This window comes from Streptomyces sp. cmx-18-6 (genome assembly GCF_046548915.1).
GTDB lineage: Bacteria > Actinomycetota > Actinomycetes > Streptomycetales > Streptomycetaceae > Streptomyces.
The window spans coordinates 229,293-286,963 of sequence record NZ_JAEBEP010000006.1; the positions used below are offsets into that span (position 1 = coordinate 229,293).

Genomic DNA, 57,671 nt, shown 5'->3' on the forward strand with positions numbered 1-57,671 from the left:
GAGCATCGCCGTCGCCTCGGGGGACAGCCCGTCCGCGTCCATCCAGTCGTGGAAGAGCTCGTCGACCCCCGGCATCGGCATGACGACGGCCCGCGCCTCCTTGGCCTTGCGCGCGTCCTCGGGGTCACCGGTCCTGGCGGCCCGCGCCTCGGCGATCAGCGCGTCCAGCTCGTCGAGCCGCGCGTACATCGGGCCGAGCTTCTGGTGGTGCAGCCGGGAGAAGTTCTCGACCTCCACCCGGAAGGTCTCCACCGCGATCTCGAACTCGATCAACGCCTGCTCGGCGGCCTGCACGGCCCTGGCCAGCCGGGCCTCGGGGCGCGGCGCGGCCTCCTGCGGGTCGTCGCCCTGCCCGGCCGGGGCCCCCTGGGCCTCATGGCCTTCCGGGACCCCCTGGGCCTCCCGGTCGTCCCCGGCCCGCTGGTCGCCCCGGGCCTCCCGGTCGTCCTCCGCGACCGGGGCCCCCTGCGCTTCCGGTGCGGGCTGCGGGTCGTCGGGCCGGTCGTTGTCCTGCCGGTCATCATCGTTCCGGGTGGTCGGCACCCCGGCGGCTTCGTGGGTCACCCGTCCAGCGTATGGCCATGGCCGCCCACCCCCTACCGCGCGGCCGGGGTCCCGCACCGAACGAATCAGCCGGCTCGTCCCCCGGCCACCCCCTCGCGGCCCCGTCAGATGCCGCGCTCGGCGGCTATCCGACCCGCCTTGATCGCCCGCTCCAGCTCCGCGTGGTCCGCCTCCGTACGGTCGGCGTACGTCACGGCGAAGTCGGCCACCGCCTCGTCGAGCTCGTCGTTCTTGCCGCAGTAGCCCGCGAGCAGACGGGGGTCGGCGCTGTGGGAGTGCGCACGGGCCAGCAGCGCGCCGGTCATCCTGCCGTAGTCGTCGACCTGGTCGGCGGTGAGCGCGGCGGGGTCCACGCTGCCCTTGCGGTTCCTGAACTGGCGTACCTGGTACGGCCTGCCGTCCACGTCCGTCCAGCCGAGCAGGATGTCGCTGACGACCTGCATCCTCTTCTGGCCGAGCACCACCCGGCGGCCCTCGTGGGCCGCCTCCGGCACCTCGAAGCCGGCCGCCGGCAGATAGGGCGCCAGCGCCGACCGACGGGCCTCCTTGACCTGGAGGACCAGCGGCTCCCCGCGGTGGTCGAGCAGCAGCACCACATACGACCGGGTCCCGACGCTGCCGGTGCCGACCACCCGGAACGCCACGTCGTGGATCGCGTACCGGGCGAGCAGCGGCGCCCGGTCCTCGGAGACCGTGGAGAGATATCCGCCGAGCCCGGCCGCCACCGCCGCGGCCTCCGCGTCCGGCACACGGCGCAGCACGGGCGGGGCGTCGACGAAGCGCCGGTAGCCGTCCGGGCAGTCCTCCGTGGACCGGGCGGCGAACCGGGCGCTGGTGTTCCGGCGGGCCTTCTCCGAGACCCGCTCCAGGGTCCCGGCCAGATCGCGCGCGTCCGTGTACGAGACGAGCTCCTCGTCCGCGATGGCGTTCCAGGCGTCGAGCGCGGGCATGCGCGCCAGCAGCCGCATCGTGCGCCGGTAGGCGCCGACCGTGTCGAAGGCGCCCTTGCGGCAGGTCTCCTCGTCGGCCCCGGCGGCCCGGCCGGCCAGCACCAGCGAGGTGGCCAGCCGCTTGAGGTCCCACTCCCAGGGGCCGAAGACGGTCTCGTCGAAGTCGTTGAGATCGATGACCAGGTTGCCCCGGGCATCGCCGTAGAGGCCGAAGTTGGCCGCGTGGGCGTCACCGCAGAGCTGTGCGCCCACCCCGGTGACCGGGGTGCCCATCAGGTCGTGGGCCATCAACCCGGCCGCACCGCGCAGGAAGGCGAACGGGGAGGCGGCCATCCGCCCCACCCGGATCGGCGTCAGTCCCGGCACCCGGCCCCGGTTCGACTCCTCGACGGCCCGCACCGCGTCCGGGCGGTCCGCCGGCAGGACCAGGTCACTGTGCGAGGAACGCGGAACCCGGCCGCGAAGCGCCTTGCCCGCGGCCTTCGGCGAACTCGGGGCGCTCACCGGACCCGCTGAACTCGACGAACCCGCCGAGCCCGACGAATCCGGTGTACGGGACGAGCTCGACGAACCCGTCTCCACGCGCCGGGCGAACCCGGGCACCACCGGGATCCGAGCGACCGCCCTCGCGGCCCGCTCCTGCGGAACCGTCCCCCCACCAGCGCCCATGCCCTCGATCTCGCCCATGGAGCGTCACCCCCCACCTTCGTCAGCCCGCCGGCCGGCCCGGTCGTCCGTGCCGGTCGGCAGCGCCGTCCACCAGCGACCGAGCACGACCGTACCGCCGTTCCCCGTCAGCCGCCCGCCCCTGTGGACAACCGGCGGGAGAGCCTCTGGGACAAGGGCCGAGCGCCGCCACGGGGGCGGGCGGCGCGCCGTCAGCAGCGCGAGCCGGATTCCGGGTCCGTCAGATACGTGTCCGCCCACTGGCCGAGCTCCTTGAGCGCGGGCCCCATCGCGGTGCCGGCCTCGGTGAGGCGGTAGGCGACGCGCAGCGGCGGCCCTTCGTCGACCTCACGGAGCACCAGGCCGGCCGCTCCGAGTTCGGTCAGCCGGTCCGAGAGCATCCGCTCGCTGATGCCGGGGATCGCGCGGCGCAACTCCGCGAAGTAGACCGGCTGTTGCATCAGCACCGAGACGATCGGGCCGGTCCAGCGCTTGCCGAACAACTCGAAGACGCGGCTGATCCCCACATCGACCCGCCGACAGGTCTGCTCGCTGTGATCCGCCATGCCCCCAGAGTACTGCGCCGCCATGAGTCGCTTATGAAAAGTAAGGGACTATGCTATTAGTAGTTACGCACGGAAAAGCTCGGCGTAGGCGTCACTCGCCGACCCACCCCTTCGTTCTCTGTGGAGATCCCCATGGCCACGCTTCTGCACCTCGACTCCGCCGTACTCCCCCAGGGCTCCGCGTCCCGCGACGTCACCGCCGCGTTCGTCCAGGCGTGGCTGGAGCAGCACCCGGACGGCACCGTCGTCCACCGCGACCTCGCCGCCGCCCCGGTGCCCCACCTGGACGCGGCCGCGGTGGCCGCGGGGGCCGATGACCCGCTGCGCCGGGAGCTGGCCGAAGAACTGGCCGGGGCGGACGCCGTCCTGATCGGCGCACCGATGTACAACTTCACGATCCCCTCCACCCTCAAGGCATGGCTGGACCAGGTGATCGTCGTCGGGCACAACACCGAGCCCGGCTCCCCCGTCGCCGGCACTCCGGTGACCGTCGTCGCGAGCCGTGGCGGCTCGTACGCCCCGGGCACCCCCCGTGAGAGCTTCGAGTTTGTCCAGAATTACCTGGAGAAGCTGCTCACGACCATGTTCGCCGCCGAGGTCGACTTCATCGTTCCGGAACTGACCCTCGCCCACTCGCAGCCCTCGATGGCCGAGCTGGTGCCGCTCGCCGAAGCCTCCCGCGCCAAGGCGTTCGACGACGCCAGGGAGAAGGCCAAGGCCCTCGCCACCCGCCTCGCCGCCTGACCCCAGCCAGCAGGACGGAACAGAGCGCGTCGGCGAACGACAAAGGGCCGCGGAACTCCTTCGAGCTCCGCGGCCCCGCTATGTCTGAACCCCACTACACCTGAACCGGACCACACCTGAACCGGTCTGCATCTGAACCCGGGCTACGCCTGAACCGGACGTTTCACGTGAAACAAAACACTCCGCCGATACGCGGCCCGGCGGATCGGACGCCCGGACAACGGGTCAGCCCCGCCCCCCGACCGCCACCCCAGCACCGGCACCGGCGGCCGCCCCCGCCCCAGCAGGTTCGTCGGCGGCCTCACCGGCAGCCTGGTCCGCCCCCGTACCGCGCCCGGCTCCTCCACCGCGCGTACCGGCTCCACCGCTTCGCGGACCGGCCCCGGCGGCCGACCCCCGGGCCGACTCAGCCGCCGTGGCGGCCTCCCTGGCCTCGCGCTCGGCCTGCTCCGCCTTCTCGCGCGCCTGGGCCGCGAGGTCCACCCGGCCCTCCGGTTTGATGTGGGCGATGACACCGGGGTGAGCGATCGACGGAAGAAGATGCCGCCACATCTCGGCCACCTGGTCCCGCAGATCGGCGCGGCCGGAGTCCGCTTCGGATATCAGCTGGATACCGGTGAACGAGGCGACGATGATCTTGGCCGACACCATCGGGTCGATCTGGGGGAGCACCTCGCCCCGCTCCTTGCCCAGCTCCAGCATCCGGGCCGTCGCGTCGATCCACTCGCCCCAGGGGTGCGGCCCACCGAGGAAGACCCCTTCGATGGAGAGGCGGGTCCCGGCGCGCGCCATCGCGTTGTGGCGCAGGGCGAAGGCGAACTGCTGGCCGCCGTCCACCAGCGACTGGAGCGGCGATCCGTCCTGGGCGAACTCGACCGTGGAGGTCTGCTCGTCCATGATCGCCTGGGCGATGGCCTCCTTGGACGCGAAGTGGAAGTACAGCGCCCCCTTGGTGACCTTGGCGCGGCGCAGGATCTCCGAGATGGCGGCGCGCTCGTAGCCGTAGTCGTCGAAGACGCTCGCCGCGGCATCCACGATCGACCGCCACGTCTGCACCGCGCGAGCCTGCTTCGCCATTTCCTGCCTCCGGGACGTTCTGTGCGCTCAGCCCTTCACTGCCGAGCAGCCGTCAATCCAGCCTCTGCGGTCAGCGTATGCATGCACGCGGCCCCGCCGACGATCGGTCTGTCCGGAAACCGCTCCGTCGACTGCCCCGGCGGGGTTCCGCAGCCCGCCGGAAGCACCGGCGGGACCACGCCGACCGCGCTGCCTGTTTACCCCGTACAGCCTTCAACAACACGGGGCGACCACAACCTGGACCGCCCCCGGCGAGGGGCGCGCACCACACGGGACGCCCCGGCGAGGGGCGGCGGAAGGGCGTCGACAGCCCCCGAAGAACGACGTGAAACAACGAAGAACCCCCGCTCCGGATCTCTCCGGAGCGGGGGTTCTGTCGAACCAACCCGACAGTCAAGGACTGTCTGTTGTGCGCGAGGGGGGATTTGAACCCCCACGTCCCTAAGGACACTGGCACCTGAAGCCAGCGCGTCTGCCGTTCCGCCACTCGCGCAAGAGTGGTGCTTCCGGGCTCCCTCACCGTGTGGTGCGAGCGCCTGGCGACATCCGGAAGATTAGCACGCTGGACAGGGTGGATTCACATCCGTTGTTTCGCCGATCCCAGGGCGGGAAACGGGAACGCGGAGCCATCGCCCCCACTCCTTCAGAGAGCACCGCGTGTGCGGGACACTGTGAGGAGGCCACCTCTACGATCCGTGTGAGGGGTGACACTCATCCACAGGGCAGAGAAGGGGAACCAGCCGATTTCCCGACGCGTGGATACGATCAGTAAGCAGTACAGGGACGATGACACCGGAGGAGGTGCCCCATGGGGGTCATGAAGCGTTTCGAGCAGCGTCTCGAAGGGCTGGTCAACGGCACCTTCGCCAAGGTCTTCAAGTCCGAGGTGCAGCCGGTCGAGATCGCGGGCGCCCTCCAGCGGGAGTGCGACAACAACGCGACGATCTGGAACCGCGAGCGGACCGTCGTCCCCAACGACTTCATCGTCGAGCTCAGCACGCCCGACTACGAGCGGCTCAGCCCGTACTCGGGCCAGCTGGGCGACGAGCTGTCCGGCCTGGTGCGCGACTACGCCAAGCAGCAGCGCTACACCTTCATGGGGCCGATCAAGGTCCACCTGGAGAAGGCCGACGACCTCGACACCGGTCTCTACCGGGTGCGCAGCCGCACCCTGGCGTCGAGTTCGTCACAGCCGGACCAGCCCGGCCGGCCGGACCAGCACGACCGGCCCCAGCGGCCGGCCCCCGGGCGGCCCGCCGCCCCGCAGGCCCCCGGCGGCTACGGGTACCCCCCGGCCGCCGCTCCGCCGATGCCCGCGGCCCCGCCGCCGGGCGGCGGACGTCCGGCGCCCGGCGCGAGCGACCGGCGCCCGGGCGGGCCCGGCTCCCCGCCGGACGCCCAGGTGCGGCGCTGGATCGAGATCAACGGCACCCGCCATCAGATTTCCCGCCCGACGTTGGTGATGGGACGATCCACCGACGCCGACGTGCGGATCGACGACCCCGGCGTATCGCGCCGGCACTGTGAGATCCGGACCGGAACGCCCTCGACCATCCAGGATCTCGGGTCCACCAACGGCATCGTGGTGGACGGGCAGCACACCACCCGCGCTACGCTCCGCGACGGCTCACGGATCGTCGTGGGCAGCACCACCATCGTTTACCGGCAAGCCGAAGGGTGAAGCGGGGGCAATGTCAGAGCTGACCCTGACGGTCATGCGGCTAGGTTTCCTGGCTGTTCTGTGGCTGTTCGTGATCGTGGCCGTCCAGGTCATCCGCAGCGACCTGTTCGGAACGCGCGTCACGCAGCGCGGCTCACGCCGCACTGCCGCCGACGCGCGCCCGCAACAAGGCCGCCAACAACAACAAGCGGCGCCGCCCCAGCAGCGTCAGCAGCCCGGGCGCCAGCGCCGGGGGGCGCCCACGAAGCTGGTCGTGTCCGAAGGCACCCTCACGGGCACCACGGTCGCGCTCCAGGGCCAGACCATCACGCTGGGCCGGGCCCATGATTCAACGATCGTGCTGGACGACGACTACGCGTCCAGCAGGCATGCCAGGATCTACCCGGACCGTGACGGCCAGTGGATCGTGGAGGATCTCGGGTCCACCAACGGCACGTATCTGGAGCGGACCCGGCTCACCACCCCGACGCCCGTTCCGCTGGGCGCGCCGATCCGTATCGGCAAGACCGTCATCGAGCTGCGGAAGTAGTACGACAATGAGCGAGCGGAGCGAGCGAGCCGCGGCAGCCGGGACGACGGACGCTGCCGGGTTCCCGACCGGAGGGTGGGCAGTGTGGCTCGAGACAGGCTGTACCCCGAGGCGGCGTCGACCGGGCAGGTGCGTATGAGTCTGTCGCTGCGTTTCGCCGCCGGATCGCACAAGGGCATGATCCGGGAGGGCAACGAGGACTCCGGCTACGCCGGGCCGCGCCTCTTGGCCATCGCCGACGGCATGGGCGGCCAGGCGGCCGGTGAGGTCGCCAGCTCCGAGGTGATCTCCACGCTCGTCCAGCTCGACGACGACGTGCCGGGTTCGGACCTGCTGACCTCGCTCGGCACCGCCGTGCAGCAGGCCAACGACCAGCTGCGCGTCATGGTCGAGGAGGACCCCCAGCTGGAGGGCATGGGCACCACGCTCACCGCCCTGCTCTGGACCGGCCAGCGGCTCGGACTGGTGCACGTCGGCGACTCCCGCGCGTATCTGCTGCGCGACGGCGTCCTGACGCAGATCACCCAGGACCACACCTGGGTGCAGCGCCTGGTCGACGAGGGCCGCATCACCGAGGAAGAGGCCACCACCCACCCGCAGCGCTCCCTGCTGATGCGGGCCCTGGGCAGCGGCGACCACGTGGAGCCGGACCTCTCCATCCGCGAGGTCCGCGCCGGCGACCGCTATCTGATCTGCTCGGACGGCCTCTCCGGTGTGGTCTCGCACCAGACGATGGAAGAGACCCTGGCCAGCTACCAGGGCCCGCAGGAGACCATCCAGGAGCTGATCCAGCTCGCCCTGCGCGGCGGCGGCCCCGACAACATCACCTGCATCGTGGCCGACGTCCTGGACGTCGACAACAACGACACCCTGGCCGGCCGGCTCAACGACACCCCGGTCGTCGTGGGCGCGGTCGCGGAGAACCAGGCGGCCCAGCTGAGCGACGGCGGGGCCATGCAGACCCCCGCCGGACGCGCGGCCGGCCTCGGCCGCCCCGTGCCGCCCCCCTCGGGCGGCTTCGGCCCGCCCGGCAGCGGCGACGCGGGGTACGGCCAGATGCCCGACGACTCGTACGACGCGTACAGCGACGACGACCTCGCCAAGCCGCGCGGCGGCCGTAAATGGCTCAAGCGCTCCGTCTTCATCGTGCTGGCACTGGCCGTGATCGGCGGCGGTCTCTACGGCGGCTACCGCTGGACGCAGACCCAGTTCTACGTCGGCGCGCAGAACGAGAACGTCGCGCTGTTCCGGGGCATCAGCCAGGACCTTGCCTGGGTCTCGCTCTCGAAGGTCGAGAAGGACCACCCCGAGATCGAGCTCAAGTACCTGCCGCCGTACCAGCGCAAGCAGGTCGAGGCGACGATCGCCGAGGGCAGCATCGCCGACGCCCGCAAGAAGGTCGAGGAGCTCGCCGTCCAGGCGTCCGCCTGCAAGAAGGACGCGCAGCGCCGCGCGGCCGAGGCCGAGACCAGGGCCCGTACGGACGAGGGCGAGGCCGGCGGCACCGCCGGGGCCCCCGCCGACCGGACTTCCGCCACATCCTCCGCCGCGGGGACCAAGCCGACCACAGCGACTCCCACTCCCGGCCCCAGCCTCTCGGAGGATGAGAAGAAGCTGGTCCCGCAGTGCGGTAAGCAGTAAAGCCGTAGGGGGCCTTCAGCACCATGAGCGTTGTCACCAACACGACCACCATCGGCGCGATCGACGCACCGAGCCGCCGCAACACCGAGCTGGCGCTCGTCGTCTTCGCCGTCGCCATCTCGGTGTTCGCCTACGCCAACGTGGGCCTCGCCCTCAACGGCGAACTGCCCTCGGGCATGCTCGGTTACGGAGCGGGGCTCGCCCTGCTCGGCGGCGTCGCCCACCTCGTGGTGCGCAGGTTCGCCAAGTACGCCGACCCGCTGCTGCTGCCACTGGCCACGCTGCTCAACGGGCTCGGCCTGGCGCTGATCTGGCGCCTCGACCAGTCGGAACGGCTGCTCGCCCACCCCAACTTCGCACCCGCCGCCTCCAAGCAGCTGATCTACTCGGCGCTGGGCGTCGCGCTCTTCGTCGGGGTGCTGCTCCTGCTCAAGGACCACCGCATCCTCCAGCGCTACACCTACATCTCCATGGTGGTCGCGCTCATCCTGCTGATCCTGCCGATGTTCTTCCCGGCCCAGTTCGGCGCGAAGATCTGGATCGTCATCCCGGGCCTCGGCTCCATCCAGCCCGGTGAGTTCGCGAAGATCATCATCGCGATCTTCTTCTCCGGCTATCTGATGGTGAAACGCGACGCCCTGGCCCTGGCCAGCCGCCGCTTCATGGGCATGTACCTGCCCCGCGGTCGGGACCTCGGACCGATCCTGGCCATCTGGGCGATGTCGATCCTGATCCTCGTCTTCGAGACCGACCTCGGCACCTCGCTCCTCTTCTTCGGCATGTTCGTGGTCATGCTCTACGTGGCCACCGAGCGCACCAGCTGGATCGTCTTCGGCCTGACCATGTCGGCCGTGGGCGCGGTCGGGGTGGCCTCCTTCGAGAAGCACGTACAGGACCGCGTCACCGCCTGGCTCGACCCCTTCGCCGGCTGGGGCACGCACCCCGCCAGTGAGCAGATGGCCCAGGTGCTGATGTCCTTCGGCTCCGGCGGCACGCTCGGCACCGGGCTCGGCCAGGGGCACTCCGACCTCATCATGTTCGCGGCCAACACCGACTTCATCCTCGCCACCGTGGGCGAGGAGCTCGGCCTCGCCGGGGTGATGGCCTTCCTCCTCCTCTACGGGCTGATCATCGAGCGCGGCGTCCGCACCGCGCTGGCCGCCCGCGACCCGTTCGGCAAGCTGCTGGCCATCGGCCTCTCCGGCGCGTTCGCGATCCAGGTCTTCGTCGTCGCCGGCGGCGTCATGGGCCTCATCCCGCTCACCGGCATGACGATGCCGTTCCTCGCGGCCGGCGGCTCGTCCGTCATCGCCAACTGGGCGCTGATCGGCATCCTGATCCGCATCAGCGACACCGCCCGCCGTCCCGCACCGGCGCCCGCACCCTCGACCGACGCCGAGATGACGCAGGTGGTCCGTCCGTGAACAAGCCCCTGCGCCGCGTCGCGATCTTCTGCGGCCTCCTCATGCTGGCTCTGCTCCTCCGGGACAACTGGATCCAGTACGTCCGCGCCGACGAGCTCACCAACCGCGCCGAGAACCGCCGTATCCGCATCGAGCGGTACGCCCACGAGCGCGGCAACATCATCGTGGACGGCAAGGCCGTCACCGGGTCCGTCAAAAGCGACGGCAGCGACTTCACGTACAAGCGGGTCTGGAAGGACGGACCCCTCTGGTCCCCCGTGACCGGCTACTCCTCGCAGGCATTCGACTCCTCGCAGCTGGAGAACATCGAGGACGGCATCCTCACCGGCAACGACGACCAGCTCTTCTTCAACCGCACCCTGTCGATGTTCACCGGGGAGAAGAAGCAGGGCGGCAACGTCGTCACCACCCTCAACGGGGCCGCCCAGAAGGCCGCGTTCCAGGGGCTCGGGGACAAGAAGGGCGCCGTCGTCGCCCTGGACCCGGGCAGCGGCGCCATCCTGGCGCTGGCGAGCACACCCTCGTACGACCCCTCGGTCTTCGCCGGCAACTCCGACAAGGACTCCGAGGCCCGGCAGAAGCTGCTGGACGACAAGGACAAGCCGATGCTCAACCGGGCGTTGCGCGAGACCTACCCGCCCGGCTCCACCTTCAAGGTCGTCACCGCCGCCGCCGCCCTGGAGAACGGGCTCTACGACGACATCGACGCCAAGACGAACTCGCCGCTGCCCTGGACGCTGCCGCAGACCGACCTCCCGCTGAAGAACGAGGGGAACATCCCCTGCGAGAACGCCTCGCTGCGCGAAGCCCTGCGCGTCTCGTGCAACAGCGTCTTCGGGAAGGTGAGCGACGACCTCGGCAACAAGAAGATGATCGAGCAGACGGACAAGTTCGGCTTCAACAAGGAAGTCTTCACCCCCGTCCGCGCCGACGCGAGCATCTACCCCGAGGACAACAAGCCGCAGAACGCGATGGCCGGCATCGGCCAGGCGTCGAACCGGACCACCCCGCTCCAGATGGCCATGGTGGCCTCCGCCATCGCCAACGACGGCAAGCTGATGCAGCCCTACATGGTCGCCAAGCGCCAGGCGCCCAACCTGGACGACGTCTACACCCACGAGCCCGAGGAGCTCAGCCGGGCGCTGTCGGGGGAGAACGCCCAGAAGGTCCAGCAGATGATGGAGACCGTCGTCAAGGACGGCACGGGAACCAGGGCACAGATCCCCGGCGTCACAGTGGGCGGCAAGACCGGTACCGCCCAGCACGGTCTGAACAACAGCGAGAAGCCGTACGCCTGGTTCATCTCGTACGCGAAGACCGACGACGGCTCCCCGGTCGCCGTCGCCGTCGTGGTCGAGGACGGCAACGCCAACAGGGACGACATCTCCGGTGGCGGACTGGCCGCCCCGATCGCGCGGGAAGTGATGAAGGCGGTCGTCGACAGCAAGCAGTGAGGCCCGTCACGGCGGCCGTCCGTCCATACCGGACATCGGATACCGGTCGGATATCGGCTGACGGGTGCGGGCCGATCACCAACCGCGTGCCCGGTAGCGTGTGCGCGAACAGCGCACCGCCGGACCACACACACGGGTGCGGTCAGGACTGACGGAGAGGGCTGGAACAGATGGAAGAGCCGCGTCGCCTCGGCGGCCGGTACGAGCTGGGCTCGGTGCTCGGCCGTGGTGGCATGGCCGAGGTCTACCTCGCGCACGACACCCGGCTCGGCCGCACCGTAGCTGTGAAGACGCTCCGGGCCGACCTGGCCCGCGACCCGTCCTTCCAGGCCCGGTTCCGCCGTGAGGCCCAGTCGGCCGCCTCGCTCAACCACCCCGCGATCGTCGCCGTCTACGACACCGGCGAGGACTACGTCGACGGGGTCTCCATCCCGTACATCGTGATGGAGTACGTCGACGGGTCGACCCTGCGGGAGCTCCTGCACTCCGGCCGCCGGCTGCTGCCCGAGCGCACGCTGGAGATGACGATCGGGATCCTCCAGGCCCTGGAGTACTCGCACCGCGCCCAGATCGTCCACCGCGACATCAAGCCGGCCAACGTCATGCTGACGCGCACCGGCCAGGTCAAGGTCATGGACTTCGGCATCGCCCGCGCCATGGGCGACTCCGGCATGACCATGACGCAGACCGCCGCGGTCATCGGCACCGCCCAGTACCTCTCCCCGGAGCAGGCCAAGGGCGAGCAGGTCGACGCGCGCTCCGACCTGTACTCCACGGGCTGTCTGCTGTACGAGCTCCTCGCGGTCCGGCCCCCGTTCGTCGGGGACTCGCCCGTCGCCGTGGCCTACCAGCACGTCCGGGAGGAGCCGCAGCCGCCGAGCAACTTCGACCCCGAGATCACGCCCGAGATGGACGCGATCGTGCTGAAGGCGCTCACCAAGGACCCGGACTACCGCTATCAGTCCGCCGACGAGATGCGGGCCGACATCGAGGCATGCCTCGACGGCCGGCCGGTCGCGGCCGCGGCGGCGATGGGAGCCGTGGGGTACGGGGGTTACGACGGCTACAACCCCGACCAGCCCACCACCGCCCTGCGCCCGACCGACCCGAACAACGCGCAGACCTCGATGCTGCCGCCGATCAACCCGGAGGACGGCGCCTTCGACGACCGCGGGGGCCGCCGGCGCCAGCAGCAGAAGAAGAGCAACCTGTCGACGATCCTGCTGGTCCTCACGGGCCTCTTCGTGCTCGTCGGCGGGATCCTGATCGCCAACGCCGTGTTCAAGGAGACCGGCGACGACGGCCAGGTCAAGGCTCCGAACCTGGTCGGCTCCACGATCGACGACGCCAAGAAACGCGCCGAGAGGACGGGCGTCGTCCTCAAGGTCGGCGGCGAGGAGCCGTGCGAGAGCCAGGAGAAGGGCAACATCTGCTCGCAGTCCCCCGAGAACGGCACGGCGATGAAGGAGAACGAGACCGTCACGGTCATGGTCTCCTCCGGTGCGCCGAAGATCGAGGTGCCCGACGTCCTGGAGAAGTCCGAGGACGGCGCCCGCAAGGCCCTGGAGGACAAGGGCTTCACGGTCAACGTGACCGCGTCCGAGTCCGAGGAGACCGAGGGCACGGTGATCAAGCAGAGCCCGGACGGCGGCTCCAAGGCGGAGGACGGCTCCGAGGTGACCATCACGGTCGCCAAGAAGGCGACCGAGACCCTGCCCGACATGCGCAACCGCACCTACGAGGCCGCGGAGCAGCAGTTGCGGGGCATCGGGTTCACCGAGATCTCGCGGACCGACGTCGATTCGGACCAGGCCGCGGGCACCGTGGTCGAACAGACCCCGGGGCCCGGCAAGCACGCCAAGGACGTGCAGATCGTCCTCAAGGTCTCCAAGGGACCGCCCGAGCCGCCGGAGCCGGAGAAGACCCAGGTCCCCGCAGTCATGGGCATGACGCTCGGCGAGGCCAAGGCGAAGATCCAGGAAGCGGGTCTGACGGTCGGCAACGTCCAGGGCTCGCAGGAGGACGACGCCAGGGTGATCGCCGTACAGCCGAACGTCGGTGAGACCGTGGACAAGGACTCGGCGGTCAACATGATCGCCACACCGGGCGGCGGCGGCGACCAGGGCGGCGGCCTCTTCGGAGGCCCGTCCGGCAGGTAGCGCGCGACCGGTACGACGCTCGTACGGCGAAGGGCCCCGTCACCATGAAGGTGGTGACGGGGCCCTTCGCCGTACCGGCCGCGGAAGCCGGACCGGATCGGGTCGGATCGGTCGGTCGGTCGGTCGGTCTGCGGAAGCGGGACTGATGGATGGGTCCGCGGAAGCCCGACCGAGGATCGGCCTGCGGAAGCCGGACCGATGGAACGGCCTGCGGGAGCTAACTCAGCTCCACCGGCTTCGTACGGTCCTTGTCGACCTTCTCCGTGCGCTCCAGCTCGCCCCAGACGATGTACCGATACTTCGACGTGTAGACCGGCGTGCAGGTCGTCAGCGTGATGTAGCGGCCGGGCTTCTTCACGCCCGACTCCTCCGGGACCGGCTGGATCACGTCGACGTTGAACTTCGAGGTCTCGGGGAGCGTCTTGTAGACCTTGTAGACGTACCAGGTGTCCTTGGTCTCGAAGACGACCGGATCGCCGTTCCTCAGCTTGTGGATGTTGTGGAACTTGGCGCCGTGCCCGTCCCGGTGCGCGGCCAGCGTGAAGTTGCCCTCGTCGTCCCAGGGGAGCGCGGAGGGGACCGGGTCCGTGTAGTAGCCCGCGATGCCGTTGTTCAGGGTCTCGGGATCGGTGCCCTTCTTGACCAGCACCTCGCCGTTCCCCAGGGCGGGCGCGTGCAGGAACCCGATGCCGTCCTTGGTGTCGAGGGCCCCCGGGCCCTGAGCCCACTTGCTGCGGACCGTGTCGCCCTGCCGGTCGGCCTCGCGGTCGGCGAGGACGTTGGTCCACCACAGGGAGTATGCGACGAAGAGCGCGAGCACCAGGCCCGCGGTGATCAGCAGCTCGCCGAAGACGCTGACGGCCGTGGCGATGGGGTGCCGGTTCCGCTGGGGCGGCGGCGCGGACGCGTCGGTCCGCTCGTCGTACCCGGTCCTCGCTACCACCGCACCGCCCCTGTCGTGATGATGTTCAGCCCACGAGCGCCTTGGGCTTTCCCTCGCCGCGCGGCCGTTCGTCGACCATCTTGCCCCAGACGATCAGACGGTAGGTACTCGTGAACTCGGGTGTGCAGGTCGTCAGCGTGATGTACCGGCCCGGCTTCGTGAACCCGGATCCGACCGGGATCGGTTCGATCACCGAGATGTTGGACGGCATGGTCTGCGGCAGGACACTGGTCATCTCGTACGTGTAGTACGCGTCCCTCGTCTCCACCACGATCGGGTCGCCGGGGCTGAGCTTGTTGACGTAGCGGAACGGTTCGCCGTGGGTGTTGCGGTGGCCCGCCACCGCGAAGTTGCCCTGCTTGTCCTCGGGCATCGCCGTCTTGAGCTTGCCCTCGCCGTAGTGGCCGAGCATGCCCCGGTCGAGGACCTTCTCGTTGCTGATGCCCTCGGCGATCGGAACGACGACGTCCAGCTTGGGGATGTGCATGATGGCGAAGCCCTGGCCGGGGGCGAAGGTCCCGGGCTTGCCCGCCCCCTTCGCCCATTCCTCCTGGATCCTGTTCTTCTCCTTGCCGGCGATCTGCTCGGCCCGGACGTTGGTCCACCACAGCTGGTAGGTGACGAACAGCAGCATCAGGACGCCCAGCGAGATGAAGATCTCGCCGACGGCCCGGCTGGCGACCACGGCCGGACTGTCCTTGGCCGCCTTCGCCGCCCGCCGCGCCTCCATCCGGGACAGCGGGGCTGCGGCCCCTCCGGCCCCTCCCGCCGCCTTCGTGGCCCCTCCCGCCGCCTTCGTGGCTCCGGCCGCCGGTGCGGGACGTCGGCCGCGCCCCTTGGCCGCCCTGCGCCGCTCGGCACGCCCTCCGGCGGGCGGCTCGGCCGGGTCGGGCTGCTCAGCCGGACCGGATGGATCAGGTGCGTCGTAGGGTTCCGGCACTATTCGCCGGGTGTCCGTGGTCCGCAGCAACAGCGTCTCGTCGGGAACGGGCCGCGTCGTCACCGTTACAGGAGTCCCAGGAGTTACGGGGCGGGGGCCGGGTCCCGGAACGGGCGCGGGGACGGGCGCTGAGGGCCCCTGGGGGCCGTACCAGTCCCGTTGGTACCCCTCGGGGTCGTACCACTCGCTCGGGGCCTCCTGAGGCCGCTGGAGCCCCCGGTCCGCCCCAGCCGCCTCGGCCGCCCCAGCCACCCCGTCCGGTCCGGCCGGGTCCCCCGGGATGCCGTCGGCCCGGAACCACGGTGAGGCGTGCTGCCCGGGCAGCGGATCGCTGAGCGGGTCCGCCAGCCCGTCCACCGCCGCCACGAACGCGCCGTCCGGCCCGTACGCTCCCCCCGCGTACGGGCCGCCGTCCTGGCCGGCGCCGTCCTCGGGGCGGGGTGCGGTCACGCGACGGCCTTGCCCACCACCGGCGCGAGCCCCGCCGACCGGGCGACGGCTCCTCGGTCGCCGCACTGCTCCAGCCAGTTGGCCAGCATCAGGTGGCCGTACTCCGTGAGCACCGACTCGGGGTGGAACTGCACGCCCTCCACGGCCCGGTCCCGGTGGCGCAGTCCCATGATGATGCCGTCCGCCGTGCGGGCCGTGACCTCCAGCTCCGGTGGCAGCGCGGCCGGTTCGGCGGCGAGCGAGTGGTAGCGGGTCGCGGTGAAGGGGGAGGGCAGCCCGGCGAAGACGCCCTGGCCCTCGTGGTCCACCGGGGAGGTCTTGCCGTGCAGCAGCTCGGGGGCCCGGTCGACGACACCGCCGTACGCGACGGCCATCGACTGCATCCCCAGGCAGACGCCGAAGACCGGGACGCCGGTGTCCGCGCAGTGGCGCACCATCTCGACGCAGACCCCGGCCTGCTCGGGCGTACCGGGGCCGGGCGAGAGCAGGACGCCGTCGAAGCCGTCCTGGGCGTGGGCCGTGGTCACCTCGTCGTTGCGCAGCACCTCGCACTCGGCGCCGAGCTGATAGAGGTACTGGACGAGGTTGAAGACGAAGCTGTCGTAGTTGTCCACGACGAGGATGCGCGCGCTCACTGGCCGGCTCCCGCTCCGCCGGTGCTCTCGCCGTCGACGGTCACATCGCCGAACGGGAGGAGCGGCTCCGCCCAGGGGAAGACGTACTGGAACAGCGCGTAGACGACGGCCAGGAGCAGCACGAGCGCGATGACGCTCCGCACCCATGCGTTGCCCGGCAGATGCCGCCAGATCCAGCCGTACATGCTGACCCCTTCATTCGGTACCCGCACCAGACTAGAGTGCCGCGGCCGGAGAGTGGGTCAGCTGTGGAAAACCTCGGGCCGGCCGCGAAGACGCAGGCCGGCCGGGCGAAGCGGACCGGGCGGCGCGAGCGCGGGTCAGCCGGACAGGGCCGGCGGCCTGCCGTCGCCCACCGGCCGTGTCGCGTCCAGGTGCGCCCAGGCGATCAGCCGGTGGCTGCTGCCCCACTCGGGCTCGCACGTGGTGAGCGTCAGATAGCGGCCGGGCCCCTCGAAGCCGGAGCGACGGGGGACGGGGTCGACGACGGCCGTGTCGGTGGGGACGGTGCGGTACGGCTCCCTCGCGACGCGGTACGTGAACCACGTCGTCCCGTCGTTGACGACCACCGCGTCTCCGGGGCGGAGCCGGGGGAAGTCCTTGAAGGGGTCTCCGTACGTCCGGCGGTGCCCGGCCACCGCGAAGTTCCCCGTGTCCCCCGGGCGGGCGCTCCCGCTGTAGTGGCCGAGGCCCTTCCGCAGGGTGCTGGCCTCGGTGTTCTCCAGGACCGGCCACTCCCAGTCGGCGCCGAAGCGGGGGATGCGCATCGTCGCGAACGGCTTTCCGGCGCGGTACGGGGAGGGGGAGGGGGCCGCGGAGGGTCCGGGCGAGGGGGCGGCGGGCTCCTGGGCCCACCGGCTGTGGAGCGACTCGATCTCCCCCTCGGCCGCTTCGGTGGCCTTGACGCCCGTCCACAGCAGGACGTAGGCGACGAAGAGGACGATCAGGGCGCCGATGGTGATGCACAGTTCGCTGAAGGTCCTGACGATCAGGCGCACCGCTCGCGCTGATCGCGGCGGCGGCCGTACCGACTGTCGTACCGGCACCGGACGGCCTCCCCGGGGATCAGCTCGGGCTCACTCCACAGGCTTCGCGTAGTGGAGGTCCACTGTGCCCGAGTAGCCGGGAAGAGTCACCGCGTCGTCCTCCTCGACTTTCCAGCCCAGCCCGTACGCCTTCACGTACAGCTGGTAGTTCTGGATCGCCGTGGAGTCGTCGAGCGCCTGCTTGAGCCTGCCCCGGTCGCCGACCGCGGTCACCTTGTACGGCGGGGAGTAGACCCGGCCCTGAAGGATCAGCGTGTTGCCGACGCAGCGGACCGCGCTGGTGGAGATCAGCCGCTGGTCCATCACCTGGATCCCGCGGGCCCCTCCCTCCCACAGGGCGTTGACCACGGCCTGGAGGTCCTGCTGGTGGATGACCAGGTCGTTGGGCTGCGGTTCGGGGTAACCGGGGTTGGCGGTGGCGTCGGGGGGCGCGTCGTCGAGGGTCACGCTGACGGCCCCGCCGCTGATCTCCGTGGTGCCCGCCGCCTTCTCCAGGGCCTTCAGCTTGGCGTCCTCGGCCTCGGTGGAGCCGTCGTCGCGCTGGGCGAGCGCGTCGACGTCCGAGCGGGCGGCGGCGACCGAATCGTTCAGCTCGGCGTTGTTCTCGCTGCGCTCCCTGATCAGGTCGGAGAGCTTGAGCAGGGAGGAGTCGCTGCGCAGATTGGTGCCCTTGGCCGTGTTGGCGCTGGTGACGAAGATCAGTCCGGCCAGGGCGAAAACCGCAGCGGTGAGCCCTCGGGCCGCCCACACGGAAGTGTGCCGGACCGGGCTCTTCGGGGAGTCGGCAGAATTGCTCAACGTACCCTTATCTCATCGGGCGCCATGGAAGCACTACGCTAACGGACGCCCGGGGGAGGCGGCATTCCCCCTCGCACCCCGCCCCGGCGCCCGCCACAGATCCCTGCGCGGCCACGCAGCGCATCGACAGGAGAGTCCCTCGTGCCGAAGTCACGTATCCGCAAGAAGGCCGGCTTCACGCCGCCCCCGGCGAAGCAGGCAACGAACATAAAGCTGACCAACCGCAGTTGGGTGGCTCCGGTGATGCTGGCCCTGTTCTTCATCGGGCTGGCCTGGATCGTGCTCTTCTACGTGACCGAGGGCTCCCTGCCGATCGACGCCCTGGGCAACGGGAACATCATCGTCGGCTTCGGCTTCATCGCCGGGGGCTTCGCGGTGTCCACGCAGTGGAAGTAGCGCTCCCCGCGCCGGGCTCTGCCCGTCAAGCCCTGCCCTGAGTTACCCACAGAGTTATCCACAGGCGGGGGAAAAGGTCAGACGATCTGTGGATAACCTCCACTCAGGTTGACGCCGGTGTGACCGCAGCCTCCCTCTCGAGGGAGGCTGCACCCCTTGTGCCCCAGGGAAAAACCCTGTTCAGCGACCAGGGGCACACCTGTTCCCCTTGCCATGCACAAGCACATGCCGTCACTGTGGACAACTGAGGTCTGCCCACGGCCGAGAACTGCGAAGTGGGTCGACCAGGCCGCTCAGGCCGATCAGGTCGATCACGCTCAGGCCGATCGGGTCGGGCTCCGCTGCCTCCGGGCGGGGATGCTCCGCTGCCTCAGGTCAGGGACAGCGTGCGGGCGACGATGATCGCGACGGCCGCCAGCAGAACCAGCGCACAGGTCCCGGCCTGCACAGCTGTACGGCGTTCGCGCGGGGCGTGCACCATGCCGATCGCGATCAGGACGCCCGCGACGAGCCCGCCGACGTGGGCCTCCCAGGCGATACCGCCCATGGTGAAGGTGAAGACAAGGTTCAGTGCCAGCAGGATCAGCACCGGACGCATGTCGTAGTTCATCCGGCGCATCAGCACCGCGGTGGCGCCGAGCAGGCCGAAGATCGCGCCGGACGCCCCCAGCGACGGCTGGTTCGGTGCGGCGATCAGATAGGTCAGGGCGCTGCCCGCGAGGCCGCTCAGCAGATAGAGCGCGAGGTAGCGTATGCGGCCGAGCGCGGCCTCCAGCGGTCCGCCGAGCCACCACAGACCCAGCATGTTGAACCCGATGTGCCACACCTCCTGGTGCAGGAACATCGAGGTCACCAGGCGGTACCACTGCCCCTCCGCGACACCTTCGACCGAGCCCGGCGGCGGCGTCGGGTCCCAGGCACGGCCGAGCAGCATCAGGTCGTCGAGCAGGGAGGCGGGGGCGGCCGCGACCAGGACGAAGACGGCGAGGTTGATCCCCAGCAGGATCTTGGTGATCAGCCGCGGGTCGGCGGCCACGGTCCCGCCCGCCAGCGTGCGGGGCATGCTCGCGGCCGGCGAGTGACCGGTGCCCGAGCCCTGGCGCACGCAGTCGGGGCACTGGAAACCGACGGAGGCGCTGACCATGCACTCGGGGCAGATCGGCCGCTCGCAGCGCGTGCAGCTGATCCCGGTCTCCCGGTCGGGGTGCCGGTAGCAGGTCGGCGCGGCCTCCCCGCCCCCCGGTCCGCTCCGGTCCGCCGGCGGCTGGTGGTCCATCGGTCCTCGGCCCGCCTCTCGGTCTCGTCCCGCGGGGCGGCGCACACACGGCCGCCCCGCTGGTCCGCTATGTAACAGTACGGACGGGCAGGGCGGTTGGTTCCCGGCACTCTCCCGGCGTTCTCCCGGCGTTCTCCCGACGCGCTCGTGCCGCTTCTGCCGCTCATGCCGCATCTGCCGCTCGTGCCGCCTCAGCCGCTCGTGCCGCATCTGTCGCTTCCCGGCGGGAACGGGCGGTCGGCGGGCGGACGGCCCGGGGGCGCGGCGGACCGATTACCGGTCGGCGGCCGGGCGGCGGGCGGTCTCGCGCGTCTCGACGACGACCGACTCGATGACCACGTCCTGGACGGGACGGTCGGTACGCGGGTTGGTCGCGGTGGCCGCGATGGCGTCGACGACCTTGCGGCCCGCCTCGCCGGCGACCTCGCCGAAGATGGTGTGCTTGCCGGTCAGCCAGGCGGTGGGCGAGACCGTCAGAAAGAACTGTGAGCCGTTGGTGCCCGGGCCCGCGTTGGCCATCGCCAGCAGATACGGCTTGGTGAAGGCCAGCTCCGGGTGGAACTCGTCGGCGAACGTGTAGCCCGGGCCGCCGGTGCCATTGCCCAGCGGGTCGCCGCCCTGGATCATGAACCCGCTGATGACCCGGTGGAAGACGGTCCCGTCGTACAGCGGCTTCGTCGTCCTCGCGCCGGTCTCCGGGTTGGTCCACTCACGCTGCCCGGTGGCCAGTTCGACAAAGTTCCTGACCGTCTTGGGCGCGTGGTTCGGCAGGAGCGCGATCTCGATGTCGCCCTGGCTGGTCTTCAAGGTGGCGTAGAGCTGACTGGCCACGATCTGCCTTCCCTCATCCTTCGCTGACGTCCGCCGATCCTCCCACGCAGCGGGAAATGTACGGCCGGATGCCTGGTGAAACGGCGCGTTCGCCGCCGAACCATGGCATTGTCGTCGGCAGACTTCACTTGCACCGTTTTGCCGACTTGTACCGTTTTGACGCACATGGCGATCATGACTCGGATGCCCGTCCCGCATGCCGGTCATGGCCGCGACAGGCATGATTTCGAATTGGGCGGAAAGGCGGAGTACCAACCCGCCACCAAGGAGGAGGATCACGTGTCCCGCATCGACAGCGTGCGCGCCGCAACCGACTCGGCCAAGGACAGTGCGCAGCACGCCGCGGAAGTGGTGGCGCCGTACGCCGACACGGCCAAGGAACAGGCTGCCCACTATGCGCACGAGGCTCGCGCACGGCTCGCGCCCAAGGTGACGAAGGCGGCCAAGCAGGCCCGCGTCCAGTACGAGTCCCATCTCGCGCCCCGTCTCGAACAGGCGCTGACCCACGTGCCGCCGAAGGTCGACGAGGCCGCGCAGCGCGCCGCGTCCTCGACGCGCAAGGCCGCCCGTAGCGCCGCCGAGTACACCGCGCCGCGCGTCGAGCAGGCCAGGGCCGCGGCCCAGCCGGTCGCCGAGCACGCCTCCGCCCGCAGCGCCGCGGCGCTGGCCGCACTGCGGAGCACGGTCACAGCCAAGGAGATCCAGAAGCTTGCCAGGAAGCACGAGCGGCGGGCCAAGGCCGGCCGGGCGACCAAGGGGCTGCTGGTGCTGGGCGTCGTGGCGGGTGGCGCCTATGCCGCCTGGCGCTGGTGGGACAAGCAGGCCAACCCGGACTGGCTGGTCGAGCCGCCCGCCCCCACCGAGGTCGGCGACGAGCGTTCGCCGCTGAGCTCGGTCGACGGCAGCGACCGGACGAACCTCGACCCGGAGGTCGAGGCCAAGCAGGTCGAGGCCGAGTCGGGCGATGGCGACACCCCGGGGGTCGACGGCCGCCCCTGAGGCCGGCCGCCGCTCCCGTACGCACGGGTGGTGAAGAGGCGCCGGGGCGCCGCGGGACGGCATCGGTCCCGCGGCGCCCCGGCGTTTCGGCTGTCCGCGCGCGTCCTCCGGCACCCGTGCCCCGCCCCCGCGGCGGGGACGACGGCGGCTGCCGACCCTCCCCCGAAGGGCGTCGACGGCCGGGTGGCACACTGATCGACGAGGGTCGACGCGAGCGTCGGCCACCGAGCAGGGGGGAAAGCCATGACCGCACCGTGGCCTCGCGCCATCGCCTACGCCGTCGTCGTCACCATGGCCTCGCTGGCGGTCCAGGCGGTCGTGTGCTCCCTCATGCTTCTGCTGTCCGGGGAGCCGGTGCGGTCCGTGGCGGACCTCGTCCTCCTCCCGACGCCGGTCTTCTCCCTCTGCGCGATCGTCGTACTGACGGTGGCCCGGATGGCGCTGTCGGCCCTTCCGCGGTGGCGTACCGCGGCCGTCGACACCGCCCTGTACATGCTGGTGCTCCTGCTCGTCTCCATCGGCTACGCCGCGTACGGCGGGGGGCTCGCCGAAGCGGTGGACTTCGGGTTCGTCATGCTGACCATGGGGATGCTCACCCTCCAACTCCCCGCCGCCCTCGCCGTCTCGGCGCTCGCCCAGCCGCGTCTGGTGGCCGCCCCCGGTTCCGCCGAGCTGTTGCGGCAGCCTCAGCTGCGGTAGCCGGGCGGGGCGTACGGGCTGTCTCGACGACGTACGGGCAGCTTCGACGACGTATGGACTGGTGGACTGTGGGCACGGCCGTGTTCCGTCACGAAAGGTTTCTGCTGTGGTGCGTGTCTCCCGGGCGCGGAAAGCCGCCGTCGCGGTGGCGGTCGGCGCTCTGACCGCCGGTGTGCTGGTGTCGTGCGGGGCGGACTCCCCGGGCGAGGGCGTCGCGTCCGCACCGAACGCGTCGGACCCGGCCTGCGAGAAGGCCGCCGCCCGCTACCCGGACCGCCTCGGCGGCGAGGAGCTGACGTTCACCGACCGGCCCGGGGTGGCGGTCTGGGGCGAGAACGCGATCGTGCTGCGCTGCGGTGTCGAGCTGCCCCTCCCGACCACCGACCCGTGCGCGAACGTCGAGGGCGTGAACTGGGTCTTCCGCGAGGAGCGCTCCAAGGACGACAGCAAGGTGATCGTCACCTACGGTCGTGACCCGGCGGTGGAGGTCGTCGTCTCCGACGAGGTCGTCGCCGTGGACGACGTACTGATCGAACTGTCCACGCTGGTCGAGCCGATCAAGGCGTACAGGGAGTGCGTGGGCGCCGACGACGTGCCGGCCCCGACACCCTCCCCGTGAGGCGACGCCCGCCCTTTGAGGCCGATACCGGCCCTGTGAGACCGACGCCCGCCGATCGAGGTCCGGAGCCCTCTGGCTGAGGCCGGGCCCCCTGCCCGCGCGTGAGCCCGTGAGCCCGTGAGCCCGTGAGCCTCAGACCGGGGGCCGGCCCAGCGCGTCCCACGGGGAGGACGGCGCGGGCGCGCTCCTCGGGCGCGTGCCGCCCGGGTTGCCGTCCGGGTGCTGGTTGATCCACTCCAGGCCCCCGATGTCGAGCCGGCGGCGGGCGCGGGTGACGGCGACGTAGGCGAGGCGGGCCTCGGCGTCGTCGATGTCGCCGGGCAGCGGGTTGCCGTGCTCGTCCGTCTCCTCGCGGTCCGCCGGCTCGGTGAAGTCGTCCCCGATGCGGACGGAGGCCCACTCGCGGCCCTTGGCCTTGTGCGCGGTGGACACCACGATGTCCGCACCCTGCTCCTGGGAGAGCCGGCCGACGGCGTTCAGGATGACGTCGACGCCGTGCTCGTCGACCAGGTCCACCAGAGGCAGCAGATCGCGGCCGGAGGGGTCGTACTCCGCGTACTCCTGGAGCTCGCCCCACGACTCGAACAGGATCAGCTCCGGGTGCGTGCAGCGCCTGCCCTCCTTGAGGTCGGCCGCCGCCCGGGCCAGCGCCCGCAGGGACTCGCCGCCGCCCACGAGGGCCACGCGGCGGCCGGCCTCCAGCAGCCGCATCACTTCGAGCATCGCGCCGACGTTGGACCGGCACAGGATCGCCTCGGGCTCCTCGACCGGCTCCAGACGCGTGTCCATCGCCGGAGTGCCGGTCAGCCGGATCGGGGAATCGACGATGTGCAGCCACCGGTTGGCCTCCTCGGCGAGCGCCGCGCCGAACCGGAAGGACTGGGACAGCGCCAGCTGCGTACCGTCGAAGTCGCTCATCACGTCCCGTGCCCCGCGCCAGCCGTAGATGGCCTGGGCGGAGTCGCCCACCATCACCAACTGCGTATGGCGGCGCTGGTCGTTGAAGACCTTCTCCACGACGGGGTTGGTGTCCTGCGCCTCGTCGAGCAGCAGGAAGTCCGCCCTGATCACGGGCTCGGTCAGGGCCCAGATCTTCAGGTAGTGGTCGTGGTCGAAGCGCACGACGCCTTCCAGCGGATTCTGCAGGTCCGCCCATGCCTTGGCCGCGTACGGCAACACGACGTCGACGAGCTGCGCGTGCAGCTGCTCCTCCTCGATGCCGCGCAGGCGCGGGACGTGGTGGCGCTGGATGGTGGAGTCCGCGGACTGGCAGAACCGGGTGACCGTCCGCAGCACCGTGTAGGACAGCGCCTTGTTGGTGACGTTCCGCTCACCGATGCGCAGCCGCATGTTGCCGGCGATGCCCAGCAGGGCCCCGGTCTTCCAGCCGGGCAGCCGAGGGGCGTCCATCCGCGCGGTGTACTGACGCCCCACCGCGCCGAAGGCGAGCGAGTGCGCCGTCCTGCACTGCACGGTGCCGGGGAACTTCTGGGCCGCGTCGAGCGCGATGGACTTGTTGAACGCGATGTAGCGGCCGCGCTTCTGGGTGGCCGCGGCGAGCATGGCCAGCGTCGTGGTCTTCCCCGTCCCGGCACCCGCCTGAAGGACCAGATGATCCCCGCCCCGGAAGGCGTCGACGGCGGCGCTCTGCTCAGCGGTGGGGGCGGGGGCGGGCATCGTACTCCTCGGAGAGTGGTTTACGCCTTCGCAGCGCCCCACCACGGTGCCACAGGGGCCCGGCGCGTGTCCGGTGATCACCCGACCGGACGTGCCGGGCGAAGTGGCCGAGAACCGCGTACGGTCGGCGCGGGCGGAGGCCGCCGGTCTTGGAGGCGGCGCGAACCGGCGGAGCGTCGACCCCGCGCGCACGATCGTGTCCGCGCTCCTGGGCCACGGTGACCGACAGGAGGGCCCTGGCCCACCCGGTGGACGGACACCACCGGGACCTGCGCCATGGCGTACGTCACCCCGCACCGTGTCGGCGACACCCTCTACCCCGCGGAAACGTGAGGCGCTGCAAGCCCGAAGGCCCGGCAGCCGTACCCACCCTCACCTCCCCGCCTCCACTTCACGCAGCGCCGCCCCCAACCGCCGTGCCCCCTCCTCCAGCTCGGCGTGGCCGGCGGTGGCGGCGAAGCCGAGGCGCAGGTGGGCCGCCGGGGGTTCCGTGGCGAAGTAGCGGCTGCCCGCGCTCACCGCCACGCCCCGCTGCCGGGCGGCGGCGGTGAGCGCGGTGTCGTCCACACCGGGCGGCAGCCGGAGCCACAGGTGCAGCCCGCCGGCGGGCGCACTCGTCACGGTCGCCGCCGGCAGTTCCAGGGAGAGGGCGGCGGTCAGCCAGGCGCACCGCTGCCGCAGATCGGCGCCGAGCGCCCGGACGTGCCGGTCCCACGACGGGGAGCTGAGCAGTTCCAGCGCCGCTTCCTGGAGCGGGCGGGCGATGAAGAAGTCGTCGACCATACGGACCGCCCGCATGCGCTCCATCACCGGGCCGCGAGCGATCAGCGCCCCGATCCGCAGGCTCGGCGCGACGGGTTTGGTCAGCGAGGTCACATGGACGACCGTGCCGTCGCCGTCGTCCGCCACCAGCGGCCGGGGCACGGGCCCGCCGTGGCCCAGATGCCGGGCGAAGTCGTCCTCGATCACGAAGGCGCCCGAGGCCCGCGCCACGTCCAGGACCTGCCGCCGCCGTTCCGGTGCCAGGACCGTGCCGGTCGGGTTGTGGAACGTCGGCTGGCAGTACAGCAGCCGCGCCCCGGTCATCGCGAGGGCCTCGGCCAGCAGATCGGGCCGCACCCCGTCCGTGTCGAGCGGTACGGGCACCGGCCGCAGCCCCGCCGCGCGGGCCGCCGCCAGTGCGCCCGGGTAGCTGGGCGACTCCACCAGGACCGGGCTGCCGGGCCCGGCGATCGCCCGGAACGCGATCGACAGGGCGCTCTGCCCGCCCGCCGTGACCAGCACGTCGTCGGGGGTCACGCCGCCCCCGGCGATCCGGGCGAACACGGCGCGCAGGGCGGGCAGTCCGTTCGCCGTGGCGCGGTCCCAGGCGTCCGGGCGGCGCGCCGCCCGCGCCAGGGCCGCGCCCAGGCCGCGGGTGGGCTGGAGGGAACGGTGGATGTAGCCGCCGTCCATCGTGATCGTGCCGGCCGGCGGCGGTAGGCGCGGTTCGGCGATCAGGTGGGTGTCGACCGCCCGGTCGGTGAGCGCGACCGTCTGCCAGGCGGTGTCGACCGCCCCCTTCTCCGTGCCGGCGCGCCTCGCCACGTACGTACCGCTGCCCGGGCGCGTCACCACGGAGCCCTCCGCCGCCAGCAGGGCGATGGCGCGCGCGACGGTCGCCGGTCCCACGCGGTACTGCTGGATCAACTCCCGGCTGCTCGGCAGCCGGTCGCCGGGCGCGAGCCGGACGAGCAGTTCCCGCAGCCCTGCCGCCAGCTCTCCAGAAGTGCTACTGTCATTCATGAGAGTTGACAATAGCGCTACCAAGCCGCAGCAGGAAGCACTTCAGCTGGACGTGGCCGCTCTGCGAGCCGAGACTCCCGGCTGCCGGCAGGTCGTCCACTTCAACAACGCGGGCTGCGGGCTGCTCGCCACCCCCGTACTCACCGCGATGATCGGCCACCTCAACCTGGAAGCACGGATGGGCGGTTACGAGGCCGCGGCCGCCCGGGCCGACGGAGTCCAGGCGTTCTACACGGAGCTCGCCGCCCTGATCAACACCACGCCGGAGAACATCGCCTTCGCCGGCAGCGCCACCCACGCGTACGCCAACGCCCTGTCCTCGATCCCGTTCGAGCCCGGCGACACCATCCTCACCACCCGCGACGACTTCATCTCCAACCAGATCGCCTTCCTCTCCCTGCGCAAGCGGTTCGGCGTACGGATCGTGCACGCGCCCAACACCCCCGAGGGCGGGGTCGACGTACCGGCGATGGCCGAGCTGATGCGGACCCTCCGCCCCCGCCTGGTCTCCGCCACCCACATCCCCACCAACTCCGGCCTGGTGACCCCGATCGCCGACATCGGCTGGCACTGCCGCGAACTCGACCTGCTCTACCTGGTGGACGCCTGCCAGTCCGTGGGCCAATACCCCCTGGACGTCGAGGAGATCGGCTGCGACCTGCTCACCGCCACCTGCCGCAAGTTCCTCCGCGGCCCGCGCGGCAGCGGATTCCTGTACGTCTCCGACCGCGTCCTGCGCGCCGGGTACGAGCCCCTGTTCATCGACATGCACGGCGCCCGCTGGACCGCGCCCGGCGAGTACCGGCCCGTCGACACGGCGGCCCGGTTCGAGGAGTGGGAGTTCCCGTACGCCACCGTGCTCGGCAGCGCCGCCGCGACCCGCTACGCGCGCGAGGTCGGCCTCGAAGCCATCGCCCACCGCACCCCGGCCCTCGCCGCGAAGCTGCGGAACCGGCTCGCGGCCATCCCCGGAGTACGCGTGCTCGACCGGGGCCCGCAGCTGGCCGCCCTCGTCACCTTCGCCGTCAACGGCGACTGGCAGCCGCAGCGGTTCAAGGAGGCCCTGGACGCCGACAACATCAACTCGGCGCTCAGCTTCCGCGAGTTCGCGCAGTTCGACTTCGGGGACAAGGGCGTCGACTGGTGCCTGCGTCTGTCGCCGCACTACTACAACACCGAGGAGGAGGTCGACCACGTCGCCGACGCGATCGCCGAACTCGTCCGACGACCCCGGTGACGACGCCCGCGCTGTAGCGCCTGGAGGCCGCCCGGGGGGTGGAGGGGTCCGGGGGGCAGGGGCCAGGGGCACAGCAGGTCAAGCTCTGCTGTGACTTCTCCATGATCACCGTATGGACGGTGTTCGTGCTCTACGGAAACCGCGACACCGGAACCCGTGGCGGACGAAAGCACCCTTAAGGAAATACAGGAAGACAGGCAGATAGAGGCTGGGCGGATACGCACCCTGCGGCAACTAAACATCGGAAAGCAACGACCCCTTTTCCTGTATTCCGCCAGGCAGAGGGGTCCAACCGATGCGCGGACAAGGAAATGCACATCCACATCGGCATCACTCCCGCATTCCAGAACCGAACAGATAACCATGACTGCCCGGCTCGCAAAAATCCCGACGTCCCCTAGTTCCGGATGTGAGTTCGTGTTCCAGTCCTTCCATCTGCTGCCGCACCGCAGCACCCGGGAGAACGTCCAACTGGCCCTCGTCCACAGCGGAACCGCCCGGCCGGAGCGCCGCCGGCGCGCCCAGGACGCACTGGAGCAGGTGGGCCTCGGACACCGGCTCGACGCGCTGCCCACCCGGCTGTCCGGCGGCGTACGGCAGCGGGCGGCCATCGCCCGCGCCCGCGTGTCCAGTGTCCCGTGTCCCGCGTCCCGCGTCCCGCCAGGTCCGTACTCACCGGCCTGGGCACGGTCCTGGGAGTCTGCACCTTCGTGGCGATCCTCGGTCTGACCGCCACCCCCTCGTCGCAGATCGACGCACGGTTCAGTGCGCTCACGGCCACCGAGGTCAACATCGACGACATAGGCATCGAGCAGAACGAGTTCGTGCCCGTCGCCGTCCCGAAGGACGCGGACGCACGTGTCGAGCGGCTCGGCGGCGTCGAACACGCCGGGGTCCACTGGACGGTCGACACCCGTGACACCGACACCGTCATCCGCTCCTCGCCGGTCGCCGACGAAACGGCGGGCGAGCGGGCCGACATCGTCGCGGCGCCCCCCGGGCGCCGTCGCGGCAGCCGTACCGCATGTGGCACAGGGGCGGTTGTACGACGCGTACGCGGAACGGACCGCACAGCCCGTGGTCATGATCGGTTCGGGCATGGCCGACCGCCTCGGCATCAGCACACTGCGGACCCGCCCGGCGCTGTTCATCGGCGGGCAGCCGTTCACCGTGGTCGCCATCATCGACGATGTGGAACGCAAGGCCGATCTGCTGCTCTCGATCGTCATGCCCCGCTCGACCGCTCAGGAAATCTGGGGCGAACCGGCCCCGGGCGGCGCCAAGATGCTCACCGCCACCGAACCGGGCGCGGGCATCGGCCTGGTCACCGGGCTCGCGGCGGGCCTCTATCCCGCCTGGCGCGCTTCGCGGATCGAGCCCGCGGAAGCGCTCCGCCGGTAGCGCGAACTCACGACGAGAGCTCGGCGAGCCACCACGCGGGGGGCGGTCCGTCGAGCTTTTTCGTTACATCCGTAACAAAACGGTCGACCAAGGCGTCCTTGTCGATGTGAGCGCGAACGCGTTACCGGAAGGGACATCCTTATGGACAGGTCGGCACACCGGTCGGCGGAGATCGAGGACTTTCCACGGTCCGTGAGTCCGCGCCTGTTCCGGACCGCTCTGCCGCTCTGCTGCTCTGCGGCGACTGGCACCTCGCGGAGGACCTGGTGCAGACCACTCTGGGCAAGGTGTTCGTGTCATGGCGGAAGGTCAGCAGGGCGGACAGTCCGAACGCCTACGTGCGCACCGTACTGATGCGCGCCTACTTCTCGTACGTCCGGCTCCATCGGTCGTACGAGAGACCCATGGGCGAACCGCCGGAGCAGCCGGCGGCCGCCCGGGACCCGGCCCCGCGGATCGCGCCGGCCCAGGCGCTGGCAACGCTCTCACCGCAGGACCGGGCCGTGGTGGTGCTGCGCAACTGGGAGGACCGGAGCGTCGCGCAGACCGCGGCGGAACTCGGCATGAGTTCGCCCCCCGGATGGCACAACTCCTCGATGCGTACGCGGCAGAGCTGCCGGTCCCGGCAACGGCTCTGGTACGGGGAGGACTCGCCCGCGGCCGCCGGACGCCGGACGAAGCGGCGGCGGCGCTTCCTCGGCGGCCTTGCCGTGTGCGCCGCACCCTGGCGGGCGGGTTCGTGTTCACCGGGCTGACGCCGGACAACGACGCAGGCCGGGAGGCCGCCGAGGTCGCGGTGCCCATCCCGGACTTCTCCTTGGCGGTCGCCGGGGAACGGCCGAAGGGAAAGGACCCGGTCACGGGTAAGACGGTCGTCGCGACGCTCAGCAAGCTGCTCCCCGGGCAGCCCACGACAAGCGGCCGCACCTGGTGGGACGGAGACAAGGACGGCTAAACGGTCAGCGCCGGAGGACGGCTGCTCACCGACACCGGTCAGGGCCCGGCAGAGACAGCGGTCAGCCTCCAGGGCCGGTTCCAGCTCACCGCGTTCGACGCACTCGACAAGGAAGCCGCGCGTGCCGCGCACGGCGAAGAGCGGGACAAGTCCGGCTCCGTAAGCCCCCGAGAAGTCCGAAGCGGCCAAGGACGCGGCGCAGAACAAGAAGGTCCGGCCCGCGACCCGGGCGGAACTCCGTGCCTTCTACTCCTGTGCCGGCCGCAAGAACACCGAGCTGACCATGACCGCCTGCACGGCGCGCAATCTCCCGGGCGGCTCGGTCCTGATCGGTTACGAGGAGAAGTCGGGCTCATTCACCCGCCCCACGGCCGACCTGCTGCGCACCGATGGCACCCGGATCGTCCTGGTGACGTCCAACAGCGCGGCCAGCAAGCACGGACGGGCGGGCGCCGGAGCACCACCGCTCGACCAGGCACACCTGGACCACCTGGTGCGGAGCCCGCACTGGCAGGCGTGGGTGGGCCCCGCGACGAACGAGAAGGCCGAGAACCCTTCGTGAGCCCGGCCTGCGGCACCGCCCGCAACCCGGCCCGACCCGCTGATGGGCGCGAAAACGCCCTCTGAAGCGGCGTTCACGCAGTTCAGAGGGCGTTGGTCCCACTCCCAGGCCGGGCAGTCGTCAAGCCGACTTCTCCTGCTGTCCCTGGTCCTTCGGGACGATCCGCGGGACCAGGGTCGGGTTGACGTGGTTGCGGACGACGTCCGGGGTGATGACGACGCGGGCGACGTCCTTGCGGGACGGGACCTCGTACATCACCGACTGGAGGACTTCCTCCATGATGGCCCGCAACCCGCGTGCGCCGGTCTGGCGCAGGATCGCCTGGTCCGCGATGGCCTCCAGCGCCTCACGCTCGAAGTCCAGCTCCACACCGTCGAGTTCGAACAGCCGCTGATACTGCTTCACCAGGGCGTTGCGCGGCTCGATGAGGATCTGGAGCAGCGCCTCGCGGTCCAGGTTGTGGACCGAGGTCAGCACGGGGAGGCGGCCGATGAACTCGGGGATCATCCCGAACTTCACCAGGTCCTCCGGCATGACCTCCTGGAACTGGTCACTGGCCTGGATCTCCAGCTTGGAGCGGATCGTGGCGCCGAAGCCGATGCCCTTCGCACCGGCACGGGACTCGATGATCTTCTCCAGACCGGAGAACGCACCGCCCACGATGAACAGCACATTTGTCGTGTCGATCTGGATGAACTCCTGGTGCGGGTGCTTGCGTCCGCCCTGCGGCGGGACGGAAGCCGTGGTGCCCTCCAGGATCTTCAGCAACGCCTGCTGGACGCCCTCGCCGGAGACATCACGGGTGATCGACGGGTTCTCGCTCTTACGCGCCACCTTGTCGATCTCGTCGATGTAGATGATCCCGGTCTCGGCCTTCTTGACGTCGTAGTCGGCCGCCTGGATCAGCTTCAGCAGGATGTTCTCGACATCCTCGCCGACATACCCCGCCTCCGTCAGCGCGGTGGCGTCCGCGATGGCGAACGGCACGTTGAGCATCCGGGCCAGCGTCTGCGCCAACAGCGTCTTGCCCGAACCCGTGGGACCCAGCAGCAGGATGTTCGACTTCGCGAGCTCGATCGCGTCCTCACGATTCGCCCCACCGCCGTTCTCCCCGGCCTGAACCCGCTTGTAATGGTTGTACACCGCGACCGAAAGGGCCTTCTTCGCGGGCTCCTGCCCCACGACATACCCCTCGAGGAACTCATAGATCTCACGAGGCTTGGGAAGCTCCTCCCACCGCACCTCGCTCGTCTCCGCGAGCTCCTCCTCGATGATCTCGTTGCAGAGATCGATGCACTCGTCGCAGATGTACACACCGGGCCCCGCGATGAGCTTCTTCACCTGCTTCTGGCTCTTGCCACAGAACGAGCACTTGAGCAGGTCGCCGCCATCACCGATGCGTGCCACGAGGTGCTTCCCCTTCGCCTGGGCCCAGTGAGATCGAGAGAACCGGGTGCCTGCATTTGACGCTACCGCGAGAGGTTGCGCTGCGGACCGTCTCGGTCAACTAGCCTTGGCAACCGTCGTCCATATCGTTGCCCGGCTCCCTGATCGGGGCTTCGTAGTCGGGGTTGGTGACCCCCCTTCCGGTGCGTCGAGCCCAGGTGATGACCTCCCGAATGTCCCACAGGGGACGCCCCGAGAGCACCACCACCTGAGTCGGAAAGTCTGGGTAGCGACGCTTCCACTGGTTGATCGTATTGCTGTCGGCGCCAAGCACTTCACTGATCTCGGCGGCCCCGGCAAGGTACTTCGCATCCACAAGGTGCAACAGTAGGGCCGTCAAGCTCGAGCGCCTTCTGAGGGTACGCACTCTCATAGGGGTGAATGCGGGTTGCCACCACCGTCGGAGTACTCTTACGTTGATGTGTGGGCAGCCCGTACCGGGATGAAATCTTGTGGACCAAACCAGGTGAGTGACGACGTGGCTACACGTTCTAAGGCTTCGGAGCCCGAGGTCGACCCGTGGGCGGCTGACAGCGTTCCCGCCCCTCGCAACGCCGGGCTGGGCAAGGGGGGCGCCACCTGGCGCATTTACGAGGGGGACTCCCGGAAGGTCCTCCAAGATCTCCCAGCGCAGTCGGTGGACTGCGTTGTCACCTCTCCCCCTTACTTCTGGCAGCGTGACTACGGAGTGGAGGGGCAGTTCGGGATGGAGCCGACCATCGATGGCTTCGTCACCAACCTCCGAGAGACCTTCGACGGGATCCGAAATGTCTTGGCCAAGGAGGGGACTGCCTGGTTGAACCTTGGTGACACCTACTACTCGGCCAAGGGGCGCCCACATGGCCACGATTCCAAGCATCGCAGCCGCCGCCTTCCGGGTTTGCGGGCGGTTGACGGGCCCGGCCTGGGACTGCCACGGAAGTCCCTGATCGGCATTCCCTGGCGTGTCGCCCTGGCCCTTCAGGGCGATGGCTGGACACTCCGCAGTGCCATCATCTGGTCACGTAAGTCGAGCCTTCCTGAGCCGACCGCCCGTGATCGCCCCCACCGGAAGTACGAGCATCTCTTCCTGTTCTCCAAAGGCCCCAAGTACTTCTTCAACCGTGATGCGATGGTGAACGAAGAGGGGATGAACGAGGAAGACATCTGGATGATCGAACCCGACCGCAACGCGGCGAGCAGAGGGAAGCACTACGCCCCATACCCCCGGAAGCTCGTTGAGCGGTGCATCACGGCCGGCTGCCCCGAAGGGGGTACGACCCTGGACCCGTTCCTCGGAGGCGGGACGACCATGTCTGTCTCCCTGGAGACCGGGCGCTCGTCGGTCGGCATCGAGCTCAACTCTGACTTTTGCGACCTAGTAGCCCAAAACCTATCTCAGGAAGAGCTTCCCATTCAGCAGTGAGCCATGCAGGAATCTGGCGTTCAGCTGGGGCCCGGGTAGGGTATAGCGCGTGCCATACGCCCCCTTGCCCCTGATCCTGCGCGCTGCTGAAAATCTCCAGAGTGGCGGGCACCCCCTGGTGGTCGTCACCCTGTCGGCGATGTTGAAGTCCGCCGCCCTCGAAGCGTCAGACACCAACGCTGCCGCCGCGTCCTTGCAGAAGGGCATCCCGTGGGGAGGGCCTGACGAGAAGGGCCTGCTGGACACTTTCTTCCGTCTGCCCGCCCCACCGGATCCAGCCAAGCCTTTCCGCGCTGTGTGGTTCAGCCCGGGCAAGAAAAAAGCTGAGCCCTGGGTGAACAAGGACTACCCGGGCAGCACGCTGCAGCGCATGCGAACAGGCTGGTACGGAAAGGGCAAGGTCTTTTTTCAGAGGAAAAAGGACAAGGCGGCTGGTCGAGATCAAGATGAGTGGGGTCTCACCGCCACTCCAGGTACCGACCTGAAGAGCCTGAAATGTGAGCCTGTAAACATCGTCGACCTAGCCCTGTGGTTCGGACGACGGGAGCAGGTTGCGAACATCCATGAGCTCCTGGGTTGGTTCCACGAAACGTTCAAGCCCAACATTCTTGATCTTGTAGGGACGGCCCTGCTCGATGGCGTCCCTAGTGATTATGAATCGTTCGCGTTCGATGACCAGCCCGTTGAAGACGCCGAGATCGCAACGGAACTCGGTGGGGCTCAACAGGCCGCGATGCTCCCGAGCGGGTTCGATACGATCGTCTCGGAAATAGAGAAGCGTATCGAAAAGTCCAAGTTCCGGCTGCTCCGCGGTATGGTCCGCCGCGTACTCACGGCGTGGCTACGCGGTGACATGGTCGTTCTCGTGGGACAACCAGGAACAGGAAAGACCGCCTTCGCCAGTCGTCTCGGCGAGGCAATGAGCAACTACCTTCAGCTGCCCCCACCGCTAGTGGTACCGGTCACGGCTGACTTCGATGAGGCCGAATTCATCGGATATCAACAGCTGGATGGCCAGCCGCAGCTCCGTGACTTCGCCCGAGAAATTCTGGACACCGAGCGTCCACTGGACGCCCATGTGGTCATCCTCGAAGAGTTCAACCTGGCGACCATTGAGAGTTACCTGGCCACTGTGCTCATTGCGACGCAGGAAGCGAGCCGGCAGGTCCGGCTGCCCGGCGGGGAGCAGCGTAGTCTGCCCGTCGATGCCTTCATCCTCGCCACCTGCAACTCCTACCTGGACGAGCCGGAAACTCGTACGCGCATCAGCGCGCCGGCCAAGCGACGGGCCAGCATCATCACGATGCCGAACCTGCTCGCGGAGGAGTACGAGGCCAAAGGCGGTGGTGTGATTGCTGACTTGGCGATTGAGCAGATCACCATAGAGCGGCATAGGATTCGGCAGCGTGCGGATGCTGGCCTGGCCAGTATGTTCGATCAAGTACGAGCGGACGCCCTGGAGACGGTGAAGGGCCCTGCGTCCCTTTCTCCTGAGGTTTCTTCGGCTCTCGTCAGCGTTACTTCGGCCATCCTTGAATCTCCCGAGGGCAGGTCATGGTTCACCATGGGGCTCCTGCGTGATCTCGCCCTCGCTGTTGCGTTCGCCGAACGCTCCCCTGACACAGAGCTCCGCGCGCTCCTCGATGCAGTGGCTGACAAGCTCGTACCCCAACTTCGCGGTCCACATGAGCGAGCAACCGAACTTCTCAAGGCAATCGACGGGCTACCTGGTGTTGAGCATGTCAATCGACTTCTGGACCGGATGAAGGACGGGCCGCCCGAGGAGTTGCTGCCGCTTCTCTGATCGCCGGCACCGGCACCGGTAGCTGTCAGATCAGCAGACTCCACGGCCCACAGCTACGCCTGGCCATCACCGGGTTCATTGGTTGCCGCCAGCTCCCTCACGACCGGCCTCCAGCAACCGCTGGAGGCCGGTCGTATCCGCAGTTCTGGGAACCCACAACGGTTCAGCCGCCAACATCCCGCGCCTGCAGGGAAAATACCCCGCACTGAAGTCTTCTGTAAGGCGCTTTAATACCGACCCCGCGCAAGGTGTCCCAATAGGAGAGGGACCTCGACAGCAAGAGACTCCTCCAGAGAGGGGCGAGGCGCGATGGGCAGCTCGATGAGCCGCTGGCCGGAGCCCTCCACCGTGATGACTTTCACGTGTTTGGAGGAGTGCGGGGGATAGGCAATTACGGCGGTGGAAAGTCCGTACGCCGCCATATAGGAGAGTAGCTCCTTTCGGGAGTTCTCAGTAGCGCGATTCCCCGTAGCCCGGTACTTCGCATCCAGCAGGAGCACCCGCCCGTCAGGCCGGTGGTGGATGAGCAAATCCGGCCGCAGTTGATCGGGAGTAGAGCTGCTCCACCTCCAGGACCGCAGGACGTCGAGTGGCGGTGTGCGGTCGACGTAGACATCAAACAATTCGTTCGTGAATGCGGCACCAGGTGCGCGACCGAGGACGGAGTCAACTGGTGTACAGCCCAGTGCACCGGCAACAACTACAGCGACGAATGTTTGGTAGATCTGATCTGAGTAATCCACGTACGCGAAACGACTCAACGGAGTACGCGTTGCCTGCCAACCAAAGCTCTTGCGCAGTGAACTCGCGTGTTCAAATACGGCACGGTAATTCCGATTCACCAGCTCCTCTCCAGCTCGGGGAGCATGAAGGGCGTCAGGTGGAATACCGCCTCGCCGCAGCTCACGAAAGAGGGGCTTCCTCTGGACTGCTGCGATCTGTGCACGCCAATCAAGGCAGCGGCTTTGGACGACAGCTTCATTCGAGGAGTCCTGAACCTCGGATGCCAGGAGCGAAACCGTCGCCAGAAGTGCCGCCAGTCGGAAGTTCGACGTAGTTCGAATGCTGGCTCGCTGGTCCCGCACCACGACACGCGACGGCGTGTAACGGTGCTTGCCAATAATCAACAGACCGTTTTCCGCACGTTGAAGCAAGCGTTGCGGATCGGACCGTAGAAGGCGATGCGTGGCCCCAGTATCAACACCTGGCCCCCCAAAGCGGCTCGTGCGGTTAGTGGACTGTGTCCCCCAGATTGGACGGGTGAGGACGGCACGGGCCATAGCAATCACCGCGTCAGCGTGATTATCGAGCCATCCGAAGACAACATGAGGGTCTCTCAGTACCTCCCCCGAAGAGAAGAGAATCTGGCCACTCCAAGCAGTCCCGGCATGCACACCGCGAAGGTGGTTGAGCATCTCCTCGATACCACTCAGCGAGAGCTTCGCGTCCTCCGTTCCGAACCAGAAGGTGCGGCCATGCACAACGAGACGATGAAACCCGGTCGATCGAGTCAAGTCCACGGGCAAGAGGCCAGGACTGCTGCTATCCGTGACGACCGACTGCTCCGTACCGTCGAGGCGTACCGAGGTCACACCAGGCGGAAGCACAAGCACGACGCGCCCAGAGGGGACGATCGCCGGCGTTTCGCCGAGCTTGTGAATCTGCTGCCCTGCGCGAAGTGCAACGTGAACGGAACCTGCTCTAGAACCTCGGGCGGTAGAAGACTCTGTCACAGCGCCACTATAGAGAGCCGGCTTTGGGCGCTCGCAGAAGCAGCCACCCCCGGGATACCCCCGTGCCCGCCCCTCAGTCGGCCGACTAGGACTTGTCCGGGCGAAGAGTTCACGGTGGTGCCCGAGGCGGAGCCGGAGCAGTCGCCGCTTGACGCGGTCGTGCCCGATCAGAGCATCACGGTGTGGGCGAACTCGGGTGCTGACGCCGAGACCTTCGACAAGGACGGCAGGCTGGTGCCGTGTGGGCACCAACGGCCGGCCGAGGGCCGCCGCTGAGCCGCTTTGAGGCGGGCGCAGACGGGGATCGGTGCGGGCACCGGCCGCCTGCTGATGCATGCGAACAGTGGTGGAGTCCACGGAGTAGTCACATGATCGGCCGGACCAGAAGCCTCGCACCACCGTGCTGACATCTCAGCACGGGAAGTCTGGACAAAGGAGCCCCCTGACTGCGTTTCCGCAGGTCAGGGGGGCTTGATCATGTGGAGCCTAGGAGATTCGAACTCCTGACATCTGCCTTGCAAAGGCAGCGCTCTACCAACTGAGCTAAGGCCCCGGAAACCACAGCAAGCAAGGATAGCGCCGAACACGACCGTTCCTCGACCGCCATCGCAGACCAGAGTACCGGGTGACCCCCGGAATCTTGCAAAAGGATAGGACTCCCCGTGGGCGACCACTCTCCGTAAGATGCTGGACGAGGTTCGCAGCCGCGAAGCCGCAGCGAAGGGGAGACGCAATGGACACAGCGCAGCAAGAGGCGACAGCCAGAGCCAGAGAGCTTCAACGCAGTTGGTACGGAGAGCCGTTGGGGGCGCTCTTTCGTCGGCTGATCGATGATCTCGGCCTGAACCAGGCACGGCTCGCCGCCGTTCTCGGACTGTCCGCTCCTATGCTCTCCCAGCTGATGAGCGGCCAGCGGGCCAAGATCGGAAACCCGGCGGTCGTCCAGCGCGTCCAGGCGCTCCAGGAGCTGTCGAGCCAGGTTGCGGACGGCAGTGTCAGCGCGGGCGAGGCCGCCGACCGGATGGAGGAGATCAAGAAGTCGCAGGGCGGGTCCGTCCTGACCGGCACCGGCCATACCCCCTCCTCCGGCGGCGCTCCCACCGTCCGCCGCGTGGTGCGCGAGATCCAGTCCCTCCTCAGGTCCGTCGCCGCGGCCGGCGACATCATCGATGCCGCGGACACCCTCGCCCCGACCCACCCGGAGCTGGCAGAGTTCCTCAAGGTGTACGGAGCGGGGCGCACCGCGGACGCGGTCGCCCACTACGAAGGACACCAGAACTAGTCTCTCCGGAGACGAGCGCCGGGGCTCTTCGGCGACGGAGGAGCGACGATCGGAGCCAGGGCCTCGCGCACAGTCGAGGCCCTTGGTACCGGCAGGAACCACGGCACCAACGGGAACTGGGAGCGGGCACAGCGCAATGGGTGAGGTCTTCGCCGGTCGGTACGAACTGATCGATCCGATCGGACGCGGTGGGGCCGGCGCCGTCTGGCGCGCCTGGGACCACCGGCGTCGCAGGTACGTGGCGGCCAAGGTGCTGCAGCAGAGCGACGCGCACTCGCTGCTGCGCTTCGTCCGTGAACAGGCGCTGCGCATCGAGCACCCGCATGTGCTGGCCCCGGCCAGCTGGGCCGCCGACGACGACAAGGTCCTCTTCACGATGGACCTGGTGAGCGGCGGCTCGCTCGCCCATGTCATAGGCGATTACGGTCCGTTGCCGCCGCGCTTCGTCTGCCTCCTGCTCGACCAGCTGCTCGCCGGCCTCTCCACCGTGCACGCCGAGAACGTGGTGCACCGCGACATCAAGCCGGCCAACATCCTCATGGAGGCGACCGGAACGGGCCGCCCGCATCTGCGCCTCTCCGACTTCGGCATCTCGATGCGCAAGGGCGAGCCCCGGCTGACCGAGACCAACTACGCGATCGGCACGCCGGGTTACTTCGCCCCCGAGCAGATGATGGGCGCCGAGCCGGACTTCCCCGCGGACCTCTTCGCGGTCGGCCTGGTCGCCCTCTACCTCCTCCAGGGCAAGAAGCCCGACTCCCAGAAACTGATCGAGCACTTCGCGGTCCACGGCACCCCGAGCGCCCCCGACGGCATCCCGGAGCCGCTGTGGCAGGTTCTCGCCGGTCTGCTGCAGCCCGACCCCCAGGTCCGCTTCCGTACGGCGACGGGTGCGCGCAAGGCCCTGAACGCGGCGGCCGAGATGCTGCCCGAGCCCGGCGCGGACGACGAGCCGGTGGAGGTGTTCGATCAGATCGGGCCACTTCCGGCGGGGTTCGGCCCCGATGGGCCCGAAAACACCGGGGGCATCGCACGCCCCAAGGGCACCGCAGGCCCCACCCAGGGTCTTCACGCGCCCAGCCGGCCGGTACAGCCCGGACCGCCCGCGTCCGATTCCACGGACTCGGGGGCGAGCGCGCAGCAGCCTTCCCTCCAGCAGCAGCCCTCGGTCCACCAACAGCCCTCTGTCCACCAGCAGCCTTCCGTCCAGCAGCCTCCGTCGACGCAGCAGCCGCTGTCGGCGCAGCAGCCTCCGTCGACGCAGGAGCCGTCCGGACAGCAGGCGTACGCACCGCAGGCCCCCACCTCCATGTCGGAGACCGGCAGCTTCCACCTGGCACCGCCGCTCCAGACCCCGCACCAGCAGCAACCACAGCCACAGCATCCACAGCAACCCCAGCCCCAGCCCCAGCCCCAAGGCCAGCCCCACCCCCCGGCACCGGCCCCCGGCCCCGCGCCCACCCCCGTACGCGCAAAGCGGCCGGGACCGCCCCCGAAGGTGGCGATCCCGGTGCTGGTGGTCGCGCTGATCTGTTTCGCGGTCGGTATCTGGGCGCTGACCCAGATGTGACGCCCGCCCCGGCAGGAACGCCGGAGCGCAAAAACGCCGGAGCGCAAGAACGCCGGAGCGCAGGAGCGCAGGAACCGCAGGCAGCGCCGGGGAGCGGAACCGCCCCAGCGCCGGGGGCCGGATCGGACCCGAGCCCCCTACCAGCCGCCCTGCCGCGGCGGCCCCCCGAACGGCGGCTGCTGCTGATACCCCGGGACCGGCCCCGGCCCCGACCCGGGATCCGACCCGGCCGGGAACGCCGCCGCGCGGCGGCGGGCCAGCAGCGTCCAGGCGCCGAGGCCCAGCACCAGCGTGGCGCCCGCCCCGATCGCCCCCGCGGCGACCAGCTGCATCGTCGCGCTCTTCGCGGCCTTCGGCGCGCTTTCCCCGCTCTTGGCCAGCTCCTTGTCCTCGCCGGTCACCGCGAAGACCCCGGGGTCGCCCTCGTACGGCGAGACGCCCGCACCGTTCTTCACCTGAATCGTCGTCGTCAGCGCGATCGGGCCGTCCCCGTAGCTCTCGGCGACCTTCGGGCTGAGCGTCACCGACAGGTAGTACCAGCCGGCGAAGCGCATGGCGCTGACGTGGGAGGCGGCGTCGAACCGGTTGCGGTACTCCACCGGCGGCAGTGGCCGCAGCGACGTGCTCGCGGACTTGCCGGCGTACGAGAGGGTCGCGTCGGCGATGTGCCCCTGGGCGGGATTGTCGAGCGCCAGGGTCAGCGCGGTCCCGACGAAGTCGGTCGCGCCGCCCGTGCTGTTGCTGAGCACGGTGGAGGCGTAGATCTGCTGCCCCCAGTCCACCGGCACCCGGTAGAAGCGGGTCTGCCCCGGGGAGATCTCGTCGATCCACTCGCCGGTCTCCAGGCTGGTGGCGTCGTAGTAACTGCTGCCGCCCGTACGCTTCTTCGGCTCGGCCACCGGCGGTGCGGGCGTGCTGGAGGGCCAGTCCTCGGGCGCGGTGGTCTCCGTGGACCCGCCGCCCTTCAGCTGCGGCTCCTGCACGAAGCGCAGCTCCAGGTTCCATGTCTCGGGGCTGGAGGTGGCCTTGCTCTCGCGCTCGACCAGGACGTCGTACGTCCCCGCCTCCTGGCAGGCGGCGCCGGCGCGTTCGGTGATGGTCCGGTGGGCGTACGCGGCGATCGGCCGGGGGCTCTCGGCCGGGCCGAAGTTCGTCTGGTTCGAGCTGCACCGGGAGTCGTTCAGGTCCCGGATGCTGATGGCGATCCCGTCGCCGTACTCCACCGAACCGTCGCTCCCCGGCACCGCGACCGCCGAGACGTAGGCGTCGGCCACGTCGTCGAGCTTCACCCGGTAGTAGAGCTTCTCGTTCGGCTTGATCGTGCTCCGGTAGACCGTCCCCTCGCTCAGGACGGACGCCTCGGCGTTGGCCGCCGCGCCCTGCACGTTCTTCGCGCCCGGATCGAAGGCGTACGCCGGCGGGCCCGACGCGTGCGCCTGCCCCGGCAGCACCGCCACAGCGCCCATCGCGGCGAGTGCCGTCAGCATGGCCCGGCCCCTGTTGCGCTGCCTCTTCACGCGCTTCCCCTCATCGTCCCCGTGGCCGCCCTGCGACGACTGCGTACGAAGAGGAGCCCCCCGGCCACGATCACCAGGGCGCCCGCTCCGGCAGCGGCCGCAATGCCCGTCCATCCTGCCCCGCCCGCACCACTGCTGTCTCCGGCCACCGGCAGATTGTCCCGATCATCCGCATTCTTGGCCTCGCCACCCGCAGGCCCGCCCGCACGACCGTCCGCGTCGCCGCTCTCACGGCCGTCCGCGCCCCCGTCGCCCCGCTCGCCCAGGACCGGAGCCCCGTGCTGCGGCCCGGCCAGCTCGTCGCCGAGGACGGCCACGCGCAGGACCACGCCGATCCGCGGGTTCTCGGCGATCTCGGCGGCCCGTGCGCCCAGCGTCACCGCCAGGTAGAAGTCGCCGTCCGCATGGACCGGGCGCACGGTCGGGCGGATCTCGTACCGGTTGGTCCACGCGACGGGCACCGAGCCCATCCGGATCACCGCGGGACGCCCGTTGTACATGGTCCTCGGGGTGAACTCGACGCCCCCGCCGCTGATCGGGAACCGCGCGGGGGTGAACAGCTGCGTAGCGCCGTAGGAGTACGTGCTCGCCCCCCGCTCCAACGTCGGCTCGTTGGCGAACTCCACGTCGTAGCGAACCTGTTGGCCCCAGCCCGCCGGAACCTTGTACCAGAGGGTCTGCGAGGGCAGCACCGTGTCCTTCCACACGCCGCCGCCGATCGGGGTCGCGTCGTTGAACCCGGTGCCGCCCCGGACGTCCCGCGGGCTCCCGGTGGGCAGCCGCGCCTCCTTGCCGCCCGCGCCGTACTCCGGCGACGACTGCGCGGGCGTGACGCCCTCGGCGAGCGGCGCCTCGGCCCCGTACACCATCTCCAGCGGCCAACGCGAGGCGTCCGAACCCTTCTTGCTCTCGCGCTCCACCACCAGCCAGTAGCGGCCCGCCCTGTCGCAGGGGCGCTCGCCCCTGTCGGAGCGGACGCGGGCGACCGCCGAGGTCAGCGGCGCGGCTCCCTCCTTCTGGTGGAAGCGTTCGGCGCTCATCTCGCAGCTGAGGCCGTCGGCGGTGACGATCTTGGTGCGCAGGGCGTCGAACTCGTCGATGGCCGCGCCGGGTTGGGGGACGGCCGTAGCGGCGAAGTTCACGGTCGACACGTCGTCGAGGTCGGCCGCGTAGTAGCGCTCCTCGCCGGGGCCGATCGTGTCCAGGTACTGCCCGGGACGCAAGTCGGGCGCCTGGTCCCGGCTCATCCCGCCGGTCACCGGCTTCCCCCTGAACCGGTAGCCGTCCGCGGACAGTTGGGCGGCCCGCTGGAGCTGTCGGGCCAGGGCCGCGGCGTCCGGGGCGTCGTAGTAGCGGCCGTTGCCCGCCGCCGCGACGCACTCCAACTGCTCGCGTGCCGCTCCCTTCACCTGGAATCCGACCGTGTCGATACGCAGCCCGACGCCGGCCTTCGTGAGCTGTTCGGCGACCTGGCAGGGCTGCGGCGTACCGCAGTTGTCCTCGCCGTCCGAGATCAGCAGGATCGTCCGGGTGCCGACCGCGCCCCCGGACGGCTCGGGCAGGTCGTCGGCGGCCTTCTGGAGGGAGAGGCCGATGGGGGTGTCCCCCTTGGGCCGGACCCGGTCCACGGCCTGCTTCACGGCATCCCGGTCGAGCGCCTCGACGGGGCGTACGAGGCGGGTGTCGGTGCAGCCGGTCGTGCGGTCGGCTCCGTAGACCCGCAGGCCGGTGGGGTAGCCGTCCGGCAGCGCGTCGACCACGGCGCCGACCGCGGTGCGGGCGCTCTCCATCCGGGTGCGGCCCGCGCCGTCGTCGTCGGCCATCGAGCCGGAGGAGTCGAGGACCATGACCAGACTGCCGGCCCGGCCCGCCGACTCGTTCCCCGGGGCGAGTGGCGAGGCCGCCGCCGCGGGCAGCGCGCCCGCCACCAGGGCGACGATCACCCCGCCGATCCATGCCCCCGCTGTAGCGGTGCGGCGGTGGTTACGTGCCATCACCCGTTGCCCCCCTTGGCTGTGAAGCCCCGAAATCCTCAGCTCACGAGGGCTCGGATCCCCAGGTTCTTTGCTTCAGCAAGCTACTGATTTGCTCAGGTGAACTCAAGGTTGGGGGCGTCACGGTCATGCAACAGCAAAGGGCCGCAGGCACCCCCCGGGGGGCGAGACACCCAGAGGGGACGAGACACCCGGGCTCAGGCCCCGAGGGCTCAGGCCCGGAGGCCCCCCAGGCACCAGCAGCGGCAGACCCGCAGACCCGCAGACCTCACGCACGAGGGCGGCAGACCCGCAGACCCCACGCACGAGATTGGCAGGCCCGGAGACCTCAGGCCCCCCGGGAAGGTCCCCCGGGGGGAAGACAGCCCGGGGGAAGACAACCCGGACAGCACGAAGCCCCGGCCGCTCAGCGACCGGGGCCCGTAACAGACTGTGCCGTCTCACACACCCGGACCTGCGGGCACGGAGTCGGTCGCCTCCGTCCACAGATCCTGCTCGGCGCGATCCGCCTGGATCTGGCGGTACACGAGGAGCCCGCCGATGGCGGCCAGTGCGACCAGGAGAAGCTTTTTCACCGCGCTACCTCGTCTTTCCTTGGCGTAGAGGGCCTTCTGCAGCCGACTATACACACCGGTCGATACCGATCGGTGACCTGCCTGGAACCCGAAAGCGGCCCGCTTCAGACACCCGGAGAAGACGCGCGCCGACCCTCCTGGCGGCCTCCGGACGGCCTGTCAGGCCCGGTTGCACCATACGAGTGGTGTTCATCTGAAGATCGGCGCAGCGCGGGCGTCGCTCCCCGAAAACGCGGACCGGATCCACATGATCGGAGAAGTCAGCAACCGGACCACCCGAAAGCGAGGGGCCATGAGCACCTTCAAGCCCAAGAGCATCTGGACCGCCTTCGTCACCGCCTTCTTCGCCCTGCTGGCGTCGCTGGGCCTCGCCACCGCCACGGCCACCGCCGCGAACGGCGCGAACACCGCCACGCAGCCGAGCACCGCGACCCAGGAGCACACGGCCGCCGCCACGGCAACCGCACCCGCTCCCTCGGTCCGATGGACCCTTCCGCGTGACCGCTCGCTGCCGCCCACGATGAAGCAGCGCATCCGCGCGGAGGCCCACGGCTCCTCCCCGGCCACCCGCCACCTGTCGCTCGACCCGCTGGACGCCGCCACCGCCACGGGCCCGGCCCACTCCCACCACGGGGCCCCGACAGGCGACTCGCCCCTGCTCCCGCCCTGATCCCGGCGCCACCGCACAGCACACAGCCCCCGGCCGGTTCACACCGGCCGGGGGCTTTTCCGTGTGCCGCGCCCGGGAAGCGGCGGCGGTCAGCCCGCCCGTACGCCCCTCAGCGCCCCGAGGACGCCGTCCGCTCGCCCAGGTCCGGCTCCGGCGTCGGAACCGGCATCGGGTAGGTGGTGGCGACCACTGTGCTGTACGGGGAGTGGTTCCCGGCCTTGTCGTAGGTACGGGCCCGGTACTCGTAGGCGCGCCCGTCCGCGGGCAGCGGGTCGCAGACGCTGACCGTGGAGTCGCCGCGCGGCGGGAACTCCTTGCGCGCGATGACCGACCAGGCGCCCGTGCCCCGCTCACGGCGTTCGATCGCGGCACCGGTGAAGTCACGGAAGGAGGTGAGGATGCCGTCGACGGTCACCCCGACGCCGCCCGCGCACGACCTCAGCGTCACGTCGGGGGTGTAGACGGGGGCGACGCGGTCAGGGACTTCGAGCCAGACCTCGTCAGCGGAGCCGGCGGAGAGGCCGTGCCAGCTGTAGGTGGTGGTGCCGTTGTCGTTGGTCACGAGGACGCGGTAGTGCCGCCACTCGCCATCGGGGACGACGGGCGCGGTGGTCCAGGTGTTGCCCCTGGTGGTGCCGAGCGGGACCCACGTACCGACCTTGTTCGGCTCGTCGTTGCTCAGCACGGTGTAGTGGTCGAAGTGCGGCTCGGTGTTCAGCGGCCACTTCAGACTGACCTTGCCGGTCTTGGGGTCGTACGAGCCGGTCAGGGAGGCGACGACCGGCAGGGGGCGGACGATGGTGTCCGCGCTGCCCGTCGACACGTTGCCGGCCTTGTCCTTGGCGCGGACCTCGTAGTAGTACGGCGTCCGGTCGTCCGGGTTCACCAGGGGGTCCGTGTGGGTGCGGGCGGTGGTCGTGGCGACCTTCGTCCAGGCATTGGAGTTCACGGGCCGCCGGTAGAGGCTGTAGTTCCCCAGGTCCATCTCCTTGTTGGCGGACCAGGAGACGGTCGTCTTGCGGGACTTGACGTTGTAGGCGGTCTTCACGCCGGTGGGGGCGAGCGGCTTGACCTTGTCGTACTTGGCCGCCGTCCGGGGCTTGTACGCGTACGCGACCTTCGCGGCGCCGGACCAGTTCACGTAGTCGACGCGGAGGGTGTGCTTGCCGGAGGGGATGGTGAGGTTGACGCTCTTGGAGCGTGCGGTGTCACCGGTGTTCTTCCACAGGTCGATCTTGCGGACGCCGTCCAGGTAGACGCGGACGCCGTCCGTGGCGGAGACCGCGAAGGTGAAGGGCCCGCCGGAACCGAAGTCCCGGGTCACCGACCAGCGGACACCGAACTTGTCCTTCGGCACACCGGCGACCGGAGCCCCGGACCACTTCTGGTCGACGGCGCTGTCGCAATCGGTCTTCACCGGCTTACCGGAGAAGGCGGTGTTCTTGTAGAACGTCCGCTTGTAGACGTTGGCCGAACAGGCGGAGCCGGCGGCTGCCGCCTTCGGAACACCGGCCGCTTCCGCCTGCGGGACCGCGACCAACAGGCTGCCGAGGACGACGGCGGACATGACCCCACCGGTCCGGGCGGCGACGAGACTCTTCGGGTGCACGGGGACCTTTCACGCTGTGCCAAGAGGTACAGCGTGAAGACTCGCGGGGCGGGAGGAAGGTTGCACGGCCCAGTGAGCAAGATCGATGCGCGGATCCGGCCGGACGGCACGGGCCGAGCCCGTGGCACGAGTCGACCTGGGCGACCTGGGCGACCTGGGCGACCTGGGCGACCTGGGCGGCAAACGAAGAAGACCACCGCGTCACGTGACGCGGTGGTCTTCTTTCTGGTGGGGCTAACAGGATTTGAACCTGTGGCCTCATCCTTATCAGGGATGCGCTCTAACCAACTGAGCTATAGCCCCGCCGCGCTGTCGCGCTGACTTCTGAAGATTAGCGCACGTCGGGGCCAGTCCCAAAATCGATACTCGGCGCGCTACTCGTCCTCGGCCAGCGTGAGCTCGACGCCGCCCACGAAGCCCGCCGACAGGTTGTAGATGAAGGCGCCCAGCGTCGCCAGCGCGGTGGCCAGCACCACGTCGATCACGGCGATGACCGAGGTGAAGATGAGCACGCGCGGCAGCGACAGGAACGACTGGAGGTCGAAACCGTTGCTCTCGTTCGAGCCGGTGGCCTCGCTGATCGTGCCGCCCACGGTGGAGAAGACGCCCATCGCGTCCATCACCATCCACAGGATCGCCGCCGCCACCACCGTGCAGATGCCCAGGGCGATCGACAGCAGGAAGCTGACCTTCATCACCGACCACGGGTCGGCCTTGGCCACCCGCAGACGGGCCTTGCGGGTACGCGGAGTGGTCCGCGCCCCCGTGCGCGGCTTGCGCGTCGCCTGGGCGCCGCCCACGCCCTGCGCGCCGCCCAGCGTGCCGTCGCCGGCCGGCGACGGGTACGCCTGCGGCGGGTGGTACGGCCCCGAAGGCCCCGGTGCGGGCTCACGCTCGCCGGGCAGCGGCCCGGTCGCGTAACCCTCGTACTGGGGCTGAGGCCCTCGTGTGTCGGTCACAGTGCCCCCTTGGGAGTCCGTGGCAGGGCCACGGGCGCCGTTCGCCCCTGCTCCGGAAGTGGCCGAACCGGCGCCCGTGGCTCCACTCACGCTCTTACTCCTCGTGCTCCCCGGTCGAAGGCTCCGTGCCCTCGACAGTGCCCTCTACCACGCTCGTGGCGTGGACCTCGGCCGTCTCGCCGTCAGCGTCATCGGCCCCATCGACCTCTTCCGCCTCACGACCGGCCTCGGCATTGCGCGCGATGCCGACGACGGCATCCCGCTTGCCCAGATTGATCAGTTGGACGCCCATGGTGTCACGGCCCGTCTCCCTGACTTCATTGACTCGCGTACGAATCACACCACCGCCGAGGGTGATGGCGAGGATCTCGTCCGTCTCCTCGACCACCAGCGCACCGACGAGCGAGCCCCGGTCCTCCACGATCTTGGCGGCCTTGATGCCGAGGCCGCCGCGACCCTGGACGCGGTACTCGTCGACGGGGGTGCGCTTGGCGTACCCGCCATCGGTGGCAGTGAAGACGAACGTACCGGGCCGGACGACATTCATCGAGAGCAGTTCGTCTCCCTCGCGGAAACTCATCCCCTTGACGCCCGACGTGGCACGCCCCATCGGGCGCAGCGCGTCGTCCGTCGCGGTGAACCTGATCGACTGCGCCTTCTTGCTGATGAGCAGCAGATCGTCCTCCGCCGACACCAGCTCCGCGCCGATCAGCTCGTCGTCGCCGCCGTGCGGCATCTCGCGCAGGTTGATCGCGATGACACCGCCCGAGCGCGGCGAGTCGTAGTCCTTCAGCGCGGTCTTCTTCACCAGACCGCCCTTCGTCGCCAGGATCAGGTACGGCACGGCCTCGTAGTCGCGGATCGCGAGGATCTGGGCGATCTTCTCGTCCGGCTGGAAGGCCAGCAGGTTGGCGACGTGCTGGCCGCGCGCGTCCCGGCCGGCGTCGGGGAGCTCGTACGCCTTCGCCCGGTAGACGCGGCCCTTGTTCGTGAAGAACAGCAGCCAGTGGTGCGTCGTCGACACGAAGAAGTGGTCGACGATGTCGTCTTCCCTCAGCTTCGTCCCGCGCACGCCCTTGCCGCCCCGCTTCTGCGAGCGGTAGTCGTCCGTCTTCGTGCGCTTCACATAGCCGCTGCGGGAGATCGTGACGACGATGTCCTCCTCGGCGATCAGGTCCTCGATGGACATGTCGCCGTCGAAGGGCACCAGCTTGGAGCGCCGGTCGTCGCCGAACTTCTCGACGATCGCCGCCAGTTCCTCGCTGACGATCTGGCGCTGCCGCTCCGGCGAGGCCAGGATCTCGTTGTACTCGTTGATCTTCGCCTGGAGCTCGTCGTGCTCGGCGGTGATCTTCTGGTGCTCCAGCGCGGCCAGCCGGCGCAGCTGCATCTCCAGGATCGCGTTCGCCTGCAGCTCGTCGATCTCCAGCAGGCCCATCAGGCCCTCACGCGCGATCTCCACCGTGTTGGAGCGCCGGATGAGGGCGATGACCTCGTCGATGGCGTCCAGGGCCTTCAGGAGGCCGCGCAGGATGTGCGCCCGCTCCTCGGCCTTGCGCAGCCGGAACCGCGTACGCCGGACGATGACCTCGATCTGGTGCGTCACCCAGTGGCGGATGAACGCGTCGATCGACAGCGTGCGCGGCACCCCGTCGACGAGCGCCAGCATGTTGGCGCCGAAGTTCGACTGGAGGTCGGTGTGCTTGTACAGGTTGTTCAGGACGACCTTGGCGACCGCGTCGCGCTTGAGCACGACGACCAGGCGCTGCCCCGTACGCGAGGAGGTCTCGTCGCGGACGTCCGCGATGCCGCCGACCTTGCCGTCCTTGACCAGGTCGGCGATCTTCTGCGCGAGGTTGTCGGGGTTGGTCTGGTACGGAAGCTCCGTGACGACCAGGCACTGGCGGCCCTGGATCTCCTCGACCGCGACGACCGCGCGCATCGTGATGGAGCCGCGCCCGGTGCGGTACGCCTCCTCGATGCCCTTGCGGCCCACGACCAGCGCGCCGGTGGGGAAGTCGGGACCCTTGATGCGCTCGATCAGTGCGTCGAGCAGCTCCTCGTGCGTGGCCTCGGGGTGCTCCAGATACCACTGGGCGCCGGCGGCGACCTCGCGCAGGTTGTGCGGAGGGATGTTGGTCGCCATGCCGACCGCGATCCCCGCCGCGCCGTTGACCAGCAGGTTCGGGAAGCGCGCCGGCAGGACCGTCGGCTCCTGGTTGCGGCCGTCGTAGTTGTCCTCGAAGTCGACGGTCTCCTCGTCGATGTCGCGGACCATCTCCATGGACAGCGGCATCAGCTTGCACTCGGTGTACCGCATGGCGGCGGCCGGGTCGTTGCCCGGGGAGCCGAAGTTGCCGTTGGAGTCCACCAGCGGCATGCGCATCGACCAGTGCTGCGCGAGGCGCACCAGGGCGTCGTAGATGGAGGAGTCGCCGTGCGGGTGGTAGGTGCCCATGACGTCGCCGACGACGCGGGCGCACTTGTAGAACCCCTTCTCGGGGCGGTAGCCACCGTCGTACATCGCGTACAGCACCCGGCGGTGGACGGGCTTGAGGCCGTCCCGGACGTCGGGCAGCGCACGCGAGACGATGACGGACATCGCGTAGTCGAGGTAGGAGCGCTGCATCTCCGTCTCGAGCCCCACGGGCTCGACGCGCATGCCCACGCCGGGCACGATGGTTTCCTCGGGCGTCGCGGGTTCAGGTGTCACAGGGGTGTTCTCGTCGGCCATTGCTGGTCAAAGTCCTTTCGAGCTGCGGCGTCGCTGGTACGGCCGACTCAGATGTCGAGGAAGCGGACGTCCTTGGCATTGCGCTGGATGAACGAGCGCCGCGCCTCGACGTCCTCGCCCATGAGCACCGAGAACAGGTCGTCGGCCTGCGCCGCGTCGTCCAGCGTGACCTGGCCGAGGACCCGGTGGTCGACGTCCATCGTGGTGATCCGGAGCTCCTCGGCGTTCATCTCGCCGAGACCCTTGAACCGCTGGATCGAGTCTTCCTTGATCCGCTTGCCGTTCTGCTTGCCGAGCGCCACGAGCGCGTCGCGCTCCCGGTCCGAGTACGCGTACTCGAAGTCGTCCCGGCCCCACTTGATCTTGTAGAGCGGCGGGCGCGACAGGTAGACGTTGCCCTGCTCGACCAGCGGCCGCATGAAGCGGAAGAGGAACGTCAGCAGCAGGGTGTTGATGTGCTGACCGTCGACGTCGGCGTCCGCCATCAGGATGATCTTGTGATAGCGGAGCTTCTCGATGTCGAAGTCCTCGTGCACCCCGGTGCCGAACGCCGAGATCAGCGCCTGCACCTCGGTGTTCTGGAGGACCTTGTCGATCCGGGCCTTCTCGACGTTCAGGATCTTGCCCCGGATGGGCAGGATCGCCTGGTACATCGGGTTGCGGCCGGACTTCGCCGAACCGCCGGCGGAGTCGCCCTCGACGATGAAGATCTCGCACTTGGTGGGGTCGTTCGACTGGCAGTCGCTGAGCTTGCCCGGCAGCGAGGCGCTCTCCAGGAGCCCCTTGCGCCGGGTCAGGTCGCGCGCCTTGCGGGCCGCCACGCGGGCGGTCGAGGCGGCGATGCCCTTGCGGATGATGTCGGCGGCCTCGTTCGGGTTCCGGTCGAACCAGTCCGTCAGCTGCTCGTGGACGACCTTCTGCACGAAGGTCTTGGCCTCCGTGTTGCCCAGCTTGGTCTTCGTCTGGCCCTCGAACTGCGGCTCGCCCAGCTTCACCGAGATGATCGCGGTGAGGCCCTCGCGCACGTCCTCGCCGGTGAGGTTGTCGTCCTTCTCGCGCAGCAGCTTCTTGTCGCGCGCGTACCGGTTGACCAGGGACGTCAGCGCGGCGCGGAAGCCCTCCTCGTGGGTGCCGCCCTCATGCGTGTGGATCGCGTTGGCGAAGGAGTAGACCCCCTCGGTGTACTGCGTGTTCCACTGCATGGCGATCTCGGCGGACAGGAGGCGGTCCTTGTCCTCGGCCTCGATGTCGATCACCGACTGGTGGATGACGTCGCCCTTGCGGGAGTTGAGGTACTTGACGAAGTCGACGATGCCGTTCTCGTAGTGGTACGTGACCGTCCGCGTCGTCTCCTCCTCGGGGACCTCGACCGCCTCGGCGCTGTCCGCGCCCGCCGTCGCCTTCGCGGACTCGCGCTCGTCGGTGAGCTTGAGGGTCAGGCCCTTGTTGAGGAACGCCATCTCCTGGAAGCGGCGCGACAGCGTCTCGAAGCTGTACTCGGTGGTCTCGAAGATGTCACCGTCCGCCCAGAAGGTGACCGTCGTGCCGGACTCGTCGGTGGCCTCGTGCTTGGCCAGCGGGGCGGTGGGGACGCCGAGCTTGTAGTCCTGCGTCCAGCGGAACCCGTCGCGCCTGACCTCGACGGCGACCCGCGTGGACAGGGCGTTGACGACGGAGACGCCGACGCCGTGCAGACCGCCGGAGACCGCGTAACCGCCGCCTCCGAACTTGCCGCCCGCGTGCAGCACGGTGAGCACGACCTCGACGGCCGGCTTGCCTTCGGACGGCACGATGTCGACCGGGATGCCGCGGCCGTTGTCGATCACACGCACCCCGCCGTCGGCGAGGATCGTGACGTCGATGGTGTCCGCGTGGCCGGCCATCGCCTCGTCGACCGAGTTGTCGACGACCTCCTGCACGAGGTGGTGCAGGCCGCGCTCACCGGTCGAGCCGATGTACATGCCGGGTCGCTTGCGGACCGCGTCCAGCCCTTCCAGCACGGTGATCGCGCTGGCGTCGTACGAGGCGGTGACCTCGCCGTGCTCACCGGCTGTGGACGGGATGTTCTCGTTGGGGTTGCCGGAATCGGCCACGAAGCGCCCTTTCTGGCACAGCACAGGCCGTTCTCCGGACAGGCGGGAGCGGCTGCGTCGTTCGGCTTGTATCGACGACTCCCGCCTCAGCGGCGGGATTACCCACCAGTCTACCGGTAGCGCCGACATGAATGGGGGTTTGCGGGTACCTGAGTACGCATGTGCCGCCCTGAATCAGCGGTTGACGACTCCCCATATTCGGGGAGGGGCCTCAAGGGGCCCTGACGGGCATTGAGCGCTTCGGCCTGTCAGGGCCCCGCTACGGTGAGGGACGCTTCGGCCACACCGTCCGGTTTCCGCCGCTACGAACCCCGGCGAACCGGCAGCCCCGGACGGCCCCGGAGCCCGCCCCGCAGGTCCCGGGCGCACCCGTGCGGCAATCAGGGGCACGACAATTTCAGGCCAAAAGCGCAGCTCAGGGTTGTGGAAAGGTCATCCGATCAGCATCCCGGAGACAGCGGGGCCGTCACCCGTAGGTGTCTCCCGGGCCCTTGCTGCCGGGCGCCCGCAGCGGCCCGAACCGGCGCTCGGGGCCGCTCGGACCGACCACCTTGATCATCCGTACGGTGCCCTGCCCCAGGTCCGCGTTGAGCCGGGCCACCAGTTGCGGGGCCAGCAGCCGCAGCTGCGTCGCCCACGCCGTGGAGTCGCAGCTCACAGTGAGCACCCGCGCGGCCGGGTCCTCGTCGTAGCGCAGCGGTACGCAGTGGTTGGCCAGATCGTCGCCCACGATCTGCGGCCACCGCCCCATCACCCCGCCCACCGCCGCCGGGGTCTCCCAGCCGCGCTCGGTGATCAGCCGGTTGATCGCGGAGCCCAGCGGCTGCGGATCCCGGCCGTCCGACCGGGCCCCGGAGCGCAGCCCGCCGCCCCGCCTGGCCTGCTTACGCTGCTGGGCCGCCGCCCCCCGCGCCTTGGCCTGCTCCTTCGCCGCCCGCAGCGCGACCCGGGCGAGATCGACCCCGGCCACCTCGGGCGGTTTCGGGCTCCCCGACGCCGCCGGCGTACCACCGGAGGCTCCCTCACCGCGGGCCGCGGGCCCCGTACCGCCGAAAGCGCCACCGTCCGCGCCGGAAGCACCCGGGCCCGCCGCCTCGCCGCTCCGCCCGGTCATACCCGCTCCACCTCGCCCGCCGACACCGCGTACCGCGTCCCCGCCAGCACGCCCGGCACGTCCTCGCCCACCGCCGCCGTCACGAGCACCTGTTCACCCGGGGCCACCAGCTCCGCCAGCCGCTCCCGGCGGCGGGCGTCCAGCTCGGCGAAGACGTCGTCCAGGACCAGCACCGGCTCATTGCCCTCGGCGCGCAGCAGCTCGTAACTGGCCAGCCGCAGCGCCAGCGCGTAGCTCCAGGACTCCCCGTGGCTCGCGTACCCCTTCGCGGGCATGGACCGCAGGCTCAGCACCAGGTCGTCCCGGTGCGGGCCCACCAGCGTCACCCCGCGCTCGATCTCCTGCTTGCGGACCCCGGCGAGCGCGGCGATCAGCTGCTCGTACAGCTCGTCGCGGGTGCGCGCCGGATCGACGTCCTCGCCCACCGAGCTGCGGTACTCCAGCGTTACGGGGCCGCCGCCCGGCGCCACGTCCCCGTACGCCTTGTCGGCCAGCGGCTGGAGCGTCGCGATCAGGTCCAGGCGCTGCGCGAGCAGCTCCGCGCCGACCCGGCCCAGGTGCTGGTCCCAGACGTCGAGGGTGGACAGGTCCATGGACCGGCCGCCGTGTCTGCGCGCCATCGCGGCGGACTTCAGCAGGGTGTTGCGCTGCTTGAGCACCCGCTCGTAGTCGGAGCGGACCCCGGCCATCCGGGGGGAGCGCGCGGTGATCAGCTCGTCCAGGAACCGCCGGCGCTCACCGGGATCGCCCTTGACGAGGGCCAGGTCCTCCGGCGCGAACAGCACCGTCCGTACGATTCCCAGCACATCACGCGGCCTGACCTGCGAGGACCTGTTGATACGGGCCCGGTTGGCGCGGCCGGGATTGAGCTCCAGCTCGATCAGCTGCGAGCGCTCGCCCTGGGTGACGGCCGCCCGGACGACGGCCCGCTCGGCCCCCATCCGCACCAGCGGGGCGTCCGAGGAGACCCGGTGGCTGCCGAGGGTGGCGAGATAGCCCACCGCCTCGACGAGATTGGTCTTGCCCTGCCCGTTGGGCCCCACGAACGCGGTGACGCCCGGGTCGAGAGGAACCTCGACCCGGGCGTACGAGCGGAAGTCGGCCAGTGAGAGATGGGTGACGTGCATGGTGGCCGACCTCTCCCGACAGTGCTTCGCTGGTTGTTGAGCTGCCGACGCGTCGCCGGCGGTCCGATCAGTTCTCGGACTTGGACTCGACCGCGTGGCCGCCGAACTGGTTGCGCAGCGCGGCGATCATCTTCATCTGCGGCGAGTCGTCCTGGCGCGAGGCGAACCGCGCGAACAGGGACGCCGTGATCGCGGGCAGCGGCACCGCGTTGTCGATCGCGGCCTCCACCGTCCAGCGGCCCTCGCCCGAGTCGGCGGCGAAGCCCCGGAGCTTCTCCAGGTGCTCGTCGTCGTCCAGGGCGTTGACCGCGAGGTCCAGCAGCCAGGACCGGATGACCGTGCCCTCCTGCCAGGAGCGGAAGACCTCGCGCACGTCGGTGACGGAGTCGACCTTCTCCAGCAGCTCCCAGCCCTCGGCGTACGCCTGCATCATGGCGTACTCGATGCCGTTGTGGACCATCTTCGCGAAGTGGCCGGCGCCGATCTTGCCCGCGTGCACGGAGCCGAAGTCGCCCTCGGGCTTGAGCGCGTCGAAGATCGGCTGGACCTTCGCCACGTTCTCGTCGGAGCCGCCGTACATCAGGGCGTAGCCGTTCTCCAGGCCCCAGACGCCGCCGGAGACGCCGCAGTCGACGAAGCCGATGTCCTTGAGGCCCAGCTCGACGCCGTGCTTCTCGTCGTCGGTCCAGCGCGAGTTCCCGCCGTCGACGACGACGTCGCCGGGCGAGAGCAGCGCGGCGAGCTCGTCGATCGTGGACTGGGTCGCGGCGCCGGCCGGGACCATGACCCAGACGACCCGCGGGCCCTTCAGCTTGCCCACAAGCTCTTCGAGGCTGTGGACATCGGCGACGTCCGGGTTGCGGTCGTAACCGATGACGGTGTGGCCTGCGCGGCGGATGCGCTCGCGCATGTTGCCGCCCATCTTGCCGAGGCCGACGAGACCGAGCTCCATCAGAGATTCCTTAAGCGTCGTGGCGATAGCTTCGGGGCGTTTTCTGCCCGGGACCGAGCCTACGCCCGGGCGGGGACAGCACGGTGGGGCCCGCTCCGCGCCGAGCGGGCCCCACCGGAATCCGTCGTGCCGCCCGCGGGAGGGAGCGGGTCAGCCGGAGAGGCGCACCGGCATGATCAGGTACTTGTACGCGTCGTCCGCCTCCGCGTCCACGGCCGGGCGCCCGCTGAGCAGGGCCGGCTTGGTGGACGTGGTGAAGGAGAGCTGGGCGACCGGGGAGTCGATCGCGCTCAGCCCGTCCAGCAGGAACGTCGGGTTGAAGGCGATCGAGATGTCGTCGCCCTCCAGCACCGAGTCGACGCGCTCCACAGCCTGTGCGTCGTCGCTGGAACCGGCCTCCAGGATGAGCACGCCCTGCTCGAAGCTCAGCCGTACGGGAGTGTTGCGCTCGGCGACCAGGGCCACACGCTTGACGGCCTCGACGAAGGGGGCCGTCTCGATGACCGCGACCGAGTTGAACTCGGTGGGGAAGAGCGTGCGGTACTTCGGCAGGTCGCCCTCGAGCAGACGCGTGGTCGTGGTGCGCCCCGCGCCCTCGAAACCGATCAGGCCCTCACCGGCGCCGGAGCCGGAGAGCGCCAGGGTGACCGTGTCACCGCTGGTGAGCGCCTTGGCGGTGTCCAGGAGCGTCTTGGCGGGCACCAGGGCGACCGCGGATGCCTTGGGGTCCTCCGGCTTCCAGAGGAACTCGCGGACCGCGAAGCGGTAGCGGTCGGTGGAGGCGAGGGTGACGGTGTCGCCCTCGATCTCGATCCGCACACCGGTCAGCACGGGCAGCGTGTCGTCCCGGCCCGCGGCGATGGCGACCTGGGCGGCGGCAGAGGCGAAGACCTCACCGGGGACGGTGCCGGTGGCGGTCGGCATCTGCGGCAGCGCCGGGTACTCCTCCACAGGCAGTGTGTGGAGGGTGAAGCGCGAGGAGCCGCAGACGACCGTGGCCCGTACACCGTCTGTGGAGATCTCCACCGGGCGGTTGGGCAGGGCGCGGCAGATGTCGGCGAGCAGCCGGCCGGAGACGAGCACCGTGCCGTCCTCGTCGACCTCCGCGTCCACGGAGACCTTGGCCGAGACCTCGTAGTCGAAGCTGGAGAAGCTGAGAGCCCCGTCCTCGGCCTTCAGCAGAAGGCCCGCGAGAACGGGCGCCGGCGGACGGGCCGGGAGGCTGCGGGCCACCCAGGCCACCGCCTCCGCGAGTACATCGCGCTCCACCCGGATCTTCACCGGAACCGCCTCCTGCTGTTGCTCGCTCGCCCTGCTGGCCTTCGTCGTCTGGACCGGAGCTCCCTGCCGAGGGCTGGGGAGGCTCCGGGGTCCAGTCTGACGCACGGCACCGACAGTCGTTGCTGCTCGGGGTCAAGTCGAGCCGAACGGTCCGGGGCGGTCGACGGTCGAGTTGTACACAGGCCCCACTTCGAAGCGGATTCCTGGCTAACTCTGAGTGGTAGTAGTAGTAGGTCCTGTGGAAACGGTGGATAACGTCGTTTGCGCAGGTCAGCATCCGTTTTTTGTCCACCGACCCTGTGGGCGGCGCCCGTGGACAACCAGGGCTTTCTGTGGACAGACGAAAGTTCTGCACACCCGATGCACAGGAGGGGGCCACTTCTCCCCAGGTCCGTCCCCAGCTTTACCCACGTTCCCCACAGCCCAACCGGGCGCCTCGGTGTGACGCCTTTCACTCCGGGCGGTGAGAGCGGGTGTCGTGTTGCCGAACAGTGGACAGCTCTGTGGAGAAGCCGGAGAAAGCTGGGGACAACACGGTCCAGCCTGTGGGCCGCCGGTGGACAACCGAGCTGACCCCCTGTGGACGAATATTCTGTCCACAGGCTGTGGATCACGGTTGACCACAAATCCCCAACCATGTGACCTGGCCTGATGGAGTATCGGCAGCCGGCCCTGTGGACGCAATATGGACAACTTCCCAGTCCCCAGGCTGTGGACGGAAGATTCTCCCCCTATCTGTGGAGAAGTGGCTCTGAGCAGCCCTTATTCGAACAGCGCGAGTGCGGGGGCGACCGCTGCCCGGGGCCCGGGAACGGCGAAAGGCGCCTCGCGCGGACCGTGTGAGGCCGGTGCGAGACGCCTTCGGGGCGCGTTGTGGGGCGGTGGGGGCCCTCTTCGCGGGTGTTGTGCGGGGGTGGGGGCGCGCTCTTCGCGGGCGTTGTACGGCGGTTGGGTCAGCCGTTCTTGATGCGGTTGGTCAGCTCGGTGACCTGGTTGTAGATGGAGCGCCGCTCCGCCATCAGCGCCCGGATCTTCCGGTCCGCGTGCATCACCGTCGTATGGTCGCGGCCGCCGAACTGCGCGCCGATCTTCGGCAGCGAGA

Annotated in this window: 51 protein-coding genes and 3 tRNA genes (2 of these 54 cut by a window edge); 23 read left to right on the forward strand and 31 right to left on the reverse strand. The window is 69.6% G+C overall.

What is annotated here, in order from left to right; translation table 11 throughout:
* From ACLJPL_RS16475 to ACLJPL_RS16485, 3 genes are all read right to left on the reverse strand, one after another.
* Positions 1-564 carry the 5' portion of a hypothetical protein gene (locus ACLJPL_RS16475; protein ID WP_411081587.1) on the reverse strand. Its footprint begins 450 nt before the window's first position, so only the first 564 of its 1,014 coding nucleotides appear in the window; the start codon lies at positions 562-564; its stop codon lies off the left edge, out of view.
* 104 nt (positions 565-668) lie between these two features.
* Positions 669-2,120: a DUF2252 domain-containing protein gene (locus ACLJPL_RS16480; RefSeq protein WP_411081779.1), complete on the reverse strand. Its 1,452-nt coding sequence runs from the start codon at positions 2,118-2,120 to the stop codon at positions 669-671.
* A gap of 272 nt (positions 2,121-2,392) precedes the next feature.
* Complete coding sequence (locus ACLJPL_RS16485; protein ID WP_411081588.1) at positions 2,393-2,746, reverse strand: winged helix-turn-helix transcriptional regulator; 354 nt, start codon at positions 2,744-2,746, stop codon at positions 2,393-2,395.
* A 132-nt stretch (positions 2,747-2,878) separates the two neighbouring features.
* Between ACLJPL_RS16485 and ACLJPL_RS16490 the strand changes: the two genes are divergently transcribed.
* A complete protein-coding gene (locus ACLJPL_RS16490; protein WP_411081589.1) occupies positions 2,879-3,490 on the forward strand; it encodes an FMN-dependent NADH-azoreductase in 612 nt (203 codons plus the stop codon).
* Between the two features lie 225 nt (positions 3,491-3,715).
* On the opposite strand, the gene ACLJPL_RS16495 is transcribed toward ACLJPL_RS16490, so the two are convergent.
* Both ACLJPL_RS16495 and ACLJPL_RS16500 read right to left on the reverse strand, forming a co-directional pair.
* Positions 3,716-4,567 carry a ScbR family autoregulator-binding transcription factor gene (locus tag ACLJPL_RS16495; protein ID WP_411081590.1) on the reverse strand — a complete coding sequence of 284 codons (852 nt, stop codon included), beginning with the start codon at positions 4,565-4,567 and terminating at the stop codon, positions 3,716-3,718.
* Between the two features lie 410 nt (positions 4,568-4,977).
* Positions 4,978-5,060, reverse strand: a tRNA-Leu gene (locus ACLJPL_RS16500).
* Between the two features lie 315 nt (positions 5,061-5,375).
* Between ACLJPL_RS16500 and ACLJPL_RS16505 the strand changes: the two genes are divergently transcribed.
* The 6 genes from ACLJPL_RS16505 (at position 5,376) to pknB (ending at position 13,455) form a co-directional block, all read left to right on the forward strand.
* Positions 5,376-6,248 carry an FhaA domain-containing protein gene (locus tag ACLJPL_RS16505; RefSeq protein WP_411081591.1) on the forward strand — a complete coding sequence of 291 codons (873 nt, stop codon included), beginning with the start codon at positions 5,376-5,378 and terminating at the stop codon, positions 6,246-6,248.
* Between the two features lie 10 nt (positions 6,249-6,258).
* A complete protein-coding gene (locus ACLJPL_RS16510; RefSeq protein ID WP_003967913.1) occupies positions 6,259-6,777 on the forward strand; it encodes an FHA domain-containing protein in 519 nt (172 codons plus the stop codon).
* A 135-nt stretch (positions 6,778-6,912) separates the two neighbouring features.
* Positions 6,913-8,418 (forward strand): Stp1/IreP family PP2C-type Ser/Thr phosphatase, encoded by a 1,506-nt coding sequence (locus ACLJPL_RS16515; RefSeq protein ID WP_411081780.1) that lies wholly within the window; start codon positions 6,913-6,915, stop codon positions 8,416-8,418.
* Between the two features lie 23 nt (positions 8,419-8,441).
* The gene (locus ACLJPL_RS16520) at positions 8,442-9,842 is read left to right on the forward strand and encodes an FtsW/RodA/SpoVE family cell cycle protein (protein ID WP_411081592.1); all 1,401 of its coding nucleotides are present in this window, start codon (positions 8,442-8,444) and stop codon (positions 9,840-9,842) included.
* Complete coding sequence (locus ACLJPL_RS16525; RefSeq protein WP_411081593.1) at positions 9,839-11,296, forward strand: peptidoglycan D,D-transpeptidase FtsI family protein; 1,458 nt, start codon at positions 9,839-9,841, stop codon at positions 11,294-11,296. The genes ACLJPL_RS16520 and ACLJPL_RS16525 overlap by 4 nt, the downstream gene beginning before the upstream one ends.
* 170 nt (positions 11,297-11,466) lie before the next feature.
* Entirely contained in the window at positions 11,467-13,455 is a 1,989-nt protein-coding gene (pknB, locus tag ACLJPL_RS16530; protein ID WP_411081594.1) for a Stk1 family PASTA domain-containing Ser/Thr kinase, read from the forward strand.
* Positions 13,456-13,672: 217 nt separating this feature from the next.
* Here the strand turns inward: pknB and ACLJPL_RS16535 are convergent, their stop codons facing one another.
* From ACLJPL_RS16535 to ACLJPL_RS16560, 6 genes are all read right to left on the reverse strand, one after another.
* Entirely contained in the window at positions 13,673-14,398 is a 726-nt protein-coding gene (locus ACLJPL_RS16535; protein WP_411081595.1) for a class E sortase, read from the reverse strand.
* Between the two features lie 25 nt (positions 14,399-14,423).
* The gene (locus tag ACLJPL_RS16540; RefSeq protein WP_411081596.1) at positions 14,424-15,788 is read right to left on the reverse strand and encodes a class E sortase; all 1,365 of its coding nucleotides are present in this window, start codon (positions 15,786-15,788) and stop codon (positions 14,424-14,426) included.
* Entirely contained in the window at positions 15,785-16,423 is a 639-nt protein-coding gene (locus tag ACLJPL_RS16545; RefSeq protein ID WP_411081597.1) for an aminodeoxychorismate/anthranilate synthase component II, read from the reverse strand. Before ACLJPL_RS16545 ends, ACLJPL_RS16540 begins: the two co-directional genes overlap by 4 nt.
* The gene (locus ACLJPL_RS16550) at positions 16,420-16,608 is read right to left on the reverse strand and encodes a hypothetical protein (RefSeq protein WP_411081598.1); all 189 of its coding nucleotides are present in this window, start codon (positions 16,606-16,608) and stop codon (positions 16,420-16,422) included. Before ACLJPL_RS16550 ends, ACLJPL_RS16545 begins: the two co-directional genes overlap by 4 nt.
* A gap of 135 nt (positions 16,609-16,743) precedes the next feature.
* Positions 16,744-17,421, reverse strand: a complete 678-nt coding sequence (locus ACLJPL_RS16555; protein WP_411081599.1) for a class E sortase — start codon at positions 17,419-17,421, stop codon at positions 16,744-16,746.
* A gap of 78 nt (positions 17,422-17,499) precedes the next feature.
* A complete protein-coding gene (locus ACLJPL_RS16560; protein ID WP_411081600.1) occupies positions 17,500-18,267 on the reverse strand; it encodes a DUF881 domain-containing protein in 768 nt (255 codons plus the stop codon).
* A gap of 141 nt (positions 18,268-18,408) precedes the next feature.
* Here ACLJPL_RS16560 and crgA point away from each other — a divergent pair, with 141 nt between their 5' ends.
* A complete protein-coding gene (gene crgA / locus ACLJPL_RS16565) occupies positions 18,409-18,663 on the forward strand; it encodes a cell division protein CrgA (RefSeq protein ID WP_411081601.1) in 255 nt (84 codons plus the stop codon).
* A gap of 370 nt (positions 18,664-19,033) precedes the next feature.
* Here crgA and ACLJPL_RS16570 read toward each other — a convergent pair whose 3' ends face one another.
* Both ACLJPL_RS16570 and ACLJPL_RS16575 read right to left on the reverse strand, forming a co-directional pair.
* Complete coding sequence (locus ACLJPL_RS16570; protein WP_411081602.1) at positions 19,034-19,939, reverse strand: rhomboid family intramembrane serine protease; 906 nt, start codon at positions 19,937-19,939, stop codon at positions 19,034-19,036.
* A 273-nt stretch (positions 19,940-20,212) separates the two neighbouring features.
* A complete protein-coding gene (locus ACLJPL_RS16575) occupies positions 20,213-20,770 on the reverse strand; it encodes a peptidylprolyl isomerase (protein WP_411081603.1) in 558 nt (185 codons plus the stop codon).
* 279 nt (positions 20,771-21,049) lie between these two features.
* Here ACLJPL_RS16575 and ACLJPL_RS16580 point away from each other — a divergent pair, with 279 nt between their 5' ends.
* The 3 genes from ACLJPL_RS16580 to ACLJPL_RS16590 all read left to right on the forward strand — a co-directional run bounded on the left by ACLJPL_RS16580 (position 21,050) and on the right by ACLJPL_RS16590 (position 23,087).
* Positions 21,050-21,769 (forward strand): DUF5324 family protein, encoded by a 720-nt coding sequence (locus tag ACLJPL_RS16580; protein ID WP_411081604.1) that lies wholly within the window; start codon positions 21,050-21,052, stop codon positions 21,767-21,769.
* 243 nt (positions 21,770-22,012) lie between these two features.
* Positions 22,013-22,468, forward strand: a complete 456-nt coding sequence (locus ACLJPL_RS16585; RefSeq protein ID WP_411081605.1) for a hypothetical protein — start codon at positions 22,013-22,015, stop codon at positions 22,466-22,468.
* Between the two features lie 106 nt (positions 22,469-22,574).
* Positions 22,575-23,087, forward strand: a complete 513-nt coding sequence (locus ACLJPL_RS16590; RefSeq protein WP_411081606.1) for a DUF3515 family protein — start codon at positions 22,575-22,577, stop codon at positions 23,085-23,087.
* Between the two features lie 132 nt (positions 23,088-23,219).
* On the opposite strand, the gene ACLJPL_RS16595 is transcribed toward ACLJPL_RS16590, so the two are convergent.
* Complete coding sequence (locus ACLJPL_RS16595; RefSeq protein ID WP_411081607.1) at positions 23,220-24,764, reverse strand: UvrD-helicase domain-containing protein; 1,545 nt, start codon at positions 24,762-24,764, stop codon at positions 23,220-23,222.
* Positions 24,765-25,136: 372 nt separating this feature from the next.
* Positions 25,137-26,549 carry a PLP-dependent aminotransferase family protein gene (locus ACLJPL_RS16600; protein WP_411081608.1) on the reverse strand — a complete coding sequence of 471 codons (1,413 nt, stop codon included), beginning with the start codon at positions 26,547-26,549 and terminating at the stop codon, positions 25,137-25,139.
* Between ACLJPL_RS16600 and ACLJPL_RS16605 the strand changes: the two genes are divergently transcribed.
* The 6 genes from ACLJPL_RS16605 (at position 26,548) to ACLJPL_RS16630 (ending at position 30,704) form a co-directional block, all read left to right on the forward strand.
* Positions 26,548-27,786: an aminotransferase class V-fold PLP-dependent enzyme gene (locus ACLJPL_RS16605; RefSeq protein WP_411081609.1), complete on the forward strand. Its 1,239-nt coding sequence runs from the start codon at positions 26,548-26,550 to the stop codon at positions 27,784-27,786. The two genes, ACLJPL_RS16600 and ACLJPL_RS16605, sit on opposite strands and share 2 nt — an antisense overlap.
* A gap of 363 nt (positions 27,787-28,149) precedes the next feature.
* Entirely contained in the window at positions 28,150-28,515 is a 366-nt protein-coding gene (locus ACLJPL_RS16610; protein WP_411081610.1) for an ATP-binding cassette domain-containing protein, read from the forward strand.
* A 297-nt stretch (positions 28,516-28,812) separates the two neighbouring features.
* Positions 28,813-29,187, forward strand: a complete 375-nt coding sequence (locus ACLJPL_RS16615) for an ABC transporter permease (RefSeq protein ID WP_411081611.1) — start codon at positions 28,813-28,815, stop codon at positions 29,185-29,187.
* Between the two features lie 266 nt (positions 29,188-29,453).
* On the forward strand, positions 29,454-29,942 hold the full coding sequence (locus ACLJPL_RS16620; protein ID WP_411081612.1) for a sigma factor-like helix-turn-helix DNA-binding protein: 489 nt from the start codon (positions 29,454-29,456) through the stop codon (positions 29,940-29,942).
* A complete protein-coding gene (locus ACLJPL_RS16625; RefSeq protein ID WP_411081613.1) occupies positions 29,927-30,142 on the forward strand; it encodes a hypothetical protein in 216 nt (71 codons plus the stop codon). Before ACLJPL_RS16620 ends, ACLJPL_RS16625 begins: the two co-directional genes overlap by 16 nt.
* Positions 30,143-30,425: 283 nt before the next feature.
* Entirely contained in the window at positions 30,426-30,704 is a 279-nt protein-coding gene (locus ACLJPL_RS16630; protein WP_411081614.1) for a hypothetical protein, read from the forward strand.
* A 120-nt stretch (positions 30,705-30,824) separates the two neighbouring features.
* Here the strand turns inward: ACLJPL_RS16630 and clpX are convergent, their stop codons facing one another.
* Together clpX and ACLJPL_RS16640 are read right to left on the reverse strand one after the other, a co-directional pair.
* Positions 30,825-32,111: an ATP-dependent Clp protease ATP-binding subunit ClpX gene (gene clpX, locus ACLJPL_RS16635; protein WP_411081615.1), complete on the reverse strand. Its 1,287-nt coding sequence runs from the start codon at positions 32,109-32,111 to the stop codon at positions 30,825-30,827.
* 100 nt (positions 32,112-32,211) lie between these two features.
* Positions 32,212-32,466, reverse strand: coding sequence for a hypothetical protein (locus ACLJPL_RS16640; RefSeq protein ID WP_411081616.1), 255 nt, complete (start codon positions 32,464-32,466; stop codon positions 32,212-32,214).
* A 150-nt stretch (positions 32,467-32,616) separates the two neighbouring features.
* On the opposite strand from ACLJPL_RS16640, the gene ACLJPL_RS16645 reads away from it, so the two are divergent.
* The 3 genes from ACLJPL_RS16645 (at position 32,617) to ACLJPL_RS16655 (ending at position 37,368) form a co-directional block, all read left to right on the forward strand.
* Positions 32,617-33,555, forward strand: coding sequence for a DNA-methyltransferase (locus ACLJPL_RS16645; protein ID WP_411081617.1), 939 nt, complete (start codon positions 32,617-32,619; stop codon positions 33,553-33,555).
* Positions 33,556-33,604: 49 nt separating this feature from the next.
* Positions 33,605-35,359 carry an AAA family ATPase gene (locus ACLJPL_RS16650; RefSeq protein WP_411081618.1) on the forward strand — a complete coding sequence of 585 codons (1,755 nt, stop codon included), beginning with the start codon at positions 33,605-33,607 and terminating at the stop codon, positions 35,357-35,359.
* A gap of 1,847 nt (positions 35,360-37,206) precedes the next feature.
* Positions 37,207-37,368, forward strand: a complete 162-nt coding sequence (locus ACLJPL_RS16655; protein WP_411081619.1) for a hypothetical protein — start codon at positions 37,207-37,209, stop codon at positions 37,366-37,368.
* A gap of 204 nt (positions 37,369-37,572) precedes the next feature.
* Here ACLJPL_RS16655 and ACLJPL_RS16660 read toward each other — a convergent pair.
* Positions 37,573-37,645 (reverse strand) — tRNA-Ala (locus ACLJPL_RS16660).
* A gap of 180 nt (positions 37,646-37,825) precedes the next feature.
* Between ACLJPL_RS16660 and ACLJPL_RS16665 the strand changes: the two genes are divergently transcribed.
* Positions 37,826-38,374, forward strand: a complete 549-nt coding sequence (locus tag ACLJPL_RS16665; protein ID WP_411081620.1) for a helix-turn-helix domain-containing protein — start codon at positions 37,826-37,828, stop codon at positions 38,372-38,374.
* Positions 38,375-38,510: 136 nt separating this feature from the next.
* Entirely contained in the window at positions 38,511-39,944 is a 1,434-nt protein-coding gene (locus ACLJPL_RS16670; protein WP_411081621.1) for a serine/threonine protein kinase, read from the forward strand.
* A 137-nt stretch (positions 39,945-40,081) separates the two neighbouring features.
* Here the strand turns inward: ACLJPL_RS16670 and ACLJPL_RS16675 are convergent, their stop codons facing one another.
* The 3 genes from ACLJPL_RS16675 to ACLJPL_RS16685 form a co-directional block, all read right to left on the reverse strand.
* The gene (locus ACLJPL_RS16675) at positions 40,082-41,461 is read right to left on the reverse strand and encodes a hypothetical protein (RefSeq protein WP_411081622.1); all 1,380 of its coding nucleotides are present in this window, start codon (positions 41,459-41,461) and stop codon (positions 40,082-40,084) included.
* Entirely contained in the window at positions 41,458-43,455 is a 1,998-nt protein-coding gene (locus tag ACLJPL_RS16680) for a vWA domain-containing protein (protein ID WP_411081623.1), read from the reverse strand. The genes ACLJPL_RS16675 and ACLJPL_RS16680 overlap by 4 nt, the downstream gene beginning before the upstream one ends.
* Before the next feature lie 440 nt (positions 43,456-43,895).
* Positions 43,896-44,030: a DLW-39 family protein gene (locus ACLJPL_RS16685; protein ID WP_219818897.1), complete on the reverse strand. Its 135-nt coding sequence runs from the start codon at positions 44,028-44,030 to the stop codon at positions 43,896-43,898.
* A gap of 292 nt (positions 44,031-44,322) precedes the next feature.
* Between ACLJPL_RS16685 and ACLJPL_RS16690 the strand changes: the two genes are divergently transcribed.
* A complete protein-coding gene (locus ACLJPL_RS16690; protein ID WP_411081624.1) occupies positions 44,323-44,700 on the forward strand; it encodes a DUF6344 domain-containing protein in 378 nt (125 codons plus the stop codon).
* A gap of 109 nt (positions 44,701-44,809) precedes the next feature.
* On the opposite strand, the gene ACLJPL_RS16695 is transcribed toward ACLJPL_RS16690, so the two are convergent.
* The 10 genes from ACLJPL_RS16695 to dnaA all read right to left on the reverse strand — a co-directional run.
* Positions 44,810-46,309: a PA14 domain-containing protein gene (locus ACLJPL_RS16695; RefSeq protein WP_411081625.1), complete on the reverse strand. Its 1,500-nt coding sequence runs from the start codon at positions 46,307-46,309 to the stop codon at positions 44,810-44,812.
* A gap of 226 nt (positions 46,310-46,535) precedes the next feature.
* A tRNA-Ile gene (locus ACLJPL_RS16700) sits at positions 46,536-46,612 on the reverse strand.
* Between the two features lie 71 nt (positions 46,613-46,683).
* Positions 46,684-47,268 (reverse strand): DUF3566 domain-containing protein, encoded by a 585-nt coding sequence (locus ACLJPL_RS16705; RefSeq protein ID WP_411081626.1) that lies wholly within the window; start codon positions 47,266-47,268, stop codon positions 46,684-46,686.
* A gap of 94 nt (positions 47,269-47,362) precedes the next feature.
* Complete coding sequence (gene gyrA, locus ACLJPL_RS16710) at positions 47,363-50,002, reverse strand: DNA gyrase subunit A (RefSeq protein ID WP_411081627.1); 2,640 nt, start codon at positions 50,000-50,002, stop codon at positions 47,363-47,365.
* A gap of 47 nt (positions 50,003-50,049) precedes the next feature.
* Positions 50,050-52,119, reverse strand: a complete 2,070-nt coding sequence (gene gyrB / locus ACLJPL_RS16715; protein ID WP_411081628.1) for a DNA topoisomerase (ATP-hydrolyzing) subunit B — start codon at positions 52,117-52,119, stop codon at positions 50,050-50,052.
* A 442-nt stretch (positions 52,120-52,561) separates the two neighbouring features.
* Positions 52,562-53,065 carry a DUF721 domain-containing protein gene (locus ACLJPL_RS16720; RefSeq protein WP_411081781.1) on the reverse strand — a complete coding sequence of 168 codons (504 nt, stop codon included), beginning with the start codon at positions 53,063-53,065 and terminating at the stop codon, positions 52,562-52,564.
* 140 nt (positions 53,066-53,205) lie between these two features.
* Positions 53,206-54,336, reverse strand: coding sequence for a DNA replication/repair protein RecF (recF, locus tag ACLJPL_RS16725; protein WP_411081629.1), 1,131 nt, complete (start codon positions 54,334-54,336; stop codon positions 53,206-53,208).
* 67 nt (positions 54,337-54,403) lie between these two features.
* A complete protein-coding gene (gene gnd / locus ACLJPL_RS16730; RefSeq protein ID WP_411081630.1) occupies positions 54,404-55,288 on the reverse strand; it encodes a phosphogluconate dehydrogenase (NAD(+)-dependent, decarboxylating) in 885 nt (294 codons plus the stop codon).
* A 150-nt stretch (positions 55,289-55,438) separates the two neighbouring features.
* Positions 55,439-56,569: a DNA polymerase III subunit beta gene (dnaN, locus tag ACLJPL_RS16735; RefSeq protein WP_411081631.1), complete on the reverse strand. Its 1,131-nt coding sequence runs from the start codon at positions 56,567-56,569 to the stop codon at positions 55,439-55,441.
* Between the two features lie 953 nt (positions 56,570-57,522).
* A protein-coding gene (dnaA, locus tag ACLJPL_RS16740; RefSeq protein WP_411081632.1) for a chromosomal replication initiator protein DnaA crosses the window boundary here: on the reverse strand, positions 57,523-57,671 show its final stretch. 1,696 nt of this gene lie beyond the right edge of the window; only the last 149 of its 1,845 coding nucleotides appear in the window; its start codon lies off the right edge, out of view; its stop codon occupies positions 57,523-57,525.

Bases quoted from the DNA above. Each gene is read 5' to 3' on its own strand.
- ACLJPL_RS16485 (WP_411081588.1), bottom strand. From the start codon at position 2,746: ATGGCGGATCACAGCGAGCAGACCTGTCGGCGGGTCGATGTGGGGATC.
- ACLJPL_RS16490 (WP_411081589.1), top strand. From the start codon at position 2,879: ATGGCCACGCTTCTGCACCTCGACTCCGCCGTACTCCCCCAGGGCTCC.
- ACLJPL_RS16495 (WP_411081590.1), bottom strand. From the start codon at position 4,567: ATGGCGAAGCAGGCTCGCGCGGTGCAGACGTGGCGGTCGATCGTGGAT.
- ACLJPL_RS16505 (WP_411081591.1), top strand. From the start codon at position 5,376: ATGGGGGTCATGAAGCGTTTCGAGCAGCGTCTCGAAGGGCTGGTCAAC.
- ACLJPL_RS16510 (WP_003967913.1), top strand. From the start codon at position 6,259: ATGTCAGAGCTGACCCTGACGGTCATGCGGCTAGGTTTCCTGGCTGTT.
- ACLJPL_RS16515 (WP_411081780.1), top strand. From the start codon at position 6,913: ATGAGTCTGTCGCTGCGTTTCGCCGCCGGATCGCACAAGGGCATGATC.
- ACLJPL_RS16520 (WP_411081592.1), top strand. From the start codon at position 8,442: ATGAGCGTTGTCACCAACACGACCACCATCGGCGCGATCGACGCACCG.
- pknB (WP_411081594.1), top strand. From the start codon at position 11,467: ATGGAAGAGCCGCGTCGCCTCGGCGGCCGGTACGAGCTGGGCTCGGTG.
- ACLJPL_RS16550 (WP_411081598.1), bottom strand. From the start codon at position 16,608: ATGTACGGCTGGATCTGGCGGCATCTGCCGGGCAACGCATGGGTGCGG.
- ACLJPL_RS16570 (WP_411081602.1), bottom strand. From the start codon at position 19,939: ATGGACCACCAGCCGCCGGCGGACCGGAGCGGACCGGGGGGCGGGGAG.
- ACLJPL_RS16585 (WP_411081605.1), top strand. From the start codon at position 22,013: ATGACCGCACCGTGGCCTCGCGCCATCGCCTACGCCGTCGTCGTCACC.
- ACLJPL_RS16595 (WP_411081607.1), bottom strand. From the start codon at position 24,764: ATGCCCGCCCCCGCCCCCACCGCTGAGCAGAGCGCCGCCGTCGACGCC.
- ACLJPL_RS16605 (WP_411081609.1), top strand. From the start codon at position 26,548: ATGAGAGTTGACAATAGCGCTACCAAGCCGCAGCAGGAAGCACTTCAG.
- ACLJPL_RS16600 (WP_411081608.1), bottom strand. From the start codon at position 26,549: ATGAATGACAGTAGCACTTCTGGAGAGCTGGCGGCAGGGCTGCGGGAA.
- ACLJPL_RS16610 (WP_411081610.1), top strand. From the start codon at position 28,150: ATGACTGCCCGGCTCGCAAAAATCCCGACGTCCCCTAGTTCCGGATGT.
- ACLJPL_RS16630 (WP_411081614.1), top strand. From the start codon at position 30,426: ATGACCGCCTGCACGGCGCGCAATCTCCCGGGCGGCTCGGTCCTGATC.
- ACLJPL_RS16665 (WP_411081620.1), top strand. From the start codon at position 37,826: ATGGACACAGCGCAGCAAGAGGCGACAGCCAGAGCCAGAGAGCTTCAA.
- ACLJPL_RS16670 (WP_411081621.1), top strand. From the start codon at position 38,511: ATGGGTGAGGTCTTCGCCGGTCGGTACGAACTGATCGATCCGATCGGA.
- ACLJPL_RS16680 (WP_411081623.1), bottom strand. From the start codon at position 43,455: ATGGCACGTAACCACCGCCGCACCGCTACAGCGGGGGCATGGATCGGC.
- ACLJPL_RS16690 (WP_411081624.1), top strand. From the start codon at position 44,323: ATGAGCACCTTCAAGCCCAAGAGCATCTGGACCGCCTTCGTCACCGCC.
- gyrA (WP_411081627.1), bottom strand. From the start codon at position 50,002: ATGGCCGACGAGAACACCCCTGTGACACCTGAACCCGCGACGCCCGAG.
- recF (WP_411081629.1), bottom strand. From the start codon at position 54,336: ATGCACGTCACCCATCTCTCACTGGCCGACTTCCGCTCGTACGCCCGG.
- gnd (WP_411081630.1), bottom strand. From the start codon at position 55,288: ATGGAGCTCGGTCTCGTCGGCCTCGGCAAGATGGGCGGCAACATGCGC.